Source organism: Streptomyces sp. NPDC006294 (genome assembly GCF_042870895.1).
Lineage (GTDB): Bacteria > Actinomycetota > Actinomycetes > Streptomycetales > Streptomycetaceae > Streptomyces.
This window is the reverse complement of sequence record NZ_JBIAHV010000018.1, coordinates 57672-115342: the sequence shown is the minus strand read 5'-3', so window position 1 is coordinate 115342 and position 57671 is coordinate 57672. Positions and strand designations below refer to the sequence as shown.

Annotated in this window: 45 protein-coding genes (1 of these 45 only partly in view); 26 read left to right on the top strand and 19 right to left on the bottom strand. The window is 73.7% G+C overall.

The features are described from left to right. Window positions 1-230 carry the start of an AfsR/SARP family transcriptional regulator gene (locus ACFYOP_RS28020; protein ID WP_356897705.1) on the bottom strand. Its footprint begins 598 nt before the window's first position, so only the first 230 of its 828 coding nucleotides appear in the window; it begins with the start codon at window positions 228-230; the stop codon falls past the left edge of the window. A 337-nt stretch (window positions 231-567) separates the two neighbouring features. On the opposite strand from ACFYOP_RS28020, the gene ACFYOP_RS28015 reads away from it, so the two are divergent. Both ACFYOP_RS28015 and ACFYOP_RS28010 read left to right on the top strand, forming a co-directional pair. Then, complete coding sequence (locus ACFYOP_RS28015) at window positions 568-858, top strand: antibiotic biosynthesis monooxygenase (RefSeq protein ID WP_237529249.1); 291 nt, start codon at window positions 568-570, stop codon at window positions 856-858. Beyond that, complete coding sequence (locus ACFYOP_RS28010) at window positions 851-1759, top strand: MBL fold metallo-hydrolase (protein WP_356897706.1); 909 nt, start codon at window positions 851-853, stop codon at window positions 1757-1759. The genes ACFYOP_RS28015 and ACFYOP_RS28010 overlap by 8 nt, the downstream gene beginning before the upstream one ends. 91 nt (window positions 1760-1850) lie before the next feature. On the opposite strand, the gene ACFYOP_RS28005 is transcribed toward ACFYOP_RS28010, so the two are convergent. The 4 genes from ACFYOP_RS28005 to ACFYOP_RS27990 are packed head-to-tail and all read right to left on the bottom strand — an operon-like array spanning window position 1851 to window position 5134. Beyond that, a complete protein-coding gene (locus tag ACFYOP_RS28005) occupies window positions 1851-2318 on the bottom strand; it encodes a nuclear transport factor 2 family protein (protein ID WP_356897707.1) in 468 nt (155 codons plus the stop codon). After that, complete coding sequence (locus tag ACFYOP_RS28000) at window positions 2315-3295, bottom strand: aromatase/cyclase (protein WP_356897708.1); 981 nt, start codon at window positions 3293-3295, stop codon at window positions 2315-2317. The genes ACFYOP_RS28005 and ACFYOP_RS28000 overlap by 4 nt, the downstream gene beginning before the upstream one ends. Window positions 3296-3332: 37 nt before the next feature. After that, entirely contained in the window at window positions 3333-4118 is a 786-nt protein-coding gene (locus ACFYOP_RS27995; protein WP_356897709.1) for an SDR family NAD(P)-dependent oxidoreductase, read from the bottom strand. 44 nt (window positions 4119-4162) lie between these two features. Next, complete coding sequence (locus tag ACFYOP_RS27990; protein ID WP_356897710.1) at window positions 4163-5134, bottom strand: zinc-binding dehydrogenase; 972 nt, start codon at window positions 5132-5134, stop codon at window positions 4163-4165. 182 nt (window positions 5135-5316) lie between these two features. Here ACFYOP_RS27990 and ACFYOP_RS27985 point away from each other — a divergent pair, with 182 nt between their 5' ends. The 3 genes from ACFYOP_RS27985 to ACFYOP_RS27975 are packed head-to-tail and all read left to right on the top strand — an operon-like array spanning window position 5317 to window position 8171. Beyond that, the gene (locus tag ACFYOP_RS27985) at window positions 5317-6597 is read left to right on the top strand and encodes a beta-ketoacyl-[acyl-carrier-protein] synthase family protein (RefSeq protein WP_356897711.1); all 1281 of its coding nucleotides are present in this window, start codon (window positions 5317-5319) and stop codon (window positions 6595-6597) included. Then, complete coding sequence (locus tag ACFYOP_RS27980) at window positions 6594-7841, top strand: ketosynthase chain-length factor (protein ID WP_356897712.1); 1248 nt, start codon at window positions 6594-6596, stop codon at window positions 7839-7841. The genes ACFYOP_RS27985 and ACFYOP_RS27980 overlap by 4 nt, the downstream gene beginning before the upstream one ends. A 51-nt stretch (window positions 7842-7892) precedes the next feature. After that, window positions 7893-8171: an acyl carrier protein gene (locus ACFYOP_RS27975; protein ID WP_356897713.1), complete on the top strand. Its 279-nt coding sequence runs from the start codon at window positions 7893-7895 to the stop codon at window positions 8169-8171. A 155-nt stretch (window positions 8172-8326) separates the two neighbouring features. Here the strand turns inward: ACFYOP_RS27975 and ACFYOP_RS27970 are convergent, their stop codons facing one another. Beyond that, window positions 8327-9523: a cytochrome P450 gene (locus tag ACFYOP_RS27970; RefSeq protein ID WP_356897714.1), complete on the bottom strand. Its 1197-nt coding sequence runs from the start codon at window positions 9521-9523 to the stop codon at window positions 8327-8329. 231 nt (window positions 9524-9754) lie between these two features. Here ACFYOP_RS27970 and ACFYOP_RS27965 point away from each other — a divergent pair, with 231 nt between their 5' ends. The 7 genes from ACFYOP_RS27965 to ACFYOP_RS27935 all read left to right on the top strand — a co-directional run bounded on the left by ACFYOP_RS27965 (window position 9755) and on the right by ACFYOP_RS27935 (window position 20274). Next, on the top strand, window positions 9755-11026 hold the full coding sequence (locus ACFYOP_RS27965) for a DegT/DnrJ/EryC1/StrS family aminotransferase (protein WP_356897715.1): 1272 nt from the start codon (window positions 9755-9757) through the stop codon (window positions 11024-11026). After that, entirely contained in the window at window positions 11023-12195 is a 1173-nt protein-coding gene (locus ACFYOP_RS27960) for an FAD-dependent oxidoreductase (RefSeq protein WP_356897716.1), read from the top strand. Before ACFYOP_RS27965 ends, ACFYOP_RS27960 begins: the two co-directional genes overlap by 4 nt. A 38-nt stretch (window positions 12196-12233) precedes the next feature. Beyond that, window positions 12234-13238, top strand: coding sequence for an ornithine cyclodeaminase family protein (locus ACFYOP_RS27955; protein ID WP_356897717.1), 1005 nt, complete (start codon window positions 12234-12236; stop codon window positions 13236-13238). An 88-nt stretch (window positions 13239-13326) separates the two neighbouring features. Next, window positions 13327-13539, top strand: coding sequence for an MbtH family NRPS accessory protein (locus ACFYOP_RS27950; protein WP_053645756.1), 213 nt, complete (start codon window positions 13327-13329; stop codon window positions 13537-13539). A gap of 169 nt (window positions 13540-13708) precedes the next feature. Further along, a complete protein-coding gene (locus ACFYOP_RS27945; protein ID WP_356897718.1) occupies window positions 13709-15001 on the top strand; it encodes an MFS transporter in 1293 nt (430 codons plus the stop codon). Window positions 15002-15163: 162 nt separating this feature from the next. Further along, a complete protein-coding gene (locus tag ACFYOP_RS27940) occupies window positions 15164-18679 on the top strand; it encodes a condensation domain-containing protein (protein ID WP_356897719.1) in 3516 nt (1171 codons plus the stop codon). After that, window positions 18676-20274, top strand: coding sequence for an amino acid adenylation domain-containing protein (locus ACFYOP_RS27935; RefSeq protein ID WP_356897720.1), 1599 nt, complete (start codon window positions 18676-18678; stop codon window positions 20272-20274). Before ACFYOP_RS27940 ends, ACFYOP_RS27935 begins: the two co-directional genes overlap by 4 nt. 146 nt (window positions 20275-20420) lie before the next feature. Here the strand turns inward: ACFYOP_RS27935 and ACFYOP_RS27930 are convergent, their stop codons facing one another. Further along, entirely contained in the window at window positions 20421-21071 is a 651-nt protein-coding gene (locus ACFYOP_RS27930; protein ID WP_356897721.1) for a 4'-phosphopantetheinyl transferase superfamily protein, read from the bottom strand. 76 nt (window positions 21072-21147) lie between these two features. On the opposite strand from ACFYOP_RS27930, the gene ACFYOP_RS27925 reads away from it, so the two are divergent. Next, on the top strand, window positions 21148-21903 hold the full coding sequence (locus tag ACFYOP_RS27925) for a thioesterase domain-containing protein (RefSeq protein ID WP_356897722.1): 756 nt from the start codon (window positions 21148-21150) through the stop codon (window positions 21901-21903). Between the two features lie 70 nt (window positions 21904-21973). On the opposite strand, the gene ACFYOP_RS27920 is transcribed toward ACFYOP_RS27925, so the two are convergent. Next, window positions 21974-22996: an acyl-CoA dehydrogenase gene (locus tag ACFYOP_RS27920; protein WP_356897723.1), complete on the bottom strand. Its 1023-nt coding sequence runs from the start codon at window positions 22994-22996 to the stop codon at window positions 21974-21976. A gap of 2 nt (window positions 22997-22998) precedes the next feature. Beyond that, on the bottom strand, window positions 22999-24192 hold the full coding sequence (locus ACFYOP_RS27915) for an acyl-CoA dehydrogenase family protein (RefSeq protein WP_356897724.1): 1194 nt from the start codon (window positions 24190-24192) through the stop codon (window positions 22999-23001). A 104-nt stretch (window positions 24193-24296) separates the two neighbouring features. Here ACFYOP_RS27915 and ACFYOP_RS27910 point away from each other — a divergent pair, with 104 nt between their 5' ends. Genes ACFYOP_RS27910 through ACFYOP_RS27895 form a run of 4 tightly spaced genes read left to right on the top strand, consistent with a single transcriptional unit; the run spans window position 24297 to window position 35138 of the window. Beyond that, window positions 24297-27659 carry an amino acid adenylation domain-containing protein gene (locus tag ACFYOP_RS27910; protein WP_356897725.1) on the top strand — a complete coding sequence of 1121 codons (3363 nt, stop codon included), beginning with the start codon at window positions 24297-24299 and terminating at the stop codon, window positions 27657-27659. Continuing rightward, on the top strand, window positions 27656-30829 hold the full coding sequence (locus ACFYOP_RS27905; protein ID WP_356897726.1) for an AMP-binding protein: 3174 nt from the start codon (window positions 27656-27658) through the stop codon (window positions 30827-30829). Before ACFYOP_RS27910 ends, ACFYOP_RS27905 begins: the two co-directional genes overlap by 4 nt. Next, window positions 30826-31656: a thioesterase domain-containing protein gene (locus ACFYOP_RS27900; RefSeq protein WP_356897727.1), complete on the top strand. Its 831-nt coding sequence runs from the start codon at window positions 30826-30828 to the stop codon at window positions 31654-31656. Before ACFYOP_RS27905 ends, ACFYOP_RS27900 begins: the two co-directional genes overlap by 4 nt. Continuing rightward, on the top strand, window positions 31656-35138 hold the full coding sequence (locus tag ACFYOP_RS27895; protein ID WP_356897728.1) for an SDR family NAD(P)-dependent oxidoreductase: 3483 nt from the start codon (window positions 31656-31658) through the stop codon (window positions 35136-35138). The genes ACFYOP_RS27900 and ACFYOP_RS27895 overlap by 1 nt, the downstream gene beginning before the upstream one ends. 188 nt (window positions 35139-35326) lie before the next feature. On the opposite strand, the gene ACFYOP_RS27890 is transcribed toward ACFYOP_RS27895, so the two are convergent. The 9 genes from ACFYOP_RS27890 to ACFYOP_RS27850 form a co-directional block, all read right to left on the bottom strand. Further along, window positions 35327-36058: a sulfotransferase family protein gene (locus tag ACFYOP_RS27890; RefSeq protein ID WP_356897729.1), complete on the bottom strand. Its 732-nt coding sequence runs from the start codon at window positions 36056-36058 to the stop codon at window positions 35327-35329. Further along, window positions 36055-36837, bottom strand: coding sequence for an alpha/beta fold hydrolase (locus ACFYOP_RS27885; protein ID WP_356897730.1), 783 nt, complete (start codon window positions 36835-36837; stop codon window positions 36055-36057). Before ACFYOP_RS27885 ends, ACFYOP_RS27890 begins: the two co-directional genes overlap by 4 nt. Next, window positions 36834-38138 carry a cytochrome P450 gene (locus tag ACFYOP_RS27880; protein ID WP_356897731.1) on the bottom strand — a complete coding sequence of 435 codons (1305 nt, stop codon included), beginning with the start codon at window positions 38136-38138 and terminating at the stop codon, window positions 36834-36836. The genes ACFYOP_RS27885 and ACFYOP_RS27880 overlap by 4 nt, the downstream gene beginning before the upstream one ends. A gap of 35 nt (window positions 38139-38173) precedes the next feature. Further along, a complete protein-coding gene (locus ACFYOP_RS27875) occupies window positions 38174-38434 on the bottom strand; it encodes an acyl carrier protein (protein WP_356897732.1) in 261 nt (86 codons plus the stop codon). Further along, window positions 38431-39840, bottom strand: coding sequence for a transketolase C-terminal domain-containing protein (locus ACFYOP_RS27870; protein WP_356897733.1), 1410 nt, complete (start codon window positions 39838-39840; stop codon window positions 38431-38433). The genes ACFYOP_RS27875 and ACFYOP_RS27870 overlap by 4 nt, the downstream gene beginning before the upstream one ends. Next, window positions 39837-40688 (bottom strand): transketolase, encoded by an 852-nt coding sequence (locus ACFYOP_RS27865; RefSeq protein WP_356897734.1) that lies wholly within the window; start codon window positions 40686-40688, stop codon window positions 39837-39839. The genes ACFYOP_RS27870 and ACFYOP_RS27865 overlap by 4 nt, the downstream gene beginning before the upstream one ends. Continuing rightward, window positions 40685-41980: a DegT/DnrJ/EryC1/StrS family aminotransferase gene (locus ACFYOP_RS27860; RefSeq protein WP_356897735.1), complete on the bottom strand. Its 1296-nt coding sequence runs from the start codon at window positions 41978-41980 to the stop codon at window positions 40685-40687. Before ACFYOP_RS27860 ends, ACFYOP_RS27865 begins: the two co-directional genes overlap by 4 nt. A gap of 68 nt (window positions 41981-42048) precedes the next feature. Beyond that, window positions 42049-43131 carry a BtrH N-terminal domain-containing protein gene (locus ACFYOP_RS27855; RefSeq protein ID WP_356897736.1) on the bottom strand — a complete coding sequence of 361 codons (1083 nt, stop codon included), beginning with the start codon at window positions 43129-43131 and terminating at the stop codon, window positions 42049-42051. Beyond that, window positions 43128-43733, bottom strand: a complete 606-nt coding sequence (locus ACFYOP_RS27850; protein WP_356897737.1) for a hypothetical protein — start codon at window positions 43731-43733, stop codon at window positions 43128-43130. Before ACFYOP_RS27850 ends, ACFYOP_RS27855 begins: the two co-directional genes overlap by 4 nt. Window positions 43734-43877: 144 nt before the next feature. Between ACFYOP_RS27850 and lysW the strand changes: the two genes are divergently transcribed. The 8 genes from lysW to ACFYOP_RS27810 all read left to right on the top strand — a co-directional run bounded on the left by lysW (window position 43878) and on the right by ACFYOP_RS27810 (window position 55744). Then, entirely contained in the window at window positions 43878-44066 is a 189-nt protein-coding gene (lysW, locus tag ACFYOP_RS27845; protein ID WP_356897738.1) for a lysine biosynthesis protein LysW, read from the top strand. Continuing rightward, entirely contained in the window at window positions 44059-45021 is a 963-nt protein-coding gene (locus tag ACFYOP_RS27840) for a RimK family alpha-L-glutamate ligase (protein ID WP_356897739.1), read from the top strand. The genes lysW and ACFYOP_RS27840 overlap by 8 nt, the downstream gene beginning before the upstream one ends. After that, on the top strand, window positions 45018-46043 hold the full coding sequence (gene argC, locus ACFYOP_RS27835; protein WP_356897740.1) for an N-acetyl-gamma-glutamyl-phosphate reductase: 1026 nt from the start codon (window positions 45018-45020) through the stop codon (window positions 46041-46043). Before ACFYOP_RS27840 ends, argC begins: the two co-directional genes overlap by 4 nt. Before the next feature lie 27 nt (window positions 46044-46070). After that, window positions 46071-46907: a [LysW]-aminoadipate kinase gene (locus tag ACFYOP_RS27830; RefSeq protein ID WP_356897741.1), complete on the top strand. Its 837-nt coding sequence runs from the start codon at window positions 46071-46073 to the stop codon at window positions 46905-46907. Between the two features lie 244 nt (window positions 46908-47151). Continuing rightward, a complete protein-coding gene (locus ACFYOP_RS27825) occupies window positions 47152-48246 on the top strand; it encodes a M20/M25/M40 family metallo-hydrolase (protein WP_356897742.1) in 1095 nt (364 codons plus the stop codon). Between the two features lie 57 nt (window positions 48247-48303). Further along, window positions 48304-49128 (top strand): SDR family oxidoreductase, encoded by an 825-nt coding sequence (locus ACFYOP_RS27820; RefSeq protein WP_356897743.1) that lies wholly within the window; start codon window positions 48304-48306, stop codon window positions 49126-49128. A 74-nt stretch (window positions 49129-49202) separates the two neighbouring features. Further along, window positions 49203-52619 carry an amino acid adenylation domain-containing protein gene (locus tag ACFYOP_RS27815; RefSeq protein WP_356897744.1) on the top strand — a complete coding sequence of 1139 codons (3417 nt, stop codon included), beginning with the start codon at window positions 49203-49205 and terminating at the stop codon, window positions 52617-52619. 41 nt (window positions 52620-52660) lie between these two features. Further along, on the top strand, window positions 52661-55744 hold the full coding sequence (locus ACFYOP_RS27810; protein ID WP_356897745.1) for a condensation domain-containing protein: 3084 nt from the start codon (window positions 52661-52663) through the stop codon (window positions 55742-55744). 126 nt (window positions 55745-55870) lie between these two features. Here ACFYOP_RS27810 and ACFYOP_RS27805 read toward each other — a convergent pair whose 3' ends face one another. After that, window positions 55871-56986, bottom strand: coding sequence for a winged helix DNA-binding domain-containing protein (locus ACFYOP_RS27805; RefSeq protein ID WP_388453185.1), 1116 nt, complete (start codon window positions 56984-56986; stop codon window positions 55871-55873). Window positions 56987-57124: 138 nt separating this feature from the next. Between ACFYOP_RS27805 and ACFYOP_RS27800 the strand changes: the two genes are divergently transcribed. Continuing rightward, entirely contained in the window at window positions 57125-57517 is a 393-nt protein-coding gene (locus ACFYOP_RS27800) for a hypothetical protein (protein WP_356897747.1), read from the top strand. Window positions 57518-57671: the final 154 nt, after the last annotated feature.

The window sequence follows — 57671 nt, the reverse complement described above, 5'->3', positions numbered from 1 at the left end:
TGCTTCGGCTGTTCGGGCGTCGTGACCGAGGGGCAGCCGGCGAGCGCGCGGCGGATGTGCAGCACATAGGTGTGCAGGGTCTGCACCGCACTGCGCGGCGCCTGCGTCCCCCACAGCTCCTCGATGCATACGGAGGCCGGTACGGGTGTGTTCGCGTTGAGCAGCAGCAGTGCAAGAAGCTGACGCGTCTTCGGTGCGGACGGAAGATGCGAAATTCCACCGTCATTCATGACGACAGGGCCGAGAACTCCGAATTCCACGAGGTCTCCTCAGGGAGTTGTTGTCCGGTGCATCCCAGAACGACCGCGACGCTAGCAATCCGCTCGTACGGATGTCCACGGTCGAACTGGCGCTCCGGGCCCCGCGGTTGGCGTCCCGGCACGTACCGGTCGGCCGGATTTCCCGGGGAATCGGTGAAAGCCCAGGTGAGGAACGATGGAGGCGTACTCGTGCATAGGGAGTGACGAGATCTGTTCCATGCGTTCTCAACAGGCCTTCCAGTGGCTGCTCCTAATGTTTTCAGGGTCGGACACCCTCCGGATGGGAGTAACTTCAGTGGTTGTATTCATGAACCGCCTCACGATGATCGGCGAGCCCTCGGAGTTCGAAAGGATCTATGCGGAGATCGGGAAAATAATGAGCGCCCGCCCGGGCCTCATCCGATTCCGTCTGGTGCGCTCCACCAAGGAGGCGGACGTCTACTTCAACATCGCGGAATGGGAGTCCGAGGAGGCGTTCCAGGACGCCCTCAAGACGCCCGAGTTCCGCGCCCAGTTCGAGCAGCTGCTGCCGATCATCAAGGGTGACCCGCATGTGTGCGAGGTCGTTCAGGAGGGTCTGCCGGCAGTCCATGCCTGACCTCGGCCTGGAGCGGGTCGCCGACGGCGTGCACGCGTGGGTCCAGCCCGATGGCGGCTGGTGCCTGAACAACGCGGGTGTCGTCGTCGGCGACCGTTCCGTCCTCCTCGTCGACACGGCGGCCACCCGGGCCCGGGCGCAACGGCTGCGCGACAGTGTGCGCGGCCTGACCCCGCTGCCCGTACGGACCGTCGTCAACACCCACCACCACGGCGACCACACCCACGGGAACCTCGTGTTCTCGGAGGGTGCGGTCGTCGTCTCGCATGAGCGGACCCGCGCCGAGATGGCGGAGCGCGGGCTCGCTCTGACCCATGTGTGGCCCGACGTGGACTGGGGCGACCTCAGTGTCGTCCTGCCGGACCTCACCTACACGAAGTCCCTGTCCGTGCACCTCGGCGGCGGCCGGACCGCCGAGCTGCTGCACCCGGGCGTCGCCCACACCACCAACGACACCGCGGTGTGGCTGCCCGACGCCGGCGTGCTGTTCGCCGGCGACCTGCTGATGTCGGACTGCACCCCGTTCGCCCTGATGGGCTCCGTACGGGGCCTGGTGCGGGCCGTCGGCCGGCTGCGCTCACTGGGGGCCCGCAGGATCGTCTGCGGCCACGGACCGGTGTGCGGGCCGGAGGTGTTCGAGCTGACCGAGGCGTATCTCGCCCGGGTCCTCGACCTCGCCGCGTACTGCGTACGACGCGGCACGGACCCGCTGGCCGCCGCCCGTGACGCGGGCTACGGCGAGTTCGCGGAGCTGCACGACCCCGAGCGCCTGGTGGCGAATCTGCACCGGGCGTGCGCCGAGCTGGAGGGCGCTCCCGAAGGGGCGTACCTTCCCTCGGCCCCGGTGTTCCACGAGATGGTGACGCTCAACGGCGGACGCCCCCTGACCTGCCTCGCCTGAGGCCGGCCGGGGGCGTCGCCCTGGGCGGCCGCCGCCGGAGTGCCGCTACCGGAGCGTTGCCGCCGTACCGCCGTACGTCACACCGCGTGTCTCACACCGTCCGGCCGTGTCCGTCGTGCTCGACCAGGCGGTGGCGTATCCGCAGCCGGCCGTCCTCGCCGCGTACCAGCAGGTCCTCGCCGGGGGCGCTCAGATGCGGCCGCGGGTCGCCGCCGTCCGGGATCTCGAACACCAGGGCGTAGAACCGGCAGCGCCAGGTGCCGGGCTCCTCGCCCTCGTCCACGATCAGCATTCCCAGCCAGTGGCGCCGGGTCACCGGGCGGGCCGCGAGCCGGTCCAGACCGACCCGCATCCGCGCCACGATCTCCGCGCGGCCGCGCCAGGGCTCCGGTTTCACGTTCTGCTCGAAGACGCCGTCCTCGGTGAAGGTCTCGGCCCACTCCTCGGCCCGGCCCTCGTCGAGCAGCCGCATCTGCCGGGCGTAGAAGTCCTGGACCTCGGCCTGGATCTCCGGCGGCGCGGGCCGTGCCTGCCCGGCCGTCTCCACGGGCGCGGTCATGACGCCTCCACCAGGGCGGTACGGGACTCCGCGTACGTCTTGGCCAGGCCCAGCGTGGCCAGGCTGTTGGTGCCCAGCGCCTTGCGGACGTACGCCTTGGCGTCGGCGAGCGTGCTGTCCGCGCCGAGCACGTCCGTCACCTTCTCTGGCCTGACCGTCACCGTGTGCCGGGAGGTGGCGACCACACCGCCGCCGGTCTCGGTGAACGTCCACCGGCCGGTGTGCGCGGCCAGCAGCCCGGGCAGGACCAGCTGCTTGTAGACGATGCGGTCCGGGGCGAAGCTCAGCCGGACCGAACGGGTGGTGTGGATCGAGCCGTCCGGCGCCCGGGTGTCCATCTCGAGGATCTGCACCCCGCCCGGCTGCTCGGTGAAGTCGACCCGGGCCACGTGCGGAAGGCGTTCCTGCCAGGCGTCGGCCCGGTCCACGAAGTCGAACAGGTCGGCGGCCGAGCCGGCCACCGTGACCGAGTCCTCGAAGGAGAAGGTCACGGCCTCGCCGTCCGACACGGCGTTCTCCACGACGTCCTTGAGCCGGGCGAGCTCGGCCGTGCTGTTGTTCTCGACGGCCCGCGCGATCCACCGCTGGTGCTCGGGGGAGTCGTCCACCGCGCGGTAGTCGTGGGTGAGACGTACGCGCGTGCCGCCGGCGCCGGACGGCTCGACGAACCAGTCGCCTCCCATCGCCGCCACCGGGTGGGCGCTGAGCTGCTGCCGGAAGCCGACCCGCAGGTTCTGCGGGTCGAGGGTGCGGCGCGAGGTCCAGTCCTTCACCTCGCCGTTGGCCTGCGCCCACAGGTGGATCAGTTCCTCGCTCGTACCGTCGTCGAACGAGGTGCTCTCCAGCACCTCCGCGTGCACGGTGGGGGTGAACGCCGCCGGCCACCGGGTCACATCGGCGATCACCGCGTAGACCTCGGACGGCGGCGCGTCGATCAGGACGGTGTGTTCGGTGTGGTGCTCCACTGCTGCTGACATCTGCTGCTTGTCCTCTCGCCTCTCGACTTCGGTGCGGTCAGTAGTTGCCGAGTCCGCCGCAGACGTTGAGCGCCTGCGCGGTGATGGAGGCCGCGATGTCGCCGGCCAGATAGCGCACCAGACCCGCCACCTCCTCCGGCGTGGAGTAACGGCCCAGCGGGATCTTGGCGTTGAAACGCTCCTGCACGTCGTCGACCGTGGTGTCCCAGGCGGCGGCGTAGCCCTGCCGGACCCGTTCGGCCATCGGCGTCTCGACATAGCCGGGGCACACGGCGTTCACGGTGATCCCGGTCTTCGCCAGCTCCAGGCCCACCGCCTTGGTGAAGCCGACGACCCCGTGCTTCGACGCCGAGTACGGCGCGCCGAGCACCACACCCTGCTTGCCCCCGGTGGAGGCGATGTTGATGATGCGGCCGCGGCCGCTCTCCCGCATCCCGCCGGTGCCGAGCACCTCGCGGGTCGCCCAGAAGACGCTGTTGAGGTTGGTGGCCATGACGTCGAGCCACAGCTCGTCGGCGATGTCGGCCGTGACCCCGCCGCCGCTGCGGCCGGCGTTGTTGACCAGGACCCCGACGGGGCCGTGGCGTTCGGCGGCGGTGCGGACGAAGTCGTGCACCGACGCGGGGTCCCGCACGTCCGCGGCGACGCCGTCGGCGTCGATCCCCTCGTCGAGCAGGGTCTTGACGACGGTGTCGACGTTGCTCTGCGTCCGGGCGCACAGGAACACCCGGTGGCCGTCCTGGCCGAGGCCGCGCGCGACCGCCAGGCCGATGCCGCTGGTGGCACCGGTGACCAGAGCGAGGCGCTGAACCGATTCCGGCATGATGATCCTTCCGTTCGAAGTACGGGCGTCGGTGGCCGGCCGGGTCACGGCCGGAGCAGGATGCGGCCGAGCTGGGCGCGGTCCTCGATGATCCGGTGGGCGGCGGCGGCCTCGGTGAGCGGCAGTTCGGCGTGCACGTGCACCTTCAGCCGGCCTTCGGTGACATGGCCGATCAGCTCCTGCAGACCGGTCCGGATGTCGTCCGGGCAGTGCTGCCACCACTGGTCCAGGCCGCAGCCCACGACGTGCTTCATCGGGATCAGGCGCATCGCGGGGACCTGCGGCAGGGTGCCGCCGGAGGCGCCGTAGAAGACGAGCCGGCCGAACGGCTTGAGCACGTCCAGGCCCGCGAGCAAAATGTCGCCGCCGACGCTGTCGAGGATGACGTCGGCGCCCTCGCCGTCGGTGGCCTTGAGGACCTCGTCGGTCCAGCCGTCCGTGCTGTAGTCGATGACGACATCGGTGCCGTGCTCACGCGCGAACTCGGCCTTCGAGGGCGAACCGACCGTGCCGATCACCCGGCCCGCCCCGTAGTGGCGGACCAGCTGCGTCATCAGATGCCCGATCGCCCCCGCCGCCGCGTGCACGAGCACGGTGTCACCGGGCTGGATGCGGGCCGTCTTCAGCACGCACAGCGCGGTCTGCGCGGGAGAGGCCAGAATGCTGGCCTGCGCCGCGTCGAGTCCGTCCGGCAGCGGGGCCAGGAACGTGGCGTCCGCCAGGACGAAGTCCGCGTACGCGCCGCCCATCACGGGCGCCGCCACCCGGTCGCCGACGGCGACCGTGGTCACCTCGGGGCCCACCTTCTCGACCCGGCCGACGACATCCCCGTTGGGGGTGGCCGGCAGCGGCGGCGGAAACGGCCCGGTGCCCCTGCGGCGCTGCGTCTCGACGAAGTTCACGCCGATCGCCTCGGACTTGATCAGGACCTGCCCGGCGCCGGGGACAGGCACCGGGGCCTCCTCGACGGTGAGCACCTCGGGGTTCCCGTAGCTGTGGTAGCGGATGGACCGCATGCGTAGCCTCCTTGGGTGGTCTGCGAGCCTCACCGGACCGTAGGGCGGCGTACTGGAGGCTCGATCGCCGTCCCGTGGAGCGCTGCGCGGGGGACGCGGCGTGCAGTCTCTCTCCAGCCCGGCTCCATGACCCGGTGCCACCGTCGAAGCACCAACGACGGGTAGCAACGGGAGGAGTACGGATGACTCGACGAGTCGTCATCACGGGGCTGGGGGTCGTCGCTCCAGGCGGAATCGGCACAAAGGCGTACTGGGACGTGCTCGCGAACGGCCGCACCGCCACCCGCGCGATCAGCTCCTTCGACGCCTCCCGGTACCGGTCGCGGATCGCCGCCGAATGCGACTTCCACCCGGAGGAGGCGGGGCTGACCCCGCAGGAGATCCGGCGGATGGACCGCTCCGCCCAGTTCGCGGCCGTCGCCGCCGACGAGGCGGTGGCCGACAGCGGCCTGTTCTTCGCGGACCTGCCGCCGCACCGCACGGGCGTGTCCATCGGCACCGCGGTCGGCTGCACCACCAGCCTGGAGCAGGAGTACGTCGTCGTCAGCGACGGCGGCCGCAAGACCCTCACCGACCACCGCTACGGCGTACCCCACCTCTACGACTACCTGGTGCCCAGCTCGGTCGCCGCCGAGGTCGCCTGGCGGGTCGGCGCGGAGGGACCGGTCAACACCGTGTCCACTGGCTGTACGTCCGGTCTGGACGCGGTCGGCCACGCCGCCGCGCTGATCCGGGAGGGCTCCGCGGACGTCGTGGTCGGCGGCGCCACCGACGCCCCGATCTCACCCATCACCCTGGCCTGCTTCGACGCGATCCGGGCCACCTCACCGCGCAACGACGATCCGGCCCACGCCTCCCGCCCGTTCGACAGGAGCCGTAACGGCTTCGTCCTCGGGGAGGGCGCGGCCGTCTTCGTCTTCGAGGAGCTGGAGCACGCGCTGCGCCGCGGCGCGCACATCCACGCCGAGGTGGCCGGCTTCGCGACCCGCAGCAACGCCTACCACATGACCGGACTGCGCTCCGACGGCGCCGAACTGGCGCAGGCCGTCACCGCCGCACTCGACCAGGCCCGGGTCGACCCCGGGAATCTCGACTACGTCAACGCGCACGGATCAGGAACCAAGCAGAACGACCTGCACGAGACGGCAGCCATCCGGGCGAGCCTCGGCGCGCACGCGCAGACCACACCCGTCAGCTCGATCAAGTCGATGATCGGCCACTCGCTGGGCGCGATCGGTTCCCTGGAGGTGGCCGCCTGCCTGCTGGCGATGCGCCACGGGCTCGTACCGCCCACCGCCAACCTCCACGACCCCGACCCGAGCTGCGACCTCGACCATGTGCCGCTGACCGCGCGGGAGACGCCGGTCCGTTCGGTGCTCAGCACCGGCAGCGGCTTCGGAGGATTCCAGAGCGCCGTGGTCCTCACCGGCAACGGCACCGAGAGAGGAGGACTCGCCCAGTGAGCGGCACCGCGTCCACGACGGTCGTCACCGGCATCGGCGTGGTCGCCCCCAACGGCCTCGGCACCGAGGAGTACTGGGCGGCGACCCTGCGCGGGGAGAGCGGCATCCGCCGCCTCACCCGCTTCGACCCCGCGCAGTACCCCTCCCGGCTGGCCGGCGAGGTCATCGGCTTCGACCCGGCCGCACATCTGCCCGACCGGCTCCTGCCGCAGACCGACCACATGACCCGGCTCGCCCTGACCGCCGCGGACCTGGCGGTCCTCGACGCCGGGGCGGGCCCCGAGGAGCTCCACACCCTCGGCGCGGGCGTGGTCACGGCGAGCGCCTCCGGAGGCTTCGAGTTCGGCCAGCGCGAGCTGGAGAACCTGTGGAGCAAGGGCAACGAGTACGTCAGCGCCTACCAGTCCTTCGCCTGGTTCTACGCCGTCAACACCGGCCAGATCTCCATCCGCAACGGGATGCGCGGCCCGAGCGGCGTTCTCGTCGCCGATCAGGCCGGCGGGCTCGACGCGGTGGCGCACGCCCGCAGGCAACTGCGCGGCGGGGCCTCGCTGATGGTCACCGGCGGGGTGGACTCGGCGCTGTGCCCGTGGGGATGGACCGCGCAGCTGGCGACCGGGCTGCTCAGCACCTCGCAGGACCCGGCCCGCGCCTTCACCCCGTTCGCCGACACCGCGAACGGCTATGTGGCGGGCGAGGGCGGCGCCATCCTCGTCCTCGAACCGGAGGAGCCGGCCCGCGCCAGGGGAGCACGCCCGTACGGCTCGGTCGCCGGGCACGCCGCCACCTTCGACCCGCCTCCCGGCAGCTCCCGCGGCCCCGCTCTGCGGGCGGCGATCCTGGGGGCCCTCGCGGACGCCGGCTGCACACCCGGCGACATCGACGTGGTGTACGCCGACGCGGCCGGCCTTCCCGACAAGGACGCCGCGGAGGCCGCGGCGCTGGGCGAGGTCTTCGGCCCGTACGGCGTCCCGGTCACCGCTCCGAAGACGATGACCGGGCGGCTGTACTCGGGCGGCGGGCCGCTCGACCTGGCCACCGCCCTCCTCGGCTTCCGCGACGGCGTGATCCCGCCGACGGTCAACGTGGCCATGCCCGACCCGGCCCACCGCATCGACCTGGTGACCGGGGAACCGCGCGCCGTGCAGACCCGCACCGCGCTCGTGCTGGCCCGCGGTCACGGCGGCTTCAACTCGGCGATGGTGCTGCGCGCCCCGGCTGATCGACGCACCTCGCACCAGTGAACCTCCCTCCGCACCGGAGGGTCGATTTCGACAATTCACGGAGGAAAAGCCATGGCAGCACAGGAGTTCATCACCCTTCAGGACGTCGTCCGCGCTCTGCGCGCCGCCGCGGGGGCGGGGGACGGCATCGACCTGGACGGGGACATCGCCGACGTCACCTTCAGCGAGCTGGGCTACGACTCGATCGCGGTTCTCGAGACTCTCGGCGCGCTGGAGCGCGAGTTCGGTTTCAGCCTGCCGGACGAGGCCGTACAGGAGGCGCAGACCCCGGGGCAGCTGCTGCGCCTCGCGGTCGAGGCCGCGGGCAGTGTGGCCGGTCTGGCCGCCTGACGGCGGTGAGGGACGGGGCCGGCCCGTACGACGTCACGTCGTACGGGCCGGCCTTCCGCACGCGGCCTCCCGGCCACCGACAGGGGGCTGTACGGACGAAAGCCCGTGGCCCACGGGTCGTCCCCATGAGCCACGGGCCGTGCGGAGCGGGCCTGTCACCAGGTGACCGGCACCTCGGTGAACCCTTCCACGAGCACACCGGTGTTACGGGTCAGCTCCTGCGCCGGGACCGTGAGCCGCAGGTCCGGGAAACGCCGGAGCAGGGTGCCGATCGCCGTCTGGAGTTCCAGCCGGGCCAGGGCGGAGCCGGCGCAGAAGTGCGGCCCGGCGCTGAACGACAGGTGCTTGTTGTCGTCCCGGTCCACCCACAGGGCCTCGGGCTCCTTGAAGACCTCCTCGTCGCGGTTGGCGGACTCCAGGGCGAGGAACACGGCGGACCCCGCCGGGATCGTCGTCCCGCCGACCTCGATGTCGGCGGAGGCGTACCGCACGGCGGCCAGCTGCGAGAAGAGCACCTGGTAGCGCAGCAGCTCCTCCACCGCGGCCGGGACCAGCGAGGGGTCCTGGCGGACCTTCGCCAGCTCCTGCGGGTGTGCGAGCAGCGTGACGACGGCGGCGGACAGGTGGTTGGCGGTGGACTCGTACCCGCCCATCAGCAGCCCCTGCACCCAGTACAGGAGTTCGTACTCGCCGAGCCGGCTCTCGTCCTCGTCCCGTACCGCGATGAGGGAGCTGATCAGGTCGTCGCCGGGCTGCTCGCGCTTGGCGGCGACCAGGCGCTGGATGTAGCCGAACAGTTCACCGCGGTACCGGGCGACCTCCTCCGCGGTGTAGCGGTTGACCGACAGATAGGCGTCGGTCCACAGCCGGAAGTCCTTCTGGTCCTCCGGCGGGACACCGAGCAGCCCGCACAGGGTGCGGATGCCGAGCGGGAACGCCAGCGCCTCCGCAAGATCGGCGGTGGGACCGGCGGCCTCCATCGCGTCGAGCAACTCGTCGACCAGACCCTGCACATGCGGGCGCATCTTCTCGACCCGGGCGGCGCTCAGGGCCTTGGTGACGAGCCGGCGCATCCGCGGGTGCTCGGGCGGGTCCAGGCTCACGTTCGGGTCCTGGAACATCGCGTTGTCCTTGGTGATCCGCGGCAGGTCCTCGCTGGTCCGGTCGCGGTGCAGACGCGGATCGGAGAGCAGGGCGCGGATGTCCTCGTAACGCGTGACGACCCATCCGGGGTCCCCGCTGGGCAGGGTGACCCGGACGGCGGGGCGCTCCCGCAGGCCGCGCAGTTCGATGGGGGCGTCCAGCACCGACGGACGGGTGCCGAACGGATAGCTCGGGGGGTTCTCGTGCATCGGGCAGGTCGTCAAGGCGGCGTCCTCTCCTCATGGTGAAACCACACTCCCCGCAGGCTCGCAGCGGTCGCTGGAGCGGCTCTGGAGCGGCAACGGAACCACACTGGAGACTTTCTAGATTTTGATGAATTACTTGAAGTCTTTCGTGTAGCGTGTTTGGTTAGTTGTCGCCATTGTGTTGTGTCACCAACCCAGGGGTCGACACAGGCCCTTCAGACGATGCGGGGAATCATGGAAAGTGCACCATCCGCAGTCGTTCCGCTCGGCTCCCACACCAGACCGAACCGGGGGAGCATCCTCGGCGACGACGAACTGGCCGTGATCGAAGAACTGTTGCGGTCCGGCAGCCCGCTCTCCGGGGGCGTCTGGCGGGAACGTTTCGAAGAGGCGTTCCGCGCGCACCTCGGCGTCGCGCACGCGCTCTCGGTCACCAGCGGGACCACCGCGCTCCGGCTGGCCCTCCACCTGCTCGACCTGCGCCCCGGCGACGAGGTCATCGCCACTCCGCAGACCTATCTGGCCACCGTCCAGCCGCTGTTGGACTACGGCGTACGGGTCCGCTTCTGCGACGTGGAGCCCGACTCGCTCAACATCGACGCCGAGCGCATCGAAGAGTTGATCACCGAACGGACCCGGGCCGTCGTCATGGTCCACTACGGCGGCCGGGCGGCGGACATGCCGCGCATCATGGCGCTGGCCGAGCGGTACGGACTGACCGTCGTCGAGGACGCGGCACACGCCATCGGCGGGTCGCTGCACGGCCGGCCGCTCGGCTCGTTCGGACACTTCGGAATCTTCAGTTTCCACTCTTCCAAGAACATCACCACGCTGGGCGAGGGCGGCATGCTCGTCGTGCAGGACGACGAGGCCGCCGCCCGGGCGACCGCGCTGCGCGACAACGAGGTCGACGCCGTCTACGTACCCTCCCGGCACACCTTCGCCTCGACCCGGCGTCCGCCCGCCGGGGCCATGTTCCCCGCCGGTTCCTACACCGCCGACTGCCTGATGCTCCGGGGAACGGGCATCAACGGGACGCTCGCGGAGCCGGCCGCCGCGGTGGGGTTCGTCCAGCTCGGGCGGCTGCCCGCGCTGCAGGCCAGGCGCCGGGAGCTGGCCCGGCAGTACACCGAGCGCCTCGCGGACATCCCCGGCCTGTACGTACCGCCGGTGCCGGAGGGCGTGGACCACCCGTACCACCTGTTCACCGCCTTCGTGGACCCCGAACTGATCGACCGGGACGGCCTGCTGAACGCCATGGACGCGGCCGGGGCGCAACTGTCGCTGCGCTACTTCCCCCTGCACCTGATGCCGGAGTGGCGGGCCCACGGCCACCGCGAGGGCGAGTGCCCCGTGGCCGAGCGCCGCTGGTTCCGGGAAATGATCAACATCCCCTGCCAGCCCGGAATCGACGACGACCAGGCCGCCCAGCTGATGGACCAGCTGGAGCGCACCATCAGCCGGTCGTGGCGACGCGGGCGGACCCCTCTCGGGAGGACGGCATGACCGCACCCCGCACCCCGCACCACTCCTACGACCTCGTCGTCGTCGGCGGCGGCGCCGTCGGACTCAGCACCGCCTGGTACGCCGCCGGCCGCGGCGCCTCCGTACTCGTCCTGGAGAGCAGCGACGGGCCGGAGAACACCGGCAGTTCCGCCGGCGCCGAACGCCAGTGGCGCCTCCAGTACACCCAGCGCGATCTCACCGAGCTGACGGTGCGCGCCCTGCCCCTGTGGCGCCGCATCGAGGAGGCCTGCGGCCGGCGGCTGGTGCACCACACCGGCAGCCTGTGGTTCGGCGAGACCAAGGAGGCCACCAACGAGGGCCAGATAGCCGACGCCGCCCAGGTCCTCGACGACGCCGGGCTGCCCTACGAGTGGCTCACCGCGGCCGCCATCGAGGAGCGCTTCGGATTCACCGGACTGCCCGCCCACTACGAAGGCTTTCACCAGCCGGACGGCGGCGTGGTCGACGTCCGCGGCACGCTCTGGTCCCTCGCCCACCTCGCCCGCTCGGCGGGCGCGGAGATCCGGCCCGGCCGGCGCGTCCTCGCCCTGGAGCCGCACCCCGACCGCGTCGAGGTCGTCACCGACGGCGCCCGGATCACCGCCGACAAGGTCGTCGTCACCGCCGGCCCCTGGTCCAACGAACTGACCGAACCGCTCGGCGTCCGCCTCGACATCGAGGTGTACGACATGGCCACCGCGTACTTCCGCCTCCGCGACCGGACCCGTGACCTGCCCACCTGGTTCGCCTTCCAGACCCCGACGGACACCGACTCCAACCTGTTCTACGGATTCGGCGCCAACCCGTGGAGCCCCGGCGAACTGGTGCGTGTCGCCCCGGACTTCGAAAGCGACCCCAGGTCCGCGCCGGCCGCCGCCCGGCCCGGGCCCGACCCGCACCAGCTGCGCCGCACCGCGGAGTTCGTCGCCCGGCACATGCCCATGCTCGACCCGGAGCCCGTACAGCCGGGATCGTGCCTGATCGCCCTGCCCCGCGACCACGGACGGCAGTTCTACCTCGGTGCGCTGCCGCCCGGCGAGGGCCGCGACCGGGTGCTGGTCCACGCGGCCGGCTGGGCCTTCAAGTTCGTCCCCGTCTTCGGCAGCGCGCTCGCCCAGCTCGCCCTCGACGGCAGCACCGAGTACTCCCTGGGGCGCCTGCGCCCATGACCGGCCACCACCCGACACCGCTATCCGAGGAGAAGCCGGTGGGACACCTTCATGTGATCGACGCAGCCGCTGTACGCAAGCTGCTCACCTACGACGACGCGATCCCCGCCATGGAGGACACCATGGTCAGGGCGTCCCGGCGGGAGCTCTACGAGCACCCGCGGGTGACCGTCGAGCCGCCCGGCCACGGGGGCATGGTGCTTCTGATGCCCGCCGTCGGCGGCCCCGCCGAGGAGCCGGTGCTCGGCCTGAAGATGCTCAGCATGTTCCCGCGCGCGGTCGAACGGGGGCTGCCCAGCGTCCAGGGCCTGGTGATCCTGGTCGACGCGGTCCACGGACAGCCGCTCGCCCTGGTGGACGCCGGCGCCCTCACCGAGATCCGCACCGCCGCGGTCACCGCGGTGGCCACCCGCGCCCTGGCCCGTCCCGACGCCCGCGAACTCGCGGTCATCGGCGCCGGAGTGCAGGCGCGCGGCCACCTGGAAGCGCTGTCCCGGACGCGCGACTGGGAGCGGGTGCGCATCTACAGCCGGACGCGCGCCACCGCCGAGAAACTCGCCCGCTGGGCCGAGGGGTTCTACCCACGTGCCGAGGTGTGCGACTCCACCGCGCAGGCCCTGGCCGACTGCGACGTCCTGTGCACCGCCACCTCGGTCGCCGGCGACGAGCCGGTGTTCGACGCCTCGGAGCTGCCCGCCGGGCGCGGCGTCCACATCAACGCGATCGGCGCGTTCGGGCCCGGCTGCCGCGAGCTGCCGACCGCGACGGTCGCCGGCGCACGGCTGATCGTCGACAACCGCGAAGCGGCGCTGCGGGAGGCCGGGGACATCCTGCTGCCCATCGCCGAGGGGGCCCTCACCGCGGACGCCATCGTCGCCGAGATCGGCGAAGTCCTGTCCGGCGCCCGGCCCGGCCGCACCGACGACACCGGGACCACGGTCTTCGAGACGCTCGGCCTGCCCGTCCAGGACTCGGTGGCCGCCGACCTCGTGTACCGGCGGGCCGTCGCCCACGGCATCGGCGAGCGCATCTCCTTCCCCTGACGGCGACCCACGACCCACGACCCACGAACCACGACTCACCCTCCACGACCCACAGGTCTGTGACACGGACGACAAGGAGCTGACACCCATGCAGAACGACGATGGCCGCACGTACCTGGTCGTGGTCAACCACGAGGAGCAGTACTCGATCTGGGCCGAGGGCCGCGAGGTTCCGCTCGGCTGGACCGCCACCGGCTTCTCCGGCCCCAAGGACGCCTGCCTGGCCCACATCGCGGAGGTCTGGACCGACATGCGCCCGCTCAGCCTCCGCCGCCGTCTCGCCGCGGCCGCGACCGACTGACCGCGACGCACTGACCGAAACCGGCTGACCGGCCGACCACGGCCCCCGACCACGGCCCGCCGACCGACCGCACACGAACACGGCCGCCCACGGACCGCCGCCACCCCCGGTTCCCCCCACCTCCACCCGTACCACCCCCGTCCCCTCACACGCAGAGAGGTAACACCTGATGACCACCCAGGAGCAGCCCGGGAGGGCGGCCGAAGCCCCGCGCAGGCCCGGGCTCACCCGCAACAGCGACTTCATGAAGTTGTGGACCGGCGAGTCCGTGAGCCTGCTGGGCAGCGAGGTCTCCCTGATCGCGCTGCCGTCCCTGGCAGTCCTCGCGTTCGGCGCCTCCGCCGGATCCGTCGGTCTGCTGATCGCCCTGCAGTGGATCCCGTTCGTGGTCCTCGGCCCCGTGGTCGGTGTGCTCATCGACCGGATGCGCCGCCGCCCCCTGATGATCGCCGCCAACCTCGGCCGTGCCGTCGTGCTGGGCTCGCTGCCGCTGGCCGCCTTCCTGGGCTCCGTGAGCATGGCGCACCTGTACGCGGTGGCCGTGATCAAGGGCGCCCTGGACGTGATCTTCCAGCTCGCCTACCAGGCGCACTTCCCGGCGCTGATCGAGCGCGAGGACTTCGCGGAGGCCAACGCCAAGACCCAGATGAGCCGTTCGCTCGCGGCGGTCTTCGGCCGCAGCATCGGCGGTGTGCTCGTCGGTGTGCTCGGCGCGGCCAAGGCCGTGACCGTCGACGCCCTGTCCTTCCTCGTCTCCACCTACACGATCTGGGCCATCCGCAAGCCGGAGCCCGCCCCGCAGCCCAGCGGCAAGGGCGTCGGCGCGGCCGTCGCGGACCTCAAGCACGGCTTCACCACCCTCGTCGGCAACCGGCTGCTGCGGAGCCTGACCCTCATGGGCTTCTTCGGCAACCTCGCCGTCTCCATGACCATGGCGATGCTCGTCGTGTACGCCTACGACGACCTGGGCTTCAGCCCCGCACAGCTCGGCTTCGTCATGAGCGCGGGCGGTGTCGCCTTCGTCATCGGCGCGATCTTCTCCCGCAAGGCCCTGCACCACCTGGGCATGGGACGGGCGCTGATCGTGACCCACGCCCTGCTCGGTCTCGCCGTGCTGCTGTTGATCGCGGCCGGCCAGGGCACGGCGGGCGTCGTGGTCGTGGCGCTCTCGCAGTTCCTCGCCTCGCTCACCACGCCGATCGCCAACGTCGGCATCATGACGATGGTGCAGAAGGCCACCCCACCGCACCTGATGGGCCGGGTCGGCGGCGTCTCGCTCCCGCTGGTCTGGGGCGCCAACGCGGTCGGCCCCATGCTGGGCGCCGCGGCCGCCTCCGTGTGGGGCAACGCCGCCGCGTTCGCCCTGGCGGCGGTGCTCGCCTGGACCGCCATCGGCTGGCTGGTGGCCGGCTCGGTGCACGGCATCAGGGACGAGGTCCCGGCGGAGATGCAGGCCGCCTAGGACTGCCCCCCCGCACGTGACCCTCCGCCCACCCCTTCGACCGCACGAGGTCCGGCCGTACGTCCCCCGGCGGCCGGGCCTCGTGCCTCACCTCAACACCCTTTGCTGTTCACGCGCGTTCCATCCATTGGCCCGACGGCGACGAGGAAGACGGGTAGCCCCGTGACCGACCAGATACCGACCGATGCCCTGGAAGAGAAGCGGCGCCGGCTTGCCAGGCTGCTCGCCGAGCGCGACCGCGACCGCGACCCGGACAAGGAGACCCGGACAGGACCCGTCTCCTTCGCCCAGCGGCGGCTGTGGATCCTCGACCGGCTCGTTCCCGGCAGCTGCGCGTACAACATCCCCATCGTGCTGCGTACCTCCACCGCCCCCGACCGCCGGGCGCTGGCACGCGCCCTCGGCCGCGTCGTACAGCGCCACGAGGTGCTCAGGACCGTGTTCCCCGCACCCGACGGCATGCCCGTCCAGCAGGTGCGGCCGCCTTTCGAACCGGCCCTCGAGGAGGTCGACGTCGCCACCGCCGCCGACCCCGCGGCGGCCGCCGAGGACCGCGTCAAGCAGTGGTCGGCGCAGCCTTTCGACCTCGCGACCGGTCCCCTTCTGCGCGCCATGACCGTCCGGGTCTCCGCGGACGAGCACCTGATCGCGCTGTGCGTCCACCACATCGTCTGCGACGGCTGGTCCGTGGGCACGCTTTTCCGTGAACTCGACGCCTACTACCGCGAGTTCACCGAGGGGACGGCCGCTTCGCTGCCCGAGCTGCCGCAGCAGTACATCGACTACGCGATCTGGCAGCGCGGCCGCCTCACCGGCGAGCGCGAGGAGGAACTCACCTCGTACTGGCGCGAACGGCTCAGCGGCGCTCCGGGCATCCTCCAGCTGCCGATGGACCGCGCCAGGCCCACCGGCCACCGGGTCAACGGCGGCAACGAGGAGTTCGAGTTCCCCGAGGACCTGGCACGGGCCGTGCACGCCTTCGCGCTGCGGGAGCGGACCACCCCGTTCACCGTCCTGCTCACCTGCTTCTCCGCCCTGATGGGGCGCTACAGCGGCCAGGAGGACGTCCTCCTCGGCGTACCGGTCGCCGGACAGACCCACCAGGAGCTGGAGGGGCTGATCGGCTTCTTCGTCAACACCCTGGTCGTACGGTCCGACCTGACCGGGGAGCCCACCCTGCGCGAGGCCGTGCGGCGCGGCAAGGACGCCGTGCTCGGCGCCTTCGCCCACCAGGACATGCCCTTCGAGAAGCTCGTCATCGACTTCCAGCCGGACCGCAACCCCACCGTCAGCCCCGTCTTCCAGGTGCTGTTCAACTACCAGACCGCGGGCGACGAGCGGGTACGCCTGCCCCATCTCGGCGCCGATCTCGTGCCGTTCGACAGCGGCATCGTCCGCTTCGACCTCGAACTGAACCTGTACGCCCACGAACGGCGGCTCGGCGGCTCCTGGGTCTACAACGCGGAACTCTTCGACTCCGCCGTGATGCACCGCATGAGCCGGACCTTCGGCCGGCTGCTGACCCGGGCGCTCGCCGAGCCCGACCGGCCGCTGAGCGAACTCGCTCTGCTCGACGACGCCGACCTGGCCGAACTCGACCGGCTGACCGCGCCCGCCACGATGGCCCTGACGCCGGCCGAGTCGGCAGAGAGGGTCCTCGACGCGGGCGACGACGTGCGGGCCGTCCTCGACGCGCTCGGGACGGACGCGCTCGGGACGGACGCGCTCGGGACCGACGCACTTGGGACGGACGCACTTGGGACGGACGCGTCCGGGACCGACGCGCTCGGGACGGACGCACTTGGGACGGACGCGTCCGGGACCGATACGCCGGAGACCGAGGGGATCACCGAACTGCGCATCCGGCCCGGGCTGCTGCACCAGCTCGTCGCAGCGGTCGAGAACGGCGCCGCCGTCCGCGCCCCGCGGCGGATCGTCGTCTCCGGCGAACCCCTGCCCCTCACCCTGGAGCGCCGCTGCCTGGCCGCGCTGCCGGCGACGGAGCTGCACACCCTCTACATCAGCCCCGCGGCCGGTGAGATCGCCACCCGCCGCTGCGCCGGCGACGCACCCGCCGGCCACGACATCGCGGGCCGCCCGCTGCCCGGACGCCGCGTCCGGGTGCTCGACGCCCACGGCAACCCGGTGCCCGTCGGCGTGCCCGGCAGCGTCCACGTGTCCGCCGCGTCCGGGTCCGTCGGCGGCGGCCCGGAAACCGACACCGGCGACCTCGGGCGCTTCCGCGAGGACGGCGCCCTGGAGATCCTCGGCCGCCGCGACGAGCAGGTCCACCTCAAGCAGGTCAGGGTCCCGCGCGCCGAGATCGAGGCCGTGCTGCTGACCCACGAGGCAGTCGGCGACGCCCGCGTCGACGCCCGACTCGACGACACCGGAAACCTGGTGCTCGTGGCGTATCTCGTCCCGCACCGCCCGCACGTCCCCGGCTCCGAGGAGACCGGCCGGCTGCGCGAGGCACTGCGCGCCCACTGCCAGCGCCTGCTGCCCGAGGTGCTGCTGCCCACCTCCTACGTCGTCCTCGGCGCCTTCCCGCTCACCCCCGACGGCCGGGTCGACCGGGCCGCGCTGCCCGCCCCCGCCGCGGAGAAGCAGAGCGCCACGCCGGAGCACACCGAGCCGTCCACCCCGCTGGAGGAGACCCTCGCCGAGATCTGGCGCTCGGTCCTCGGCCTGCCGTCGGTGGGCGTGCACGACAACTTCTTCCTGCTCGGCGGCCATTCGCTGCTCGCCGTACAGGTCATGGCCAGGCTGCGCCGCGCGACCGGCGTGGACCTGCCGGTCAGCGTCCTGTTCCGGTACCGCACCATCGCCGACCTGGCCGTGCGGATCGGCTCGCTGGGCGCCGGCGCGGAGGAGCGGCCCGGGGCCCTGGCCCGTATCCAGTCCGGCACCGTCGCGCCCGCGCTGGCGCTGGTGCACCCGGCGGGCGGCAGCGTCTTCTGCTACGCCTCCCTGGCCACGGCGCTCACCAACCGCACCGTGTACGCCTTCGAGGGCGGCCAGGAGGCGCCCTCCCACGAAGCCCGCGCCGCCGGCTACCTGGCCGAGCTGGAGGCCGCCGACCCCGGACCGTTCGTGCTCGGCGGCTGGTCGCTCGGCGGCACCCTCGCCTTCGAGATGGCCCGCCGGCTGCACGCCCGGGGTCAGGACCCGGGACCGGTCGTACTGATCGACTCCTTCCTGTACGACGGCGATCCCGACAGCCCCGACACCCACGCCTATCTGCTCCACAGCTTCCTGCGGGACCTCACCGCGGACCTCGGCATGCCGGCCGCCGAGCTGCCGCCCGGCAGCGAACTGCTCACCGCACGACGCCTGTTCGCCGACGTCCTGGACGGCTGGAGCGACTCCGCCCCCGCCGGGCTCGACCTCGACGAGGTGGTGCGGCGGTACGGCATCTACCGGGACAACATGCTGGGCCTCGCGGCCTACCGCCCGGCCGGCCCCCGGTACCCCGGCGAGGTGCACCTGCTCCAGGCGGAGCAGTCCCCGGAGGCGGTCGACGGCTGGCGGGCCGTCGCCGAGAACGTCGTCGTGCACCGGGTCCCCGGCGACCACTACAGCATCATGCGCAATCCCGAACTGACCCATGTGGCCCATGTCCTGGACGGCGTGCTCTGCGCCGCCGGCCGCATCCCGGAGGGGGCGAACCGCCGATGAGCGTCGACATCCGACTTCCCGCCACACCCGCGCCGGCCGCCGAGGAGGTGCGCGCCGGCGACGCGCCGAGCGTGCTGCACCTGGTGGCCGACGCCGTCGCCCGCCACCCCGACGCGCCCGCCCTCGCGGGACACGGCTCCACCGTCAGCTACCGGGACATGTGGCAGCGGGCGGGCGCGGTCGCCGCCCGGCTGCGCGGCGAGGGCGTCGGGCCCGGTGACCTGGTGGGCCTGGCCGCCCTGCGGTCCACCGAGCTGATCGTCGCCCTGATCGGGGTGCTCCGCTCGGGCGCGGCGTTCCTGCCGCTGGACTCCGGCTACCCCCGGGCCAGGCTGCAGCACATGCTCGACGACGCACGGGTGGCCGTGGTCCTCGGCCATGCGCGGACGGCGGAGCGGTTCGCCACCGCGGACCGTACGGTGCTGCTGCTCGGCGACGAGCCGGCGCCGCGGACCGGGGCCGCCGCCGCGGAGTCCGTCCTGCCGGCGCTGCCCGCCGCGGAGGATCTCGCGTACGTCCTCTACACCTCGGGCACCACCGGGGCCCCCAAGGGCATCGCCATGCCGCACGGCGCGCTCGCCAACATCGTGCAATGGCAGACCGGCGCCTCCGAGGCGTCCGTCGGCAGCCGCACCCTGCAGTTCTCCGCGATCTCCTTCGACGTCGCGTTCCAGGAGATCTTCGCCTCGCTCGCGGTCGGCGGCACCGTGGTGTGCGTGACCGAGGAGGAACGGCGGGATCCGCTCCGGCTGTGGGAGGCGGCGGCACGTGAGCGGGTGGACCGGATGTTCCTCCCGTACGTGGCGCTCCAGGCGCTGGTCCTGGTCGCGGAGCCGGGTGCGCCCGGCGCGCCGCCGCTGCGCGAGATCATCACCGCGGGGGAGCAGTTGCAGTGCTCCCGGGCCCTGCGCGCCCTGCTGCACTCGCTGCCGGGCTGCCGCCTGATCAACCAGTACGGCCCCTCGGAGGCCCATGTGGTCACCTGGCACCCCCTGGAGGGCGATCCGGACAGCTGGCCGGCCCTGCCGCCGATCGGTCTGCCGTTGCCCGGCAACCGGGTGTACGTCCTCGACGCGCTGGGCGACGAGGTGCCGCCCGGCGGCATCGGCGACATCCACGTGGGTGGCGTGCAGGTCGCCTACGGCTACTGGAACCGTCCGGACCTGACGGCGGACCGCTTCCTCCCGGAGCCCGGCCGGCCGGGCCGCCGCATGTACCGCACCGGCGACGTGGCCCGGCGGCGGCCGGACGGCTCCCTGGACTACCTCGGCCGCGCCGACGACCAGGTGAAGATCCGCGGCTTCCGGCTCGAACTTCCCGAGGTCGAGCGGGTGCTGGGCGATCTGCCCGGCGTCTCCTCGTGCGCGGTCGCGGTACGGGGCGAGGACGGCATCGAGAAGACCCTGGTCGCCTTCGTCGTCCTGGAACCTGGTCTGGGCGCCCCTGCCCTCGCCTCTCTGCGCACGCGCCTCGCGGACCTGCTGCCCGACTACATGGTCCCGGGCCGCTTCCGGGCGGTGACCGACCTCCCCACCATGCCGAACGGCAAGATGGACCGCCCGCGGCTGCGGGCGATGGCGGAGAACGCGGAGTGACCGCGGGTCCGGGGGCGCGGAGTGACGGCCGCGCCCCCGGACCGTGGGTGACGCCCGCGGTGCGCGGCCGGGGACGCGCACGCGAGTGGGGGCGGCAGCGGATCCGATCCGCCGCCGCCCCCACTCGCGTGGACGCGTCCGACGCCTCAGGGCGCCGTCACCACCACCGCGGTGCGGACCAGGTGCGGGGAGAGGGCGAAACTGCCGTGGAGGACCTCGGGTGCGAGGTCCGGGCGGCGGCGGGCGCCCAGAATGCGGGCGGTGAACGTGCCCGTGTCCGGGTCCGGTTCGACGCGGACGTCGTGGAAGCCCAGCCAGCCGCCGACCAGGGGGAACCAGGCCTTGTAGACGGCCTCCTTGGCACTGAAGAACACGGTCGGCCAGTGCGGGGCCCCGCCGCCCGGACCGCGCCACCAGTCCTCCTCCTCCGGGAGGCAGACGAGCCGCCGGGTGGCCTCGTCCAGCCGCATGCTGTCCTCGGCGTCGATGCCGATCGACCGGATGCGGCCCGAACGGGCCACCGCCGCCGCGCAGTAGTCACCGGTGTGCGAAATGCTGCCGACGACCCGTGGCGGCCAGACCGGGGCCCGGTTACGGCCCGCGGGCACGGGCGCGGCGGGCAGTCCCAGCGCGGTCATCGCCCGGCGGGCACACGCCCGGCCGGCCCGGAACTCCCTCCGCCGTGCGGGGACCGCCCGTTCGCTGAGCGTCGCGGCCTCCTCGGGCAGCGGCTCCTCGGCCCACGCCGAGGCGTCCGCCACCGCCACCGCGACGGCTCCGGGAAGCAGATCACGCATCACATCACCCCGGCATTCCACTGTGGCTTGGGTTGACTTCTCTACAGTCTCTATAGTGCTTATGTAGTATGTGGTTATGAATACTGCGAAGTCAACGCCGTCTCGATGGTTCCTCACTCCGCCCTCCACAGAGGCGGCCGTGCGGCTGTTCTGCTTCCCCTACTCCGGCTGCGGCGCCTCCATGTTCCGCGGCTGGCCGAGCAGCATCGGCCCGGCCGAGGTCGTCCCGCTGCAGCTCCCCGGCCGTGAGAACCGCACCAGGGAACCGCACTTCGGCACCTACGAGGAGCTGGCCGACCAGCTCGTCGCGGGCATCGCCGAGCATCTGGACCGCCCCTACGCGGTGTTCGGGCACTGCGGAGGCGCGCTGCCGGCCTTCGAGAGCGTCATCCGGATCGTGGAGCGCGGACTGCGGCCGCCCGAGCGGGTCTTCGTCTCCTCCCAGGTCGCCCCGCAGGACGGCCCGTACGGCCGCTTCCTGGGGCTCGACGAGAAGGGGCTGCGCGCGGAGCTCGTCGCCCTGCTGGCCGCGCTCGGGGCCGCCGAGCCGCCCGAGGAGATCCTCGACCTCTATCTGGAGGTGCTCGTCGCGGACGTCGAGGCCAACAAGAAGTACCGCAAGGACGCGGCCGGTTCCCTGCCCTGCGCCGTCACCGCGCTCGGCTGGGACGCCGATGTGGAGGTCCCGCACGCCCTGATGGGCGGCTGGCAGAACTGGGTCGCCGAGGGCGCGGCCCGCAAGGAGATCCTCAGCGGCACCCACTACACCTTCCTGGACGCCCCCGCGGACCTGGTGGCCGCTCTGGCCCGCGACCTGACCGCCATGGCCTGAACGGGCCGGTACGAACGCCAGGAAGCCCCGCCCGGTGGACCCGGGCGGGGCTCCTGGCGTCCCTACCGGCTCAGGCCCGCGCGCCGGCCAGCCTCGCCCGGCCCGCCTCCAGCCATAGGCCGGCCGGCGGACCGAGCCGTACCGCCTCCACCGTCGCCAGCCGGTAGGCCGTCGCGGGCACCGAGTGCGCCAGCATGCCCCGGACGCCGTGCAGCTGGAGCGAGAGCCGGGCGGCCTTCAGCGCGTGCTCCGCCGCCGCCGCAAGGATCTGCGGCGCCGCGGCGGGCGCCCCGGCGTCGCGGTCGTGCGCCCAGGCCGTCTCGTTGAGCAGCAGTTCCCAGCCGTCGGCGTCGCCGAGGAGCGTGGTGATGCGGTGGCTCACGGTCTGGAACTCGAGGAGCGGCTTGCCGAACTGGAGCCGCCGGCCCACATGGGCGCGGGCCGTGTCCAGGGCCCGGCTCGCGATGCCGAGCAGCAGCGCGGCCTGGCGCACCCGTGCCGCGGCGACCGCCCGCCGCCGCTGCGTCTCCACGACCGGCACGGGCTGGCCGGCCGCCGCCTCGAACCGCCAGCGCGCCGCCGGAGCGCCGAGCAGCGTTGCCTCCTCACGGTGCACGGTCGCGCCGTCGGGCCGGACCAGGAGCCAGCGGTGGCCCCCGCCGTCGGTGGCGGCCCGTACCAGCGCCATGTCCCAGTCGGCCGCGGGCAGTGCCTCGCTGGTCCCCCACAGCAGCCCGTCACCGTCCAGGCGTACGGTCGTCGGTCCGTGCAGGCCGATGCTGACGGCGCTGCCCACGCCCTCGTGGATGCGGGACAGCACGTCCCCCAGCCCGTCGACCCCGGCGTCCGCCAGGAGTTCCAGGCACAGTACGGTCTCGCGCAGTTCCGGCACGGGCTCGAGGGCGCGGCCGAGTTCCCGGTTGACCGCGATGTCGGCGGTCAGGCCGAGGCCCATGCCGCCGAGGGAGACCGGCAGCCCGATGGCCGGCACGCCGACCGCGGCGAGTTCGCGCCGCGCCCCTCCGGTGTGGGTGAGGGCGAGGGCGACGGCGTCGGCGATCCGGCTCTGGATCGGATCCTGATGCAGGTCCATGGTCAGCGCTGCCTCCTGCCGGCGTGGGCGTGTTCGTGGTCGGACTCGTGGTGCAGGCGGGCGCCGGCCACGATCTCGAGCAGTACCTCCGAGGCGCCGCCGGAGATGGTCATGCCGGCCGCCTCGCGGTAGGCCGCCTCCAGCACCTCGGTGGGTGAGGACTGGGGTCCGCCCGCCGCGACGGGCAGGCCCAGGCGCTCCAGCGACCACCACGCGATCTTCTGCGCGGTGTCGGAGTTGTGCCATTTGGCCAGCGACGCCTCTGCGATGTCCGGCTCCCGGTCCTGCAGGCGCTGGGTCGCACGGCAGGTGAGCAGCCGTCCGGCGTCGAGCCGTGCCCAGTGCCGGGCCAGGCCCGACGCCTCGTCCTCACCCGCCTGCCGGCCGCCCGCGGTCAGCTGCTCCTCGGCCAGCCGCAGCCAGTGCAGACCGCGGGCGTAGTAGTCGACGCCGCTGCGCTCCGCCGAGAACATCCCGGTGATCAGGGACCACCCCTCGCCCGGCGCGCCCAGTACGGCGTCGGCGCCGACCCGGACGCCGTCCAGGGCGACGTCGTGGAACTGCTCGTCGGCCAGGCTGGGCAGCGGACGGACCGTCACCCCGGGGGCGGTGAGCGGGGCGAGGAACAGGCTGATGCCCTCGTACTGGCTGACCGAGTCGTCGGTGCGGGCGGCGATCAGCGCCACATCCGCGTAGGCGGTCTTGAGGTTGAACTTCTTGCGCCCGTGCACCGTCCACTCGCCGGTGCGGGCGTCCTGCTCGGCGCGCGTGACGACGCCCGCCAGATCGGAGCCGTTGTCGGGCTCGGTGAACAGGATGCACGCCGCGAGGTCGCCGGAGGCGAGCCGGGGCAGCAGGGCGAGCTTCTGCTCCTCCGTACCGGACTGCAGGATGAGCGACCCTACAATCTGAACGGAGATGAAGTAGAGACTCTGTGGAACACCACGCTGGACAAGCTCCTCCATCAGGACGATGGTCTCGGTGAAGTCACCGTCCCTTCCGCCGTACTCGGAGGGCCACGCCGGGGCGAGCACCCCGTGTTTCCCCAAGTGCCGATAGAGCTCACGGCAATCGCCGTCCATCCCGTCCGCCCGCGCCGCGACCGCGTTGACCAGGTCGTCGACAGCAGGCGAGTACAGCACCTCGCGCAGCTCACGGCGAAACTCGTCTGTTGTCCGCAGAATGCTGAAGTCCATGGCCTCACCCTTGTCGAGACTTTCCTCACCGTACTACAGTCAACATAATCAACGAAGACTGTTGATGGAAGTCGACATGTAACCCGAGTTGGGGGAAGGCCGCGATGACACAAGAGAGCGAGCTCCTGCGCCGGCTGCGAAGTCTGCCCGCCGAGCGACGAGAGCAGTTCCTTCAGGGAATCGGCAATGTGGACCGCGGGACCAGGGTGTCGCCCCTCACCTTCCGCCAGGAGCAGCTGTGGGTCTTCGACAAGGTGTCACCGGGCGACAGCCGGTACGCCCTTGCCTTCGCCTACACCCTGCACGGCGACCTGGACCAGGACGCGCTGTCCGCCACGCTGGACGAGATATTCGACCGGCACACCGTGCTCCGGTCGGTGTTCCCGCACGACCACCCGTCCGGCGAGCAGATCGTGCGGGGCAGGCCGGGCAGCCGGCTCACCGCCGAGACGGTCGGCGAGGAGCGGCTGCCGGAGCGCTGCGAAGCCCTGGCCCGCGAGGAACTGCGCCACGGATTCGACCTGGACGGCGGGCCGATGGTCCGGCTGCGGCTGCTGAAGGTCGCGGAGGACCGGCACGTCCTGCTGTGGTTCTCCCACCACCTGGTCTTCGACCCCCGGTCCGCCGACGTCGTGCTGCGCGACCTCGCCGCCGGCTACGCCGCCCGCACCGGCGGATCCCCCGCCGGCCGCGCGGCGCGGCACGAGGACCGGCCGGAACGGCCCCAGTTCGGCGCGTACGCCGCCTGGCAGCGGGAGTGGGCCGCGTCCGAGGAGGCGGCCGACCACTGGAACTGGTGGCGCGGCGCCCTCTCCGGCTGGGAGAGCACCGAGATCGTCCCCGACAGGCCGCGCGGACTCGTCCTCGACCTCACGGCGGGCACCGTGCAGCGCGCCCTGGACGGGCCGCTCTCCCGCTCCGTCGCCGCGCTGGCCGGCCGGCTCGGGGTTCCCGATCAGGACGTGCTGCTCGCCGGCTACTTCGCGCTGGTCGGCCGCCTCACCTCGCGTACCGACCTGCTCATCGGGGTCCCCGGTGACGTGTTCGGCGCCTTCGACCCCGACCTGCTGGTCGGCGACTGCGGCCAGCTGCTGCCCGTCCGCGTCGACACCGACAGCGCCACCTCCTTCGCCGACCTGGTCCGCCTCACGCACGAGGCCCGGATCGCCGCCGACGAGCACGGCGGTCTGCCGTTCAAGGAGCTGCTGTCCGCCGGCGGCGTCGAACCGGACCAGGGCAGGCTGCCGCTCGTCCAGATCGGCTTCGAGGTCACACCGCCCGCCCAGCGGCAGGCCGACGCCGGAGACCTCACCATCACCCTGGAGCAGCTCGACACCGGCAGTTCGCCCTTCGAGTTCGCCCTCACCGCCGAACTCGGCTGCGACACGCCCGTCCTGAGGGTCCGTTACGCCACCGGGCTCTACGCCCCCGAGACGGCCCGGCTCTTCCTGGACCGCTACCTCGGCCAGCTGCGCACCCTCTGCGCCGACGCCGAGGCGTCGTTCACCCGCGCCCCGCTGGCCACCGAGGACGAGCGGCGCGCCATCCTGACCCGCTGGAACGTCCCGGCCGGCGACTCGGACGCCGCCGGCGACGAGGACGGGGCGGAGACCGTGCACGCGGCGTTCGCCCGCACGGCCGCCGCCCACCCCGACCGCACCGCGGTCACCGGTCCGCACGGCACGCTGACGTACCGCCGGCTGGACCGCCGGGCCAACGCCCTCGCCCACCGGCTCGCCGAACTCGGCGCCGCACCCGGCGAGCTCATCGGCGTCGCCATGCGCCGCACCCCGCGGCTCGCGGAGGCCGTCCTCGCCGTCCTCAAGTCCGGCGCCGCCTATGTGCCGCTCGACCTGGGCAACCCGGCCGCCCGCAACGAGGCCGTCCTCACGGACGCCGGGGTGCGCGTGGTCCTCGGGGACGCCACGACCGCGGACGAACTGCCCGACGGTCCCTGGCAGCTGATCGACGTCGAGGCCCTCGACGCGCAGGAGCGGGACGCCGCGCCGGCGGTCTCGACCGACCCGGCCGATCTGGCCTACTCGATCTTCACCTCCGGCTCCACGGGCCGCCCCAAGGGCGTCCTCGTCGAGCACCGCAACGTCACCAACTTCATCCGCACCACACAGGAGATGTTCGGCCTCACCCCCGACGACCGCTTCCTCGCCTTCGCCTCCACCGGCTTCGACGTCTCCGTCTTCGAGCTCTTCGGGGCGCTCCTCACCGGCGCGAGCGTCTACCTCGCAGACGAGGACGAACGCCGGGACATCTCCGCACTGGACCGGATCCTCGCCGAGCAGCGGGTCACCGTGATCGACCTCCCCCCGGCGATCATGGATCTGCTCACCCCGGAGAACTACCCCGAGCTGCGGGTCTGCTTCGTCGGCGGCGAGGCCTTCAGCGGCGAGCTCACCACCCGCTGGGCGGCAGGCGGCCGCGCCTTCTGGAACGGCTACGGTCCGACGGAGACCACCGTCACCGTCATCGCCAAGCGGTGCGAGGGCACCTGGCACGCCTCCCCGCCGATCGGCCGCGCCATGCGCAACCACCGGGCGTACGTCCTCGACGACAAGCTCGACCTGCTGCCCCCGTCGGCCTGCGGCGAGCTCGCCGTCGCCGGCGCCGGCCTGGGCCGCGGCTATCTCGGCCGGCCCGATCAGACGGCCGAGCGCTTCCGGCCCGACCCCTACGGCCCGCCGGGATCCCGGATGTACCTCACCGGCGACCTCGCCGGCTGGCAGAGCGACGGCGACATCGTCTTCCGCGGACGGGTCGACCGTCAGGTCAAGGTCCGCGGCGTACGCATCGAACTCGGCGAGGTCGAGGCCGCGCTGCTCGCCGTCCCCGAGATCGGACAGGCCGTCGCCCATGTGGTGACCGGCCCGCGCGGCGACAACCTGCTGGTCGCGTACGTCGTCGGAGCACCGGGCAGCCGGCTGCACCTGGACTCCGTGCGGACCAACCTGGCGGACCGGCTGCCGCCGACCATGGTCCCGACGTTCCTGGTGCCGCTGGACGACATCCCGCTCACCGCGAGCGGCAAGGTGGACCGCAAGGCGCTGCCCGCCGTCGAGTTCGCGCCGCTGGACGACGACACGGACGACGGCGAGCGCACGGAGACCGAACGGCTCCTCGCGGACGAGGTGTTCAAACCGCTCCTCGCCGCGCCCCGGGTCGGCAACCACGACAACTTCTTCGCCCTCGGCGGCACCAGCCTCCAGGCGATCCGCATCGCACCGAAGGTCAAGGCCGTGTTCGGCGTCGAACTGCCCATCGCCGACTTCTTCCGCAACCCGACCGTGTCCGGCACCGCCCTGGCGGTCGACGCCCTGGTGGAGCGGACCCGCAGCCGCCGGCAGAGCGTCCTCGACGTGCTCGCGATGGTGGAGAACCGCGACGACGACGAGGTCGCAGCGCTGCTGGAGGACGACGGCCTCGCAGCGAAGACGAAGGGAGTGACCCCGTGAGCGACCAAGGAACGGTGTTCCCGGCCGCCGCCAGGACGGCGGTGGACCCCGCGCTCGACAGGTTCCGCACCGTCGCGCGGACCTCGCGGGTGCGCAGGCTCGCCCTGCGCCTCGAACCGCCCGCGCACATCGGCGAGGAGCGGCTCGACGAGGCGCTGCACGCGCTCGCCGCGGCGTACCCGGACAGTTTCGCGGCGACCCTGCGGCGGCCCGACGGCTCCCTCGTGGTCGACCCCGACGCGGCGCGGATCACGGTCCGCCGGGTGCACGTACCGGAGGACGCCGCCGCGCTGCTCCTGGAGCGGTTCGAGAGCGAGCCCGGAGAGCAGGAGGACCCCGGCGGCAGCGGGCCCGCCCTGGCGCGCGCCCTGATCGCCACCACGCCGTCCGGCGTCCGTCTCTCCCTGATCCTCGACCGGATGCTCGTCGACCACGCGGACGCGGGCGTCCTCCTGTCCCGGCTCGCGGACCTGTGCGGGCCCGCCGGGGACGGGGCCCGCCCCGCTCCTGCGGCCGGCCCGGCTTCCGTCCCCGCGGACGAGCCCGGGCGGCCGAGCGGCGATCAGCTCGCGCGGCTGCGCGAGGAACTGCTCGGCGTGCCGTTCGACAACGCGCTGCCGCGTACCCCCGCCCCCGGTGACCACACCCGTACCCCGGACTGGTCGCGCCACCGCTTCGTCGTCCCCGACGACCTCCTCACGGCGGCCGCGGCACTTGCCGCACCCGAGCCGCCCGGCGGCCCGGCCGGCGCCGTGCCCGGGGGCGAGGTGCTGGTGGCCGCGTGGGCGCTGGTGCTGCACCGGTGGTCGCGGTCGGGCGAGTTGGTGGTCGGCGTGGAGACCGACCGGGTACGGCCGGGGCGGCGGCCGCGGGGAGCCGTGGCAGAGGTGCTGCCCGTGGTGACGTACACCGGCGGGCTGCGGGCGGTCGCCGGTCAGGTGACGGACGGCGTGCGGCGCGGGCTCGGCGAAGCGACGCTGCCCGTCCCGCTGCTCGCCCAGCTCGCCGGACGACTGGTCGGCGAACAGAACCCGAGCCCGTACGCCTCCGTCGTCGCCCTGCGTCCCGCGCCGCCGGCGGCGTGGAACGCGACGGAGGCCACCGACCCGGCCACGGAGGCCGAACTCGAGCTGGTGATCACATCCGGCGGCGCGGCCGAGATCCGCTACCGCTCCGACGTGTTCGCCCGGGGCACGATCAGCGCGCTGGCCCGCCACTTCCTGCGGCTGCTGCGCTCGGGCCTCGACGCCCCCGACGCTCCGCACCACCGGCTCGTCATGCTGGACGAGCAGGACACCCACGAGCTGCTCCACGAGTTCAGCGACCTCCCCGACCGCTGGGAGCCGCGGGCCGCGCTGCACACCCTGGTGGAACAGCACGCCCGGCGCTCGCCCGGCACGCTCGCCGTGGTCCGCGGCGCCGAGCGGATCACCTACGGCGAACTGAACACCCGCGCCAACCGGCTGGCCCACCACCTGACCGCCCGGGGGCTGCGCCGCGGCGACGTCGTCGCCCTCAGCCTGCCCCGCTCGGCCGAGTGGATCGAGGCGCTCCTCGCCGTGCACAAGGCGGGCGGCGTGGTCCTCCCGATCGACCCGGCCGCGCCGGCCGCCCGGCTGGAGAGCGTCTTCGCCAAGGTGCCGCCCCGGCTGGTGATCACGACCGCCGCGACCCCCGCCGCCGGGCTCCTCGCGGACCGCACCCTGCTCAGGGACGGACTCGACGGTGAACTGGCCGCCCTGCCCGGCCTGGACCCGGGTCTGGACGTCCGTCCCGACGACCTGGCCTACATCATGCAGACGTCCGGCTCCACCGGCGAACCCAAGGCCGTCTACGGCCAGCACCGGGTGATCGTCCACGCCGGCGCCTCGTTCGCCGACGCGACGCTCCTCGGGCCGGGGGACCGCGGCAGCTGGACGACCCCCACCGGGTTCGGCACCACCATGGCCGAGGTCGCCCGGATGCTCGTCGTCGGCGCCACCGTCCACGTCGCGGAGCCCGGCACGCTCGCCGACCCGCCCGCCTTCCGGGACTGGGTCGTGGCGAGCGGCATCCACTCCGTGTTCGTCGTCACCTCCATCGGGGACAGCCTCCAGCGGCTCACCTGGCCGCCGGACACACCCGTACGGGTCCTCATCATGGGCGGTGAGAAACTGCACCGGTGGGGCCCCTCCGACCTGCCGTTCGAGGTGGCCGTCGGCTACGGCTGCCACGAGGCGCTGTTCGTCGCCAGCCCGCTGCAGCCCTGGGAGAAGCGGCTGACCGCCTCCACCGCGACCGCGCGGGACCGGCTCGCCCCGCCGCCCATCGGGCGGGCCAACCCGGGGGTCCGGCTGCGGATCCTCGGCGACGAGGACGAACTCCTGCCGGCCGGCGCCCTCGGCGAGATCTGGTTCGGCAGCCCGGAGGCCGCCCTCGGCTACTGGGGGGACCCGGCGCTCACCGCGGACCGCTTCCGGCCCGACGCGCACGGCCCCGCGGGCAGCCGTCTCTACCGGTCCGGCGACCTCGGCCGCTACCGCGCCGACGGGCTGATCGAACACCACGGCCGGACCGACGACATGGTCAAGGTCCGCGGCTGCCGGGTCGAACTCGGCGACGTCGAGACCGCGTTGCTCTCCCACCCGGGCATCGCGGAGGCCGCCGTCGTACCCGTCCGCTCCGCCGCCGGCGACACCCAGCTGGTCGCCTGCCTGGTGACCGGGCCGGGCCACGACGGACTCGAAGGCGCCGTGCTGCGGGACTTCCTCGCCGAGCGGCTGCCCGACTACATGATCCCGATCGCCTTCGTCCACCTCGCGGAGCTGCCCCGGAACGCCAACAAGAAGATCGACCGCCGCGCCCTGCCACCCGAGGACTGGACGCGGTGGCGGGTCCGCGCCCCGTACCGGAAGCCCGCGGAGGGGATGGAGACGACGATCGCCGAACTGTGGGCCGAGGTCCTCGGCGAGATCCGCTACGGCGCCGACGACGACTTCATGGACCTCGGCGGCGGCTCCCTCGACGCCGGGCGCATGCTGGTGCGGCTGCGGCAGCAGGTGCCGCTGGAGGTGTCCCTGCAGGACCTGTTCCTGTTCCCCACGCCCGCGGCGCTCGCACGGCTCCTCGCCGGCCGCCGGCCCGCCGCCGTCCCGGCCCTGCCGGCCATCACCCGGAGGCGGGCCTCATGACCACGGTCGCCCCCGCCCCCGGCGTTTCCGCACCGCCCGTGTTCACCGCCGAGTCGCCCTGGGTGCGCCGCGCCGCGCGCCCGGGGCGCCCCCGGCTGCGGCTGCTGTGCTTCCCGTACGCCGGCATGGGCGCCTCCCTCTACCGTTCCTGGCCCGGACTGCTGCCGGACGACATCGAGATCGTCGCCGTCCAGCCGCCCGGCCGCGAGGACCGAGCGCGCGACCCGCTGCCCTCCGGCGTCGGACCGCTCGCCCGCGCCTGCGCACTGGCTTTGCGCCCGTACACCACCGTGCCGTACGCCGTGTACGGGCACTGCGCGGGCGCCGTACTGGGCGCGGAGACCGCCCGGGAACTGGTGCGCCGCGGCGCCGAGCCGCCCCGGCTGCTGATCGCCGCCGGACACCGGGCCCCGCACCTGCCGGCCCGCGCGCGGCCGCTGCACACCCTGCCCGACGAGGACTTCCTCGACGGGGTCCGCGCGCTCGGCGGCATCCCCGAACGGCTGCTCGCCAACGCCGCCTTCATGGAGTTCCTGCTGCCCCTGCTGCGCGCCGACTTCGCCCTGTGGGAGACCCACCGGGGCGACCCCGACGCCGCCCCGCTGCCGTTCCCCGTCCTGCCCGTGCGGGGCGACGCGGACACCGTCGTCACCGAGGCCGACGCCGCCGCCTGGGGCCGGTGCACCACCGCGCCGCCACGGGACGTCGTCCAGGTGCCCGGCGGCCACTACTTCGTCAACGACATGACGCCGGAGGCCGTGGCGGCCGTCGTCTCGGCCCTGAAGACCGCCCGGCCCCTCGCGGCCACCGAGCTGGAGGAAGCCTGATGACCCAAGCCCCGCCGCGGCCCGCCCTGGTCGCGGGACCCGACCCCGTGGTGCCGCCCGGCGCCGCGCGCACCCTGCAGGAGGCGCTCCTCCAGGCGGCCGCGTCCGCCGGCGGACGCGGCACGGTCTACGTACAGGCCGACGGCACGCACGAGCGGCAGACCTACGCCGAACTCCTCGACGAGGGCCTGCGTGTCCTCGGCGGGCTCCAGCAACTCGGCCTGCGGCCCGGTGACTCCGTGCTGCTCCAGTGCCACGACAACCGCGCCTTCGTCACCGGCTTCTGGGCCTGCGTCCTCGGCGGCTTCCTGCCCACACCGGTGGGCGAGGCACGTGACTACACCCGCGAGAACGCCGTCACCCGCAAACTGCGCGCCGCCTGGACGCTGCTCGGCCGGCCCCTCGTCCTCACCGACCGCGCACTGCGCGAGCCGGTCCGCTCGCTCGCCGCCCAGTGGGACGAACCGGGGATCCGCGTCCACGCCGTCGAGGAGCTGACGGCCTCGTCGCCGGGCCGCGTCGAACCGGTCACCCCCGACCAGGACGTGCTGAACCTGCTCACCTCCGGAAGCACCGGCATCCCCAAGTGCGTCCGCCACGCCAACCGCTCCCTGGTCGCCCGCACCTACGCGGCCATCGACGCGGGCGGCTTCACCGAACACGACGTCGCGCTCAACTGGATGCCCCTCGACCACGTCGGCGGCATCGTCATGTTCAACGTCCGGGACGTCTTCCTGCGCTGCGAGCACATCAACGCCCGCACCGAGTCCGTCGTCGGCCGGCCGCTGACCTGGCTGGACCTGACCGACCGGTGGAAGGTCACCAACACCTGGGCGCCCAACTTCGCCTTCTCCCTGGTGAACGAGCACGCCGACGCCATCGCGCAGGGCAGCTGGGACCTGTCGTCCCTGCGCAACATCTGCAACGCGGGCGAGGCCGTCGTCGCCCGCACCGCCCGCCGCTTCGTCCGGCTGCTGCGCCCCCACGGGCTGCCCGCCGACGCCATGGTGCCCTGCTGGGGCATGTCGGAGACCTCCTCCGGAGTCACCTACTCCCGGCTCGATCCCGACGACCCCGCCGTCGGCACCTTCAGCGTCGACTCCGCCACCCTCGGCACCCACCTCGCCGAAGTGCCGTACGGCTCCGAGCGGGCGGTCACCTTCACCGACGTCGGCGCGCCCGTCGCCGGAGTCTCCCTGCGCATCGTCGACGAGGACGGCCGGGTGCTGCCCGAGGGGCACGTCGGGCGGCTGCACATCTCCGGTACGACCCTGCTGCGCGAGTACCACGGCAACCCCGCCGCCAACGCGTCCTCCTTCACCGGGGACGGCTGGTTCGACACCGGTGACCTCGGCTTCCTGCTGAACGGCCGGCTGGCCCTCACCGGCCGGAGCAAGGACATGCTCATCGTCAACGGCGCCAACTACCCCTCCCACGAGGTGGAAGCCGTCGTCGAGTCCGTCCCGGGCGTCCGCGCCACCTGGGCGGCGGCCTGCCCCGTACGGGACGGCGACACGGACGGCGTGGTCGTCTTCCACGTACCGGCCGAGCACGCGACGGACACCCTCGAACAGGACATCGCCACCACCCTCGCCCGGGACATCGGCCTCCACCCGCGCGCCGTGATCGCCCTCTCGGAGGACGAGTTCCCGAAGACCGCCAGCGGCAAGATCCAGCGCTCCGAACTCGCCACGGCGTACGCGGAGGGACGCTACGACGCCACCCCGGACGACGAAACCGACGGCAGCTGGCTCCTCGAACGCGTCTGGGTGCCCGCGCCGCAGGCCGGGCGCGAGCGCGGCACGGAACCGGTCGCCGCCGCCCGGCCCCCGGCCGAGGCGCTGCTCGTCTACGCCCCCGAAGGCAGCGCCCTGCCGGTCGCCCTCGCCGACGGCATGACCGGACCGGGTGCTCCGATCGCCGTGATCCGGCCGGGTGCGCCCGGCTCCCCGTTCCTCACCGACGGGCCGCTCCGCGCCACCGTCGACCCGCTCGACCCCGGCCAGCACGCCCGCGCGCTCGACCACTTCGCCGCCGCACTCGGCGGCGTGCCCGAACACGTCCTGCACGCCTGGGAGTACGCCCCCGGCGTCTTTGAGCCCGATCCGCAACGCGCCGCGACCGGCGTTCTGTTCGCGCTGCGCGCCCTGGCGGCCGGCGCCCCGCACGCCAAGGTCACCGTCCTGACCCGTCACGCCGCCGCCGTCACCGACGGCGACACCGTCGACCCGGGCCGGGCCGCGCTCGCCGCCCTGGTGCGCACCGCCCGCGCCGAGCAGACCGTCGGCGCGGTACGCCTGGTCGACATCGCCGTCGACGCCGACGACACGGCCGCCGTCGCCGCCGTCCGCGGCGCGCCCGGCGAGGACGTCAGCGCCGTACGGGCCGGCGGCGTCGCCCATGTGCAGCGGCTGCGGCCCGTGCCCGAGCCCGGCGCCCTCACCGTCCCCCGCGAGATCCTGCCCACCGGCGGCACCGCGCTCGTCACCGGCGGTCTCGGCGGCATCGCGCGTGAGGTCGCCGGCTATCTGCTGTCCGCGCTCGGCGTCCGGCTGCTGCTCACCGGCCGCACCCCGGAGTCCCAGCTGACCGGCGAACGCCGGGCGGCACTGGAGGAGTTCAGGGAGCTGGGCGACGTCGAGTACGCGGCCGTGGACGTGGCCGACGCCGCCGCGCTGGAGGCCGCGGTGGCGGCCGCCGAGCGGCGCTGGGGCCGGGCGGTGGACGCCGTGCTGCACCTGGCCGGGGCCGATGTGCGCGACCACTGGGACGCGCTCGACGCCCATACCCTGACCGCGGAGACGGCGGACGGGCTCGCCGCGATGATGCGGCCCAAGGCGGGCGGCGCCCTGGCCATCGAGCGGCTCCTCGCCGAGCGGCCCGGCACGGCGGTGGTGCTCTTCTCCTCCGTCAACGGCTTCTTCGGGGGCAGCTCCTTCGGCGCGTACGCCGCGGCCAACGCGGCCCTCGACGGCTACGCCGAACGCTGGGCGGCCCAGGGCCGGACGGTCCGCTGCGTCGCCTGGAGCATGTGGGACGGCACCGGCATGAACGAGGGCAGTCCGCTGGCGGCCGCCGCGCGTCACCGGGGGCTGCGCGGCATCGACCCGGCGCGCGGCGTGCAGCTTCTGCTGGCCGCCCTCGCGCGTCCGGAGACCTGTCTGCTCGCCGGACCCGACCCGGCCAACGAGTACATCGCGCCCTACGTCACCGGCGTACGCCGGCGCGGTGCCGCCGGACCCGTCCGGGCCGAGTACAGCGCGCCCGAGGGCGAACTCGAACGGGAGATCGCCGCGGTCTGGGCGGACCTCCTGGGCGTCGAGCGCGTCGGCCGCGACGACACGTTCTTCGTCCTGGGCGGCGACTCGCTGCGGGTCATGCGGATGATCGGGCGTCTGAACGAACGCTTCGCGGCGTCCCTTCCGGTCTCCGCCGTCTACGACCACCCGACGGTCCGCGCCCTGGCGAGCGCCCTGGCCTGACCTGCCCCTGACCCGCTTCCGCTGTGGCGACGGCGGCACCGACACCCGGTGCCGCCGTCGCCCTTCGCCGTCGGGGCGGCACGCCGATGCCCCCGGCAGCGGGGCTGCCCGGGGGCATCGGATGCGGTGCGGGACGGTGGGGTGCGGTGCGATGCGGTGGGGTGCGGCGTCGTGTCGTGCCGTGGTCGTCAGGCGACGCGCAGGCGACGTTCCCGCAGGTGTTCGTAGTGCGGGAGGTGGTGCCGGTAGAACGGGCCGAGCACCGGATGGCCCGGCACGTCCAGCGGCGGACGGCTGGTGACGGCGGCGCTGATCGTGCCGCTGCCGCTCGCGTCCTGGTGCCAGCGGGCCGTCTTCTGCCAGCCGGGCAGCCCGCCCGGACGCCACGACAGGGCGTGCTCCAGGAACGGGACGCCGATCGCCGCGCAGTACGCCCGCAGCGTCTCCGCCGGCGCCGCGACGAGGTCCGCCGCGTCGACCACGGCCGGCTCGGCCCCCGTCACCCCGACGACCCGGTCATGGATCTCGCGGAGCCACGCGAAGCCGATCTCGTCCCGCCCGAGCCCGGGGTTGAGCCCGTAGTGGGAGGCGATCGCCTCCCGCGGGTCGCGCACGATGAAGGTGTGCCGCGCCCGGCTCAGGAAGCGGGCGTCCGCCAGCACCCCCGGATAGCGGAAGTCGGTCGTGTCCTTGACGAACACCGGCCGCTGCCGCCCCAGTTCGAGCAGCCGCGCGATCACCTCCGCCTCCGTGCGGCACACCACGCCCTCGATCTCCTCCCGGCCGAAGTCCGTGAGGTGCGAGAACGGCTCGTGCAGCACGAGGAAGTCACCGCGTTCCGCGATGCTGCGCGAGAAGACGGTGGACCGGCAGCGCGGCGCGCTCCACAGCACGACCAGCCGGCCGTCCCCGCCGCTCACCTGCCCACCCCCTGCAGCAGCTCGTGCACCGCGGACACGATCCGCGAGCGGTGACCGGTGAGGAAGAAGTGACCGCCGGAGAGCACCTCCAGCGTGAACGGCCCCGACGTCTCCAGGCCCCAGCGCGCCATCAGCTCCGGCGGCACCTCCGGGTCCCGGTCGCCGCACCAGGCCGACACCGGGCAGGCCAGCGGGGGCGGCGAACCGATCTCGGGCTCGTACCGGTAGTTCTCGATGAGATGGAAGTCCGCGCGGATCATCGGCAGCAGCACGTCGAGGAGTTCGTCGTGGGACAGGACCTCCTCCGGCGCCGCGCCGTAGTCCCGCAGCATGTCCACGAACCGCTCACGCGGCAGGCCGCTCACCGGCGACGGCGGGCGGACCACGGTCGGGCAGGGCCGCCCGGACACGAACAGGTGCTCCACGGGATGTCCGCGGCGCTCCAGTCGGCGCGCCGTCTCGAACGCCAGGACCGCGCCCATGCTGTGCCCGAACAGGGCGGCCGGGACGGGCGAGCGGGCGATCGCCGCCGCCGCCAGGTCTGCGGCCACGGCCATGCTCCGTACGGGTTCCTCGGCCATCAGCGTGCCCCGGCCCGGCAGTTGCACCGGCACCAGTTCCACGTCCGACCGGAACTCCTCGGCCCAGGCGTGGTAGTACGCGGCGGAGCCGCCCGCGAACGGGAAGCAGTACAGCGCCACCCGGGGCGGCGCGCCGGCCGGCCGGTGCCGGCGTTCCAGCCAGCTCGCCGACGTGGGGGAGGGGACGGCGACGCTCATGCGACCGCCCCCGCTCCCGCCGCGGCGAACGAGCGCGCCGGTGCCGCCTTCGCGCGCGGTGTCAGCCGTACCGGCAGGTGCTTGAAGCCGGCCACGAAGTTCGACGCGAGGTGCACCGGTTCGCCGGCGAGCTCCACCGACTCGACCCGCTCGGCGAACTCGTCCAGGAACAGCCGCAGCGCGAGGCGGGCGAGGCCGGAGCCGATGCAGTAGTGCGGTCCGACGCCGAACGCGATGTGCCGGTTGGGCCGGCGGGCGACGTCGAAGGTGAACGGGTCCTTGAAGACGCGCTCGTCACGGTTGGCCGAGCCCAGCCAGACGCTGACCGGTTCGCCCGCCCGGATCGTCCGCCCGCCCAGTTCCACGTCGGCCGTCGCGTACCGCATGAAGTGGCTGGCGGGCGACGACCAGCGCAGCAGCTCCTCCATGGCCGTGCCGCGCAGCTGCGGGTTCTCCCGCAGGGCCCGGAACTGCTCAGGGTGCTCGGCCATGGCCAGGGCCGTCGTGGAGACCACGTGCGGTGTGGTCACGTTGGCGCCGAGGAGCAGGCTGTAGCAGTTGAGCATGATCTGCTGCTCGGTGAGCGGCTCGCCCTCCAGGCTCATCCGCAGCAGGATGCCGATCAGGTCGTCGCCGGGGTCCGTACGGTCCCGGCGGGCGATCTCGTCGCTGAAGAAGGAGAACAGCTCGTGATGCGCCTGGCGCAGGGTGGGCTTGGGCGCCTTCTCCATGTACTCCGGGTCGTCGTAGGCGATGGTCATCGTGGTCAGCCGGGACATCCGGTCCCAGGTCTCGCGGGGCAGGCCCATCATGGAGCCGGTGAAGGCCATCGGGAACATCAGCGCGGCCTGCGCCAGGTCGAACACCTCGCCGTCCAGGGCGGGTTCGAGCATGTCCCGGACGATGCCGCGGATCGTCTCCTCCTGCGCGGCGACGGCTCGCGGCGTCATCACGCGGTTGAGCGGGTCGCGCAGCTGGCCGTGCCGGGGCGGGTCGGTGTCGGGCATCATCTGGTCGGACGCGATGTCCGGCATGGACAGGTCGATGATGCAGAGCATGGTCCCGCGCCGGGAGGAGAAGACCGAGTGGTCCTTGAGCACCCGGCTGACGTCCGCGTGCCGGGTGACCACCCAGAAGGGCTCCCGGCCGTCGGACGGGGTGAAGTGATGGACCGGGTCGTGGGCCCGCAGGTGGGTCCACAGCGCGTGCGGGTCACCCTCGGTGTAGTACGTCGAGGCGAGGAAGTCCACGGCCGTCACATCGGTGTCCGCCGGGGCGAACGGCGGTGTCGAAAGGCGCATCTGTTGTCTCCTCCGGGAGGGGCCGGGCGGCCGGTTCAGGCCGAGGCTTCGGACAGCTGATCGAGGGTGGCGGCGAGTTCGGCGACGGACGTGCCGCGGTAGAAGTCGCGGACGGGCAGCAGCACTCCGCGCTCCTGCTCGATCAGCGCGATCAGGTCCATCGCCGACAGCGAGGTCCCGCCCAGGACGAAGAAGTCGTCGTCGGGTCCGGGTGCGGCGACGCCCAGCAGCCGGGCGAACAGGGTGGCGACGTACTCCTGCGACGCCGGGCCGGCGGACGTGGTCTGCGTGCTCATGAGGGCCTGCCTTCCGTGGTGTTTCCGGTCGTGTTCGGTGAGGTGCCGGCGGGTGCCGGGAGCGTGGTCGTCCCGCGGGCGGGCGCCGCGTGCGGCTCCCCGCACGGGTTCGGGTACGGGTACGGCCCCGGCGCCCGGTCCCGCCGTCGGGCACGGGCCGGTGCCGCGTACGGCTCGCCGCACGGGTTCGCGTACGGGTGGCGGCCGCGGCCTGGGCCCGTGCCGGTTCCGGCGCCGGTCCGGTCGGCCGGGTCCGGGCCCGCCGGAGTGGCCGTCCCGTTCCGGTGCGTGGCCGCGCCGGGTCGGGTCCGGTTCGGTCCCGGCGCCTCGTGTTCGTCGTGGGGTGTCCCGGCCCGGGCCGGGCCCTGCGGTCGGGGGGCCTGCCCGCGGCGCGTGGCCGGGGCGGTGCGGGCGGGTCCGCGGCCGGTCCGGGCGGCGTCCGGCGGGGTCAGGGCCAGGGCTCGGAGGGCCGCGGCGTGGACGGTCTCGGCGCTCACGCCCGTCGCGGCGAGCAGCCCGGGGTGGTCGTCGACGCGCGTGGGCAGCGCGCCCGTCACCGCGACCCGCAGCACGGGCCGGGGGGCGTGGGCCGCGACGACCTGCGTGACCGCGTCGCCCAGACCGCCCTGCGGCCGGTGCTCCTCGACCGTGACGAGCCCGGCGGTCTCGGCGGCCGCGGCCGCGACCGCCGCCTCGTCGAACGGGGCCAGGGTGTGGATCTGCAGCACCCGCGCGCCGACCCCGTCCGCGGCGAGCCGGTCGGCGGCGACCAGCGCGAAGTGGACCGGCAGCGGACCGCACGCGACCAGCGTGACGTCGTTCCCGGCGCGCAGGGTCACCGCTTCCCCGAGCCGGAACGGCGGGACCGCCCCGCCGTGCACCGGGGGAGTCGCCGACCGTCCGAGCCGGAGGTACGAGGGTCCGTCCAGCTCGTGCAGCGCCGCCAGGGCGGGGCCGATCTCCCGGGCGTCGGCGGGCACGACCACGGTCAGCCCGTGCAGCGCCCGGGTGACGGCCAGGTCCTCCAGGCAGTAGTGCGTACTGCCGAAGTGCGCGGCCGACAGGCCGGCGTGGGTCGCCACCACCCGTACCGGCAGGCCGGTGCCGACGATGTCGAGCTTCAGCTGCTCGGCGGCCCGGGTCGCGGCGAACGTGGCCATGGTGTGGGCGTAGGGGCGCAGCCCGCGGGCGGCGAGCCCGGCCGACACGGTGAACAGGTTCGCCTCCGCGATGCCGGTGCTGACGTAGCGCTCGGGGAACCGGCCGCCGAAAGAGGTGTCCAGGCCGCCCAGGTCGGAGTCGAGGCAGAGCACCCGCTCGTCGTCCGCGGCGAGCGCCGTCAGAGCCTCCCGGTACACCTCCCGCGGACCGGCGGACGCGGACGCGGTGGGCGCGGGGGCGGTCACCGGGCCACCTGCCCCGCGGCGCGGAGCGCGGCGAGCGCCCGCCGGTGCAGTGCCGGGCTCAGCGTCACGTAGTGGCTCGCCACCCGGCGCTCCAGGAACGGGATGCCGCGCCCCTTGACGGTACGGGCCACCACGGCGACCGGCCGGCCGCTCTCCGAGGGCGCGGCGAGCGCCGCGCGCAGCGGACCGTGGTCGTGGCCGTCGCTCTCCCGTACCTCCCAGCCGAAGGACCGGAGCCGGTCGCCGAGCGGCTCCAGCGACAACGAGCCCTCGGTGGAGGCGGACTGTTGCAGACCGTTGCGGTCGACGATCGCGGTGAGCCGGGACAGCCTCCGGTGGCCGGCGAACATCAGGGACTCCCACACGGAGCCCTCCTGGAGCTCGCCGTCCCCCATCAGGACGAAGACCCGCTCCGCCGCGCCGCCTCTGAGCTGCCCGGCGAGCGCCAGACCGCAGCCGAGCGCCAGACCGTGCCCGAGCGAGCCGGTCGCGAACTCCACACCGGGCAGCCCGCGGGAAGGGTGTCCGAACAGCCGGCTGCCGGGCGAGGCGTACCCGTCGAGTTCGGCCTCGTCGAGCAGTCCGCGGGCGGCGAGCGCCGCGTACAGGGCCGGCGCCGCGTGGCCCTTGCTGAGCACGAACGAGTCACCGGGCAGGTCGAGCACGTCGAAGTAGAGGACGGCCAGGATGTCCGCGCAGGACAGGCTGCCGCCCAGGTGCGCGCCCTGCCGGCCGGCGGCCATGCGGACGATGCCGTGGCGGATGCGCAGCGCGGCCTCCTCGGTGGCCCGCGCCGAGGTCTTTGCCGCGGAGGACAGCACCGGCTCGGTGGTGGCGGGGGCGGTCATGCGGCGCTCGCCTCCTGCCGGCCGCGGGCGGTCGGGGAGGCCGAGCGCACCATCCGGCGGATCAGGTCGAGGTGCTGCCACACCTTCTCGAAGCCGTCGGCGTACGCGGCGAGCACCGGGCCGGAGTCGGGGTCGAGGTGACGCCGCTGCAGGCACAGCGAGTCGGTGAGCACGGCGTCGGCCACCGGGAACCGCGCGCCGGCCGGGACGTGCGGAGCGAAGGCGGGATGCGCCGGCAGGGGCGCCTCCTGGTAGCGCGACACCGGTACGCCCTCCGCGCGCAGCGCCCGGTGCAGTGCCCGGCGCAGCGCGGCGGCGTCCTGGTCCGCCAGTCCCAGGGCGCGCGGTTCCAGCCGAAACCGCAGGATGTGCCAGGCGTGTACGCAGCCCTCGGGAACCACCGGCACCCGTAGTCCGGGCAGTGAGGCGAGCCGGTCGAGGAAGGCCAGGATGCCGGGCGTCCTGCGGCGGCCGTACTCGTCGAGGCGGGTGAGCTGACTGCGGGCGAACGCCGCCTCCACGGGGCCGATGCGGTGGTTCCAGCCCGTGGTGTGGGACACATAGCTGCGGGTGCGCCGGGGGCGGGGGTCCTCGCCGAACTGCCGGAGCCGCAGGACGCGTTCGTGCAGCTCCGGGTCGTCGGTGGTGAGCAGGCCGCCCTCGCCGCAGGCGGGCAGGTTCTTGCTGGGGTGCAGACTGAAGCAGCCCACCGTCCCCAGCGCGCCGGTGCGCCGACCCCGGTGGGCGGCTCCGTGCGACTGCGCGGCGTCCTCCACGACCGCGGCGCCGAGGTCTGCGGCGATCGTCCGCAGCGCGTCCATGTCGGCGGGCAGTCCGTGCAGATGGACCGGGAGCAGCGCCTTGGTGCGCGGACCGGCCACGGCGCGCACGGCGGCCGGGTCCATGGTGTACGTCCGGGGGTCGATGTCCGCGAAGACCGGCCGCGCCCCCTGCTGGACGACGGCGAGGGCGGTGGCGTTCATCGAGACGGCGGGCACGACGACCTCGTCGCCGGGGCCCACGCCGATCGCGGCGAGGGCGAGTTGGAGCGCCGCGGTGCCGGAGCCCACGGCCGCGCAGTGCGCGGCGCCGGTGTAGGCGGCCCACTCCCGTTCCAGACCGGGCACCTCCTCCTCGCCCTCGGCCGTGGCGGTCAGCCGCCCGCCGGCCAGGACCCGGGCCACGGCCTCCTCGTCGTCGCGCGTGACCACCGGCCACCGGGGCGCGGCGGTCTCCGGCGGGACCGCGCGGGGTCCGCCGAACATCGCGAGCTGGTGCGGTCGCTCCGTCATACCAGTCGTTCCGCCTCTCTCGGTTCCCTCGGTCGTGCTCGTGTTCGCGGGTGTGGCGCGGGCGGCGGTCACGGCCGGTCCAGCGCGGACTCGACCGCGTGCAGGGCCGCTTCGTAGCCGCGCAGCAGGGTGCGGCCGTGTTCGACGACCTGGCGGGCGGCCTCCGCGGGGTTCTCCTCGCCGTGGGCCGCGCTGATGCGGACGCCGGTCCAGGAGTGGGAGACCAGCTCCACGGCGCGGCCCGCCTCGGCGAGGCGGAAGCGCCCCAGACGGCGGGCGGCCTCGGCGAGGAACCGGGCGTGCAGCCCGGCCTCGGCCTGCGCGGGCCAGCCGATGCGGTATGTCCGCAGCAGCGGGGCCGCACCCTCGGCGGCGACGGCGCCGGGCAGGGTGTCGAAGTAGGCGGCGAGGGCCGGCAGGCCGTCCCCCTCCGCGCCGCGCAGCGACTGGACGTTGGTCCTCAGCGCGGTGCGCAGCCACGACCAGGTCGGGTCCGGCTGCGGCCCGTCCAGCCGGACCTCCAGCCAGCGCCTGGCGGGCCCGGACCCGGCGAAGAAGGGGTCGCTGCCGTCGTCCGGGTTGGCGGAGGAGCGGCTGCGCTCGAGTACCTCGCGGGGCAGCGGCCCCCGGTAGGCGGGTGGCATCGGGTCGAGGACCCGGTAGGTGCGGGTGTCCGCGTCGTACCCGGTCACCATCAGGAGGTGCCCGGCGTGCACGTCGTGGTAGGCCGGGCGGAACGGCAGATGGTAGTTGTCGACCGAGACGATGGGCACGATGCCGTCGGCGAGTGCGGCGGCCACCTGGTCGTGGGCCTCGGCGTCGTCAACGGGCCGGTGCCACCGCAGGGTCAGCGGGTGGTAGATCCCGAAGGAGGACGCCAGATCGTCCCCCGCGGGGTGGAAGAACTCGACGGGCTCGCAGTCCTCGGGCACGGCCCGCAGCCGCCAGCCGCTGCCGAGAGCCTGCAGCGGGTCCCAGCCGCCGAGCCGCAGCACGTGCACCAGATCGACCTGGAGGCAGCTGCAGAGGTCGTCGTACCAGGCGGGGGAGGAGGTCACCGGCACCGCGCCCGTGTACGGGCCGGTGGGGGTGATGCTGACGGGGCCCTGGACGTCTTCCGCGACGAGGGCCGGGCTGCCCAGGACGGTCATCGGACTCCCTCCACGGTCAGGGCGAAGAGGTGCAGGGCGGGGTTGTCGGGCAGCCGTACGCTCCGCAGCGGTTCCCGGCGTACGGCCGGGACGCGCACCGACCAGACCTGGCCGCCGAGGTCGGGCTGGATGTGGTGCGGATAGTGCATGCCGGCCGAGCGGGCCGCGAGCACCTCGCCGAAGTGCCCGGTGGCGGGCCAGAAGTCGGAGACGCGGATCCACTCGGGGTCCACGGCCCCGGAGGCGTAGTGGAGATGGACGGTCTCCTCGCAGCGCCGCTCGGACGTGACGAGCAGATGCAGCCAGTCGGCGGCCGTGCCGTCCGGAAGGTGGACGAGCTGGCCGGTGCAGCGCACATTGTCGGGTGCCACGCCGTCGGGCGCGGCGATGTCGAACTCGACGCCGGAGACCCGGATCCGGCCGGTGGGCAGGGTGCCGATGGGCAGGCTGTTGCCCCATACGTTGAGCCGGCCGTTGCCCAGGGTGTCCGGACCGGTGAAGGCGACGTTGTTGAACAGTTCGGTGAGGCGCAGCGGCAGTTGTATGTGCTCCCTCGCCTCCCTGTTTCTCGCGCCGGTCGGTTCGATGACTTGAAGAGTCACTTCGGTCCCCCTCCACGCACAGAGTGATGCTGACCCCTGAAGTCTACATAGAGTCTCGCTTGACTTTGAAGAGTCTGTAGCTTTTAGATTGAGTCAGTCGCCCGGAGCGGGCAAAATACTTCAGGACTCGATATGGAGTGTGTGATGTCTCTGGACACCATGACCGAACGAGCGGCCTGCCCCGACTGCGGTGCGGGCGTCGAACTGGCCGCGGACACCGAGGTCACCGAGATCGTCGTGTGCACCGGCTGCGCCGCGGAACTGGAGGTCGTCGCGGTGGGGCCCGTCACCCTCGCGCTGGCCCCCGAGATCGAAGAGGACTGGGGTGAGTGACCTGACCGGGGCCGAAGCCGGTATCGGGGCGGGGGCCGGTACCGGCGACGGCCGGCCCGTCGCGCTGATCGCCTCCCGGGTGCGCTTCGAGGAGAAGCTGCTGCTCGAAGCGTTCCGGAGGCGCGGCGCGGATGTCACCGTGATCGACGACCGGACCCTCAGCTACCGCGTCGGCGGCCCGGCGCCGGCCTGGCGGGTGGCGTGCAACCGCTCGCTGGCCGGCGCCCGGCGCCTCGAAGTGAGCCGTATGTGCGAGGCGTTCGGCATCCCGGTGGTCAACTCCGCGTCGACCGTGGCGGTCTGCGACAGCAAGATCCACTGCACGCTGGTCCTGCACGCCGCGGGCCTCCCCGTCCCCGTCACGGCCGTGGCCCTCACCCCGGCCGCCGGCGAGGAGGCGCTGCGCCGGGTCGGACTGCCCGCGGTGGTCAAGCCCGTCAACGGCTCCTGGGGCCGGGGACTGTGCAAGATCAACGACGCCGACGCCGCCGAGGGCGTGCTCGCCCTCAAGGAGTCCCTGCCCTCGCCGCAGCAACAGCTCGTCTACGCACAGGAGTTCGTCCGCACGCCGCAGCGCGACATCCGGGTCGTCGTCGCGGGCGACCGGGCCGTGGCCGCCGTCCACCGGACGGGGGAGCACTGGATCGGCAACGTCGCGCGGGGCGCCCGGACCAGCCGCTGCCCGCTCACCCCCGAGCTCGAGGACCTCGCCCTGCGGGCCGCCAAGGCCGTCGGCGGCGGACTGCTCGGGGTCGACCTGCTGGAGAGCGACGACGGGCGGCTGCTGGTCAACGAGGTCAACAGCGGCGTCGAGTTCCGCGGCGCGGCGGTCGGCGACGAGGCCACCGCCGTCGCCATCGCCGAGGCCTTCGCCGACCACGTGCTGACCGAGGCCGCGCAGGGCAGGGCCCCCACCGCCCGGCCCGTACCGAGTCAGGAGAGCGACCACCCATGAGAGCCAGCATCCTCGGGGGCGCGGGCTATGTCGGAGGCGAACTGGCCCGGCTGCTGCTCGGCCACCCGACCTTCGACCTGGTCCAGGCGACGTCCCGGCGCCACACCGGCAAGCCCCTGCACACCGCCCACCCCAACCTCCGGGGCACCGGCGAGCTGTCCTTCACCGACCCCGCCCGCCTGGAGCGCGTCGACGTCCTGTTCAGCGCGCTCCCGCACGGCGAGTTCGCCGCCCGGCTCGGTGAACTGCGCGAGCGGGCCGGGCTCCTGGTCGACCTCAGCCCCGACTTCCGGCTCCACGACCCCGAGGCGGCCCGGCGGCACTACGGCACGGGCTCCTCGGCCCGGGCCGCGGGCGCTTCCGCGTTCGTCCCCGGCCTGCCCGAGCTCTACCGCGACCGGCTGCGGACCACGGACCGGATCGCGGTGCCCGGCTGCATGGCGACCGCGGCCATCCTCGCCCTGCGCCCCCTCGCGGACGCGGCGCTGGTGGACGGCGACGTCCTGGTCGACGCCCGCACCGGCTCCAGCGGCTCCGGCAACACCCCCGGCCCCGCCGGCCACCACCCCGAACGGGCCTCCGCGCTGCGCGTCTACGGGCCCGCCGGCCACCGCCACGAACCGGAGATCACCCAGCACACCGGCGTACGCGCCCGGATGACCGTCACGGCCGTGCCCGCCGTGCGCGGCGTCCAGATCGTCGCCCAGGTCCGGCCGGGCCGCGCCGTCACCCGTACCGACGTGTGGGCCGCCTACCGGAAGGCGTACACCGACGAGCCGTTCGTACGGCTCGTCGCGCAGCGCCAGGGCCTGCACCGACTGCCGGAACCGCGGATGCTGCTCGGCTCCAACCACTGCGACATCGGCTTCGACCTCGACGACGACGGCGACCGGATCGTCGCGGTCGCGGCGCTCGACAACCTCGTCAAGGGCGCGGCGGGCGGAGCCGTGCAGAGCGCCAATCTCGCCGCCGGTCTGCCGGAGCGGTCCGGGCTGGCCTTCCCCGGCCTGCACCCCATGTGAACGACCCGACGTGAAGGGAGGGACAGGATGACACTCGTAGTGAAACTGGGCAGCGACATCGACAGGGACGCCGTCCTCGACGACATCGCCGCACTCACCGCGCAGGGCACGCGTGTCGTGCTCGTCCACGGCGGCGGAGCGGAGGCCGACCGGCTCAGCGGTCAGCTCGGCCGCACCGTGGAACACCTGCGGTCCGCCGACGGCACCACGGCCCGGCGGACCGACGCGGCGGCGCTCGACGCGCTGACCATGGCCCTGCTCGGGCGGGTGAAGCCCGCCCTGCTGAGCGGACTGCGCCGGCGCGGCATCGCCGCCACCGGACTGTCCGGCGCGGACGGCGGCACGCTGACCGCGGTACGCAAGAGCGCGCTGCGCGTCTACGACGACGGCGGCCGGGTGCGGATCGTCCGCGACGATCTCAGCGGCCGCGTCGACCGCGTCGACCCCGCCCTGCTGCGCACCCTGCTCGCCGCGGGCGCACTGCCGGTGCTGTCACCGCCCGCCGCGGCCGAGGACGGCACGCTGCTCAACGTCGACGCCGACCGTGCCGCGGCCGCCGTCGCCACCGCCCTGGAGGCCACCGCCCTCGTCCTGCTCACCCGCGCCCCCGGCGTCCTGCGCGACCCCGACCGCCCCGACACCGTGCTCCCCGACCTGGCGGTGGGCCCGGCCGCGCAGCTCCCGCCGTCCGTACGCGGCCGGATGCGCCACAAACTGCGCTCCGCGGCGGACGCTCTGGCGGGCGGCGTGGACCTGGTGGCCATCGCTCCCGGCCGCGGCCCGGCCCCCGTCCGCGCGGCGCTGCACTCCCGGGCCGGCACCCGCCTGCGCCTCCCCGTCGCCGCACACCGGAGGCCCGCGTGAGCACCCCCGAGCGCTGCGCGGTCACCCACGGTGCGGACCACGCCGTCCGCGCGCCGCGGACCCGTCCGCGCGGACCGGGTCCAGCCGCCGGGCCGACGTCGCAGCTTCGCGTACCGGGCCGCGCCCCGCTCGGCGGGGGCACGGCGCCGGCGGTTCGTCCCGGTTCCGTCGGGCGCGGTGCGGCCCGTCGCGGCGCCACAGGCCGGGACCGGGGCCCGGGCCACCACGCGGGGAGGGGGACCGCGTGAGCGGGGGCGACGACTATCCGGCGCGGCTGCTGCGCGGACTCGTGGGGATTCCGTCCGTCTCCGGACGGGAGGAGCGGGCCTCCGCGTATCTGGCCGGGCAGATGGAACGGCTCGGCATGCGGGCCAGGGTCGACGCCGTCGGCAACGCCGTCGGGGAGATCGGCCCCGCCGACGCGCCCACCGTGCTGCTCCTCGGACACATCGACACCGTGCCCGGCGACATCGCGGTCTGCCAGGTCGGCGATCTGCTCTACGGCCGCGGCACGGCCGACGCCAAGGGCCCGCTCGCCGCCATGACCTGCGCCGCCGTCCGCGCCGCGGCCGCGGAGCCGCGGCTGCGGATCGTCGTGGCGGGCGCCGTCGGCGAGGAGGTGCCCGGCTCACGGGGCGCGCGGCACCTGCTGCGCACCCTGTCTCCGCCCGACGCCGTCGTCATCGGCGAGCCCAGCGGCTGGGACGGGGTGTGCCTCGGCTACAAGGGCCGGGTCGGCGTCGAGTACGAGGTCAGCCGTCCGCCCATGCACACCTCCAGCCCACAGGAGACCGCCGTCGAGGCGGCCGCCGCGTTCTGGCGGGGGGTCGACGCCTATATGCGCCGGGCCTCCGGGCCGCACGAGGGCGTGTCCTTCGACGCGGCCGCCGCCACGCTCGTGCGGCTCGACGGCGACATCAGGGACGCCGCCGCGTCCATCACCTGCCGGGTGCCGGCCGGGTTCGACTTCGACGACTTCCAGCGGTTCGTCGACCACACGGCCGTGCACGCCGCGGCGCGCCTGGACGAACGCGTCCCCGCCGTACGCCGCGGCGTCTCCGACCCGGTGGCCCGCGCCCTGCGCAACGCGATCCGGCTGCACGGCGGCCGTCCGGTGCTGCGCCTGAAGGCCGGCACCTCGGACATGAACGTCATCGAACACCAGTGGCCGGTCCCGATGGTCGCCTACGGCCCGGGCGACGCCCACCTCGACCACACCGACGACGAACACATCGCCCTCGGCGACCTCCACCGGTCCGTCGCCGTCCTGACCCGGGCCCTGACCGATCTGGCCGGCGTGCTGCGCCGCGCACCGGCCACCACCCTCATCCACGCCTAGCGGACACCGACGCCGCGCGGACCAGCCGAGCGCACCGATTCGAAGGAGACCGTCGCCATGGGGCGAGCCGACAACAAGACCGTCATGATCACCGGTGCGGCCCGCGCCCTGGGCCGCTCGCACGCCCTGCTGTTCGCCGAGGAGGGGGCGGACCTGGTGCTCGTCGACCTCGGCCGCGAGAGCGGCGGACCGTACGCGATGCCGGGCCGCAAGCTGCTGGAGGAGACGGCGCGCGACTGCCGCCGTCTCGGCAGCCGGGTGGTCACCGCGGTCGCCGACGTCCGCGACCAGGCCCAGGTCGACGCGGCCGTGGCGGCCGGACTCGACGAGTTCGGCTCCATCGACGTCCTCGTCAACAACGCCGGGCTGCTCGCCCCCGGCGGCGTCATGTCCCACGAACTCTCCGAGGAGGACTGGCAGCTCGTCATCGACGTCAACCTCAACGGCACCTGGCGCTGCGCCCGCGCCGTGCTCCCGCACATGGCCGCGCGGCGCAGCGGCGCCATCGTGAACACCGCCTCCACCGGAGGGCTCGTCGCCTTCGAGATGTTCTCCAGCTACGTCGCCTCCAAGCACGCGGTCGTCGGCCTGACCAAGGCGCTGGCCCTGGAGTACGGACGGCTCGGCATCCGCGTCAACGCCGTCTGCCCGACCACCGTCGAGGCCGACCCGGCGCTGCGCACGGAGAGCACCGCGGCCGTCGCCGCGTCCATCGGCAGCTCGCTGGAGGACTACGAGCGCAGCTCCGCCTCGTACCACGCGCTGCGCCGCCTGGTCACCGCCCAGGAGGTGTCGGAAGCCGTCCTCTGGCTGGCCGCCGACACGTCCGGCGGCGTCACCGGAACCTGCCTCGTCGTGGACGGCGGCTTCACCGCCCGCTGATCGTCCGCCCCGCGCCCCGCCCCCGCCGCCCCCGCACCCGCCTCGAAGACCCGGTTCACCCGATGGAGTCCGCCATGACAGACCTGGCCCTGACGCTGGACGACGACGTCGCGCGACGGCTCGCCGCCCTCGATCCGCGACGACGTGACCTCGCCCTCCGGCTGCTCGCCGAGGGCGCCGGGGAGGGCCCGCCGCCGGAGCGGGGGGTCGGGCGCCGGCCCGCCGGGGCCGCCGGGCTCGCCCTCTCGTACGAGCAGGAACGGCTCTGGTTCATGGACCGGCTGGTGCCGTTCCGCGAGGTCTTCCACGTGCCGACGGCGCTGCGGCTGCACGGGCCGCTCGACCCCGACGCCCTGCGGCGCGCCCTGCAGCGCACCGCGCAGCGGCACGAGTCGCTGCGGACCGTGTTCACCGAGACCCCGCAGGGCCCTGTGCAGAGCGTGCTCGACCGGGTCGCCGTCCCGATGACCGTCGACGACCTGACCGGGTGTCCCGACGCCCGCCACCAGGCCGAACGACGCGCCGCCGACGCCGTCCTCGAACCCTTCGACCTGGAGCGCGGCCCGCTCCTGCGCGTCCGCCTCTACCGCACCGCCGCCGAGGAGTGGCTGCTGCTGATCGTGCAGCACCACATCGTCTCCGACTACTGGTCCCTCGGCATCCTGCTCAACGAGATCGGCGCCCTGTACGCCGCGGAGCGCGACGGCGCCCCCGCGCCCGCCGCCCCGTCCCTCCACTACCCGGACTTCGCGCACTGGCAGCGGGAGACGCTCACCGGCGAGAACCTGCGGCGCGAACTGGACTTCTGGCAGGACACCCTGGCCGACGCCCCCGAACTGCTCGAACTGCCCCTCGACCGCCCCCGCACGGCGGAGCGCCGCACCCGCGGCCGCTTCCACCCCGTCCGCTTCGCCCCCGCCCTCACCCGCTCCGTGCGCGACCTCGCCGGCGCCGAGGGAGCCACCCTGCACCAGGCGTTCCTCGCCGGCTACTTCGCCGCGCTGTCCCGGCACGTACGCCAGGACGACATCGTGGTCGGCGTCCCCGTCGCCGGACGCAGCCGTCCCGAAGTGCAGTCGATGATCGGCTACTTCCTCAACTGGCTGCCCATCCGCGTCCGGGTCGGCGACCGGCCCTCGTTCCGCGAGCTGCTGCGCCGGGTCGTCCGGGCGTCGAACGAGGCCTTCGCCCACCAGGACCTGCCGTTCGAGATGCTGGTGCAGGCCCTCAACACCCGCCGCAGCCCCGGCTCCACGCCCGTCTTCCAGACCTCCTTCAGCCTGCGCGACGCCCCGCCCGTGCCACCGGCCATCCCCGGCACCACCGTGGAGTTCGCCGACCTCGGCGGCGGCGCGACGCACTACGACCTGATGGCCGAGCTGTGGGCCGAGGGCGGCACCGTCACCGGCTATCTCCCGTACAACGACGAGCTGCTCGACGACAGCACCGTCGGATCGTTCTTCGACCGGATGCACCGCCTGCTCGAAGACGCCGTCCGGCGTCCCGACACCGCCGTCGCCGACCTCGACGTCCTCGGCGCCCGGGAACGCGCCCGGCTCCTCGGCACGCCCGCCGCCGCGCCGGCCGGCGCCGACACCACCCTCCACGAGCGGTTCGCCGCCACCGCGGCCCGGTACGCCGCCCGCACCGCCGTCACCTTCGAGGACGAGCACCAGGACTACGCGGCCCTGGACCGCCGCTCCAACCGGTTCGCCCACGCGTTGCGCGCCCTCGGCGCGGGCCCCGGCCGCAACGTCGCCGTCCACCTCGACCGGTGCGCCGACCTGCCGGCCGCCCTCCTGGGCGTGCTCAAGACCGGCGCCGCGTACGTCCCCGTCGACGCCGACAACCCGCCCGAGCGCACCGCCGTCCAGTTCGCCGACGCGAGCTGCGCCGCCGTCGTCACCACGTCCGACCTGGCCGCCCACCACCCGGACCCCGCCCCGCCCGTCCTGCTGCTCGACGAAGGCCCCGACGGCAGCGGCGACCCGCTCGCCGCCTTCCCCGACACCCCCGTGGCCGCCCCCGCGGTGGACTCCGGCGCACCGGCGTACATCATCTACACCTCCGGCTCCACCGGCGTTCCCAAGGGCGTCGTCGTCAGCCACGCCAACGCGCTGCGTCTGTTCACCTCGGCGGAGGAGCACTTCGACTTCGGCCCCGACGACGTGTGGACGATGTTCCACTCCCACGCGTTCGACTTCTCCGTCTGGGAACTGTGGGGCGCCCTGCTGCACGGCGGCCGGCTCGTCGTCGTGCCGCACTGGGTGACCCGCGCCGCCGACGAGTTCGCCGCGCTCCTCGCCGAGGAACGCGTCACCGTCCTCAACCAGACACCGTCCTCCTTCGCCCAGGTCAGCCGGATCGTCCTGGAGCGGCGGCCGGAACTGGCCCTGCGGTACGTGGTGTTCGGCGGCGAGGCCCTCGACCCGACTGCCCTCGCCGACTGGTTGGCCGCGTACGGGGACAGCACGCCGCACCTCGTCAACATGTACGGCATCACCGAGACCACCGTCCACGTCACCCACCGGCGCATCACCGCCGCCGACGCGGCCGGCGTCGACTCGGTCATCGGCGACCCGCTGCGCGACCTCGCCCTGTACGTCCTCGACGAGGGACTGAACCCCGTCCCGCCCGGCGTCGCGGGGGAGCTCTTCGTCGGCGGAGCCGGCGTCGCCCTCGGCTACCTCGGCCGGCCCGGCCTCACCGCCGACCGGATGCTCCCCGACCCGTTCGCGAGCGAGCCCGGCGCCCGGATGTACCGCAGCGGCGACCTCGCCCGGCGGCTGCCCGGCGGCGAACTGTGCTACCTCGGACGCGCCGACGGCCAGGTCAAGATCCGCGGGCACCGGATCGAACTCGGCGAGATCCGCTCGGCCCTCCTCGCGCTCCCCGCCGTCGTCGACGCCGTCGTCGTCACCCGGGCCGACGCCACCGGCAGCCGGCGGCTGATCGCCTACGTCGTCCCGGCGGAGGGGGCCGAGGTCACGGGCCGCGAGCTGCGCCGGTCGCTGGGCCGCGGGCTGCCCGAGTGGATGGTCCCCACCGTCTACGAGACCCTGGACGCGATCCCGCTCACCCGCAACGGCAAGGCCGACCTGCGGGCCCTGCCCGAACCCGGCGCCGGGCCCGACGCCCGCGCCCGGGTCCATGTGCCGCCGGAGACCGACACGGAGAAGGCGCTCGCCGCCATCTGGCAGGAACTCCTCGGCGTCCCCCAAGTGGGCCTGGACGACGACTTCTTCCATATCGGCGGCCACTCCCTGATGGTCGTCCAGCTGGTCTCCCGCATCCGCGAACGGCTCGGCCGCGAGGTGCCCATCGCCGGTCTCTTCCAGCACCCCGGCCTGCGCGAGATGGCCACCGAGATCGACACCGGCGTCGGCTCCTACGAGGTGGGCGCCGGCATGGCCGCGGACAGCGAGAGCGCCCTCGCCGGGATGAGCGAGGCCGAGATCGACGCGATGCTCGCCGCGCTCGACGACGAGTGAGTCGCGGACCGCAAGAGACCACCGACCAAGGGAGACCCGAGATGCATCCCGCACACGAGCAGCTGCCGCTCACCCCCGTCCAGGCCCAGCTGTGGTTCGCCGAGAACATGGAGGCGGGCCGGACCCTCTACACCGAGTCCGGCGGGCTGCGGCTGACCGGCCCCGTCGACCGGGCGGCCCTGGGCCGGGCGCTGCTCGCCGCCGTCGCACGCCACGAGGCGCTGCGCACGGTCGTCCCCGCGCCGGACGGGATTCCGGTGATGCGGGTGCTGCCGCCGCCCGACAGCGCCCCACTGACGTTCGCCAGCGTGCTCGGCATCCCGCCCGAGCACCGGGAGGAGGCCACGCGGGCCGCGGCCACCGACTTCGTGGAGCGGCCCGTCGACCTCGCGGAGGGGCCGCTGCTGCGGGCCATGCTCATCGACGCCGACGACGGGACATCGGTGTTCGTCCTCGCCTGCCACCACGTGGTGTGCGACGCCGCCTCCGCCGCCCTCGTCCTCGACGAGATCGTCCGCGACTACGAGGCGTTCATCGCCGGCCGGATCTCCGCCGTCCCCGAACCCGCCCTGCAGTTCGGCGACTTCGCCGTCTGGGAGCGCGACACCCGCGACACGGTGGAGAGCGCGGAGCTGGCCCACTGGCAGCAGACCCTGCGGGACGTGCCGGACGTGCTCGACCTGCGTGCGGGCCGCCCGCGCCCCGCACGGAAGGGCACCACCGGCGCCCGCGTGGAGTTCGACCTCGGCGACGACCTCGCCGACCGGCTGCTCGCCCTCGCCAGGAAGCACCGCACCTCCGGCTACGTCACGGCGCTCGCCGCCTTCGCCGGGCTCGTCGCCCGCCGCACCGGCCGCGACGACTTCCTCCTCGGCACCATGGTCCCGGGCCGGGACCTGCCCGAACTCGAGCAGGTCGTCGGCCAGTTCGCCAACACCGTGCCCGTCCGCCTGGACGCCTCCGCGGACCCCGGCTTCGAGGAGCTCATCGGCCGCACCGGCCGCGCGGTCTCCGCCGCGGCCGGTCACGGACGGACCAGCCTCGGCCGGATCATCGAGACCGTCCTGCCCGGCGGCGGCCGCTCCGACAGCCGCAACGCCCTCCTCCAGCATCTCTTCCTGCCCCGTGTCTCCCCCGTGTCCACGCCGCGCTTCGGCGCCGCGGCCGCCGAGCCCTTCGAGGTGGACCGCACCCGCGGCCGTCTCGACACCATCACCGAGATCGAGCTCGGGCCCGGCCGGCTGCGCGCCTGGGTCGAGTACGACACCGAGCTGTTCACCGCGGACGAGATCGGCCTCCTCTTCACCGAGTACGCGGCCGTGCTGCGATCCTGGGCCGAAGACCCCGGCCGCCGGCTCTCCGCCCTCCCCGTCACCGCCGTCGAGCTCCCCGACGAAGCCGGCGCCCACCGCGACGAGGAGGAGAGCGGCCGGGTGCCGGAGGGCGACCCGGTGCTGCTCTCCCTGGTCCGCGAGGTCTGGGCGCAGGAGCTGGACGTGCCGGACGTCGGCCCGGACGACGACTTCTTCGTCATGGGCGGACACTCCATGCTGTCCGCGAAGCTCGTCGGCCGGATCGGCGAGACCTTCGCGATCCGGCTGCCCCTGCGCACCCTCTTCGAGAACCCCACGCCCGCGCTGCTGACCGCCGAGATCCACCGCATGTACCCGGAGATCGTCGAACTCGTCCGCAGCGTCTCCCGGCTGACCGACAGCCTGGCCGACACGGAGCCGGCGCCGGACGACGCCGGGACGGCCGCGGCGCAGCCGCCCGCCGCCGACACCGAACGGCTCGTCCCGCTCGCCGCCTCCCAGCTCCAGATCTGGCTGTCCGAGCAGAAGAACCCCGGAACACTCACCCACACCGTGCCGATGCTCCTCACTCTGCACGGCCCGCTCGACACCGCCGCGCTCCAGGGAGCGGTCGCGGACGTGGTGGCCCGGCAGGAGGCCCTGCGCAGCACCTTCGTCGAGGTCGACGCCGAACCCCGCCAGCGCATCGTGCCGCGGCTGGACGTGCCCGTCCCGCTGATCGACCTGTCCGGGAAGCCGTCGGGGGAGGAACGGGCCCGGGAAGCCGCCCGGCTGCGCGAGGAGACCGCCCACACCCCGCTCGACCTGGAGCGCGGCCCGCTGCTGCGGGTCCGGCTGGTCCGGCTGGACGAGCAGGAGCACGTACTGCACCTGCTGTTCCACCACCTCGTCACCGACGAGGTGTCGATGACGCTGTTCATGCGGGAGCTGTCGGAGTTCTACCGGGCCCGCGTCGAAGGCCGCGCCCACCGGCTGCCGCCGCTCACCACCAAAATCGCCGACCTCGTCGCCGACGAGCGCGCCATGCTCGCCGGGCCGGAGGGCGAACGGCTGCGGCGCTACTGGGTGCGGCGGCTGACCGGAGCACGCGAACTGCGCCTCGACACCGACCGGCCGCGGACGGACGACCTCGGTCAGGTGGGGGAGTTCCTCCAGGGCTGGGCGCCCGGGGAACTGTTCGCGCGCATGTCGGAAGCGGCGAGGAACCGGCAGACCACGGTCTTCACGGTGTTCCTGACCGCTGTCCTCACTGCGCTGCACCGGCTCACCGGCGAGGACGACATCGTGATCGGCGTCCCCTGCGAGAACCGCACCCAGCCCGGCGCCGACCGGCTCATGGGCTGCTTCCTCAACGTGCTGCCGCTGCGCGTCGACTGCTCGGGCGACCCGACGTTCGCCGAGTTCCAGCGCCGCGTCAGCGACCGGCTCCTCGACGCGTACGACCACCAGCGGCTGCCCATCGCCGACATGGTGGACGCCCTGCGGCCGGAACGCTCCGGCAGCCGCCAGCCCCTGTTCCAGGTCACCTGCGAACTCCAGCTGGCCATGTGGATGCCGCTGGACCTGCCGGACATCACGGCGGAGTACGAACTCGTCTCGCACGGCACCGCCCGCTACGAGATGTCCTTCCACGGCCAGGCCCGGCCCGACCGGCTGAGCGTGGCCCTCGAACTCAACACCGGTCTGTGGCACCGCGAGACGGGACTCGCGCGTATCGAGGACGTCCTCGCGGTGCTGCGACAGGCGACGGCCGCGGACGGCGGCAGGACCCCGCTGTCGGCGTTCATGCCGGGCCGGCCCCTGGCCCGCTGACCGCCGGGCCGACGGCAGGCGGCCCCGCGTCACCGCGCTCGGGCCGCCGCGGGACCCGGAAACGGCGGCGGGGAGGAAGCGGCGATCCCGCGTCCTCCCCGCCGCCGTTCACTCCGGCGCGGGCGGTCAGACCGTCCGTACCGACATCGCGTACGACCGGCCGGTGCACGCCTCCAGATGCCCGACCTCGGCCTCCAGCGCGTCCTTCGGCACCTCGGGGCTCTCGGAGAACAACTGCACGTCCACGGCCCCGTCGGTGATCTCCCACACCCCGGCGACCCGGCCCTGGTACACCACGACCGGCGTGATCCAGCCGGACGTACGGCTCACCGCCTTGCGCCGCTCCGCCCGCAGCAGGCGCGTGTCGGACGTGCCCGGCCCCAGCACGTACTGGTCGAACCCGGCCAGCAGCCGTACCTCCTTCGACGGCTTGGCCGCCGCCAGCGCGTCCACGTCCTCGGCACGCAGGTAGCACGCCGTGCCGTCCACCTCCACCCGCGCCAGCTCCTCGCCGAGCGAGGCGAACCAGCCGCGCACCGCGGTCTTGCGGTGCGCGTTGCGCGTCAGCCAGGCGTCGAAGGTCTCCGGCGTCGCCGGCCCGTGCGCCCCCAGGTACGCGGGGATCACGGTGCGGGCCGCCTCCTCCGGGTCGATCGTCCCGGACCAGCCGGGCACCCGGTCGCGCGGCGAGGCGAAGGTGATGCGGTTGCCCTGGTTCGGGCCGTGGCACAGCTTCCCCGTCCAGGCCAGCGGCTTGAGCACGGTCCCCCAGCCGGACGTCAACTGCGCCTCGAAAGAGGCGAACCTGCCGTCGGCGACCAGGGCCTCCGTGAGCTCCTGGCGGGTGAGGGTCCGGCCGGCGAGGATCTCGTCCACGGCCTCGCCGAGCGCCGTCATCTGCGTCGGCGTGACCCCGAACGTCCGCTGCCAGGCGGGCTTCTCCCAGGTCCGTGCCGCCGCCATCAGCGACAGATAGGCCGCCATGTGCTCGGCCGCCACGAGATGCAGCGTGCCCCGCATGACCCAGGTCTTGACCACCTCCCGAGTGTCGAGCGCCTTCTCCACGGCGTCGGCCTTCGGTTTCTGCTGCCGGGTGGCGAGTGCGAGCTCCGCGGACGAGGCCACCTGTGCCTGCACTCCCGCGAGCTCCCGCACCAGCCGCGCGACAGAAGACGTCCGCCGCGGAGCAAGGCTCTGCTGCCGCAGCCGCCAGGCGAGTACCTGATCCTGAGTCACCTGCATGAGCGCTCCTCGGTATAGGTCGCAGATCGCCTGCCATCCTGCCCGAACGGTGCGGCGAAACGGGCCCGATCCACTGGAGAACGGCTGGAGTCCCACCGTCGGGGCAGGTGGCCGTGGTGTCGGCGGGCCGGGGCGTCCATGAGGGTGCGTACCTCGAACTCGGCGTACCCGCCCGGCCCGTCGGGCGTTCCCACGGCCGACCGGCTGCGCGACGCGTGGCTGACGAAGGTGCAGGGCGTCGTGGCGGAGCTGGACCAGGTGTCCCCGTCCGCGGCCTTCGGCAACGCCGAGGGCAGTACCCCGGGCGTCGACAGGCTCGTGCAGTCCCTCACCCCGCCGCAGCCGGACCTGCCCGCGCTGACGAAGAAGCACCCGCTGCTCCCGGCCGCCTACCGGCACGCGGCGCGGTGCGCCCCGGGCTGGAAGCCCGCCGGGGAGACGCCCGCGCCCGGCGCCTTGGGCCGCCGCCGACGGCGGCGGACGGCAGGAACACCGGCGCCTGTTCGGACGGCGAGTGCGAGGTCCTGGTGACTTCCACGGCGGACATCAGGGCGAACGGTGTGAGCGTGCATGTCTCCGTGGGCGACGACCACCTTCCGGACGGGGGGCTCCCTGATGCAGCTCGGTGGCGCGGGCGGTGAGAGTCCGCACATTTGATCGATCGTCGGTGGCGAGCAGATGATCA

What these genes read in the sequence shown, in the direction of transcription:
- ACFYOP_RS28015 (WP_237529249.1), top strand. Translation starts at nt 568, where the DNA reads ATGAACCGCCTCACGATGATCGGCGAGCCCTCGGAGTTCGAAAGGATC.
- ACFYOP_RS28010 (WP_356897706.1), top strand. Translation starts at nt 851, where the DNA reads ATGCCTGACCTCGGCCTGGAGCGGGTCGCCGACGGCGTGCACGCGTGG.
- ACFYOP_RS28005 (WP_356897707.1), bottom strand. Translation starts at nt 2,318, where the DNA reads ATGACCGCGCCCGTGGAGACGGCCGGGCAGGCACGGCCCGCGCCGCCG.
- ACFYOP_RS28000 (WP_356897708.1), bottom strand. Translation starts at nt 3,295, where the DNA reads ATGTCAGCAGCAGTGGAGCACCACACCGAACACACCGTCCTGATCGAC.
- ACFYOP_RS27995 (WP_356897709.1), bottom strand. Translation starts at nt 4,118, where the DNA reads ATGCCGGAATCGGTTCAGCGCCTCGCTCTGGTCACCGGTGCCACCAGC.
- ACFYOP_RS27990 (WP_356897710.1), bottom strand. Translation starts at nt 5,134, where the DNA reads ATGCGGTCCATCCGCTACCACAGCTACGGGAACCCCGAGGTGCTCACC.
- ACFYOP_RS27985 (WP_356897711.1), top strand. Translation starts at nt 5,317, where the DNA reads ATGACTCGACGAGTCGTCATCACGGGGCTGGGGGTCGTCGCTCCAGGC.
- ACFYOP_RS27975 (WP_356897713.1), top strand. Translation starts at nt 7,893, where the DNA reads ATGGCAGCACAGGAGTTCATCACCCTTCAGGACGTCGTCCGCGCTCTG.
- ACFYOP_RS27970 (WP_356897714.1), bottom strand. Translation starts at nt 9,523, where the DNA reads ATGCACGAGAACCCCCCGAGCTATCCGTTCGGCACCCGTCCGTCGGTG.
- ACFYOP_RS27965 (WP_356897715.1), top strand. Translation starts at nt 9,755, where the DNA reads ATGGAAAGTGCACCATCCGCAGTCGTTCCGCTCGGCTCCCACACCAGA.
- ACFYOP_RS27960 (WP_356897716.1), top strand. Translation starts at nt 11,023, where the DNA reads ATGACCGCACCCCGCACCCCGCACCACTCCTACGACCTCGTCGTCGTC.
- ACFYOP_RS27950 (WP_053645756.1), top strand. Translation starts at nt 13,327, where the DNA reads ATGCAGAACGACGATGGCCGCACGTACCTGGTCGTGGTCAACCACGAG.
- ACFYOP_RS27945 (WP_356897718.1), top strand. Translation starts at nt 13,709, where the DNA reads ATGACCACCCAGGAGCAGCCCGGGAGGGCGGCCGAAGCCCCGCGCAGG.
- ACFYOP_RS27935 (WP_356897720.1), top strand. Translation starts at nt 18,676, where the DNA reads ATGAGCGTCGACATCCGACTTCCCGCCACACCCGCGCCGGCCGCCGAG.
- ACFYOP_RS27930 (WP_356897721.1), bottom strand. Translation starts at nt 21,071, where the DNA reads ATGCGTGATCTGCTTCCCGGAGCCGTCGCGGTGGCGGTGGCGGACGCC.
- ACFYOP_RS27925 (WP_356897722.1), top strand. Translation starts at nt 21,148, where the DNA reads ATGAATACTGCGAAGTCAACGCCGTCTCGATGGTTCCTCACTCCGCCC.
- ACFYOP_RS27920 (WP_356897723.1), bottom strand. Translation starts at nt 22,996, where the DNA reads ATGGACCTGCATCAGGATCCGATCCAGAGCCGGATCGCCGACGCCGTC.
- ACFYOP_RS27915 (WP_356897724.1), bottom strand. Translation starts at nt 24,192, where the DNA reads ATGGACTTCAGCATTCTGCGGACAACAGACGAGTTTCGCCGTGAGCTG.
- ACFYOP_RS27910 (WP_356897725.1), top strand. Translation starts at nt 24,297, where the DNA reads ATGACACAAGAGAGCGAGCTCCTGCGCCGGCTGCGAAGTCTGCCCGCC.
- ACFYOP_RS27900 (WP_356897727.1), top strand. Translation starts at nt 30,826, where the DNA reads ATGACCACGGTCGCCCCCGCCCCCGGCGTTTCCGCACCGCCCGTGTTC.
- ACFYOP_RS27895 (WP_356897728.1), top strand. Translation starts at nt 31,656, where the DNA reads ATGACCCAAGCCCCGCCGCGGCCCGCCCTGGTCGCGGGACCCGACCCC.
- ACFYOP_RS27885 (WP_356897730.1), bottom strand. Translation starts at nt 36,837, where the DNA reads ATGAGCGTCGCCGTCCCCTCCCCCACGTCGGCGAGCTGGCTGGAACGC.
- ACFYOP_RS27880 (WP_356897731.1), bottom strand. Translation starts at nt 38,138, where the DNA reads ATGCGCCTTTCGACACCGCCGTTCGCCCCGGCGGACACCGATGTGACG.
- ACFYOP_RS27875 (WP_356897732.1), bottom strand. Translation starts at nt 38,434, where the DNA reads ATGAGCACGCAGACCACGTCCGCCGGCCCGGCGTCGCAGGAGTACGTC.
- ACFYOP_RS27865 (WP_356897734.1), bottom strand. Translation starts at nt 40,688, where the DNA reads ATGACCGCCCCCGCCACCACCGAGCCGGTGCTGTCCTCCGCGGCAAAG.
- ACFYOP_RS27860 (WP_356897735.1), bottom strand. Translation starts at nt 41,980, where the DNA reads ATGACGGAGCGACCGCACCAGCTCGCGATGTTCGGCGGACCCCGCGCG.
- ACFYOP_RS27855 (WP_356897736.1), bottom strand. Translation starts at nt 43,131, where the DNA reads ATGACCGTCCTGGGCAGCCCGGCCCTCGTCGCGGAAGACGTCCAGGGC.
- lysW (WP_356897738.1), top strand. Translation starts at nt 43,878, where the DNA reads ATGTCTCTGGACACCATGACCGAACGAGCGGCCTGCCCCGACTGCGGT.
- argC (WP_356897740.1), top strand. Translation starts at nt 45,018, where the DNA reads ATGAGAGCCAGCATCCTCGGGGGCGCGGGCTATGTCGGAGGCGAACTG.
- ACFYOP_RS27830 (WP_356897741.1), top strand. Translation starts at nt 46,071, where the DNA reads ATGACACTCGTAGTGAAACTGGGCAGCGACATCGACAGGGACGCCGTC.
- ACFYOP_RS27820 (WP_356897743.1), top strand. Translation starts at nt 48,304, where the DNA reads ATGGGGCGAGCCGACAACAAGACCGTCATGATCACCGGTGCGGCCCGC.
- ACFYOP_RS27815 (WP_356897744.1), top strand. Translation starts at nt 49,203, where the DNA reads ATGACAGACCTGGCCCTGACGCTGGACGACGACGTCGCGCGACGGCTC.
- ACFYOP_RS27810 (WP_356897745.1), top strand. Translation starts at nt 52,661, where the DNA reads ATGCATCCCGCACACGAGCAGCTGCCGCTCACCCCCGTCCAGGCCCAG.
- ACFYOP_RS27805 (WP_388453185.1), bottom strand. Translation starts at nt 56,986, where the DNA reads ATGCAGGTGACTCAGGATCAGGTACTCGCCTGGCGGCTGCGGCAGCAG.
- ACFYOP_RS27800 (WP_356897747.1), top strand. Translation starts at nt 57,125, where the DNA reads ATGAGGGTGCGTACCTCGAACTCGGCGTACCCGCCCGGCCCGTCGGGC.